41 protein-coding genes and 3 pseudogenes (1 of these 44 running past the window's edge) are annotated in these 46,268 nt (G+C 58.2%); 18 read left to right on the top strand and 26 right to left on the bottom strand.

The window, feature by feature from the left end:
- The first annotated feature begins 451 nt into the window (after positions 1–451).
- Both FBY04_RS14910 and FBY04_RS14905 read left to right on the top strand, forming a co-directional pair.
- Positions 452–2,173, top strand: coding sequence for a type I secretion system permease/ATPase (locus FBY04_RS14910; RefSeq protein WP_084323308.1), 1,722 nt, complete (start codon positions 452–454; stop codon positions 2,171–2,173).
- Positions 2,166–3,536 (top strand): HlyD family type I secretion periplasmic adaptor subunit, encoded by a 1,371-nt coding sequence (locus FBY04_RS14905; RefSeq protein ID WP_084323307.1) that lies wholly within the window; start codon positions 2,166–2,168, stop codon positions 3,534–3,536. Before FBY04_RS14910 ends, FBY04_RS14905 begins: the two co-directional genes overlap by 8 nt.
- Positions 3,537–3,654: 118 nt before the next feature.
- Here FBY04_RS14905 and FBY04_RS33215 read toward each other — a convergent pair whose 3' ends face one another.
- The 4 genes from FBY04_RS33215 to FBY04_RS14890 form a co-directional block, all read right to left on the bottom strand.
- Entirely contained in the window at positions 3,655–6,477 is a 2,823-nt protein-coding gene (locus FBY04_RS33215) for a putative Ig domain-containing protein (protein WP_371927816.1), read from the bottom strand.
- An 87-nt stretch (positions 6,478–6,564) separates the two neighbouring features.
- A complete protein-coding gene (locus FBY04_RS33210) occupies positions 6,565–9,270 on the bottom strand; it encodes a glycosyl hydrolase family 28-related protein (protein ID WP_371927815.1) in 2,706 nt (901 codons plus the stop codon).
- Positions 9,271–9,623: 353 nt separating this feature from the next.
- Positions 9,624–10,601, bottom strand: coding sequence for a ribose-phosphate pyrophosphokinase (locus FBY04_RS14895; RefSeq protein ID WP_145315677.1), 978 nt, complete (start codon positions 10,599–10,601; stop codon positions 9,624–9,626).
- Positions 10,602–10,720: 119 nt separating this feature from the next.
- Complete coding sequence (locus tag FBY04_RS14890; RefSeq protein ID WP_145315676.1) at positions 10,721–11,287, bottom strand: phosphoribosyltransferase family protein; 567 nt, start codon at positions 11,285–11,287, stop codon at positions 10,721–10,723.
- Positions 11,288–11,607: 320 nt separating this feature from the next.
- Here FBY04_RS14890 and FBY04_RS14885 point away from each other — a divergent pair, with 320 nt between their 5' ends.
- The 3 genes from FBY04_RS14885 to FBY04_RS14875 all read left to right on the top strand — a co-directional run bounded on the left by FBY04_RS14885 (position 11,608) and on the right by FBY04_RS14875 (position 13,952).
- Positions 11,608–12,498, top strand: a complete 891-nt coding sequence (locus FBY04_RS14885; RefSeq protein WP_145315675.1) for a universal stress protein — start codon at positions 11,608–11,610, stop codon at positions 12,496–12,498.
- Between the two features lie 61 nt (positions 12,499–12,559).
- Entirely contained in the window at positions 12,560–13,264 is a 705-nt protein-coding gene (locus FBY04_RS14880; RefSeq protein WP_145315674.1) for a phosphoribosyltransferase, read from the top strand.
- Positions 13,257–13,952 (top strand): dienelactone hydrolase family protein, encoded by a 696-nt coding sequence (locus FBY04_RS14875; protein ID WP_145315673.1) that lies wholly within the window; start codon positions 13,257–13,259, stop codon positions 13,950–13,952. The genes FBY04_RS14880 and FBY04_RS14875 overlap by 8 nt, the downstream gene beginning before the upstream one ends.
- On the opposite strand, the gene FBY04_RS14870 is transcribed toward FBY04_RS14875, so the two are convergent.
- The 3 genes from FBY04_RS14870 to FBY04_RS14860 all read right to left on the bottom strand — a co-directional run bounded on the left by FBY04_RS14870 (position 13,934) and on the right by FBY04_RS14860 (position 16,848).
- Positions 13,934–15,301, bottom strand: a complete 1,368-nt coding sequence (locus tag FBY04_RS14870; RefSeq protein WP_145315672.1) for an erythromycin esterase family protein — start codon at positions 15,299–15,301, stop codon at positions 13,934–13,936. The two genes, FBY04_RS14875 and FBY04_RS14870, sit on opposite strands and share 19 nt — an antisense overlap.
- A gap of 90 nt (positions 15,302–15,391) precedes the next feature.
- Entirely contained in the window at positions 15,392–15,910 is a 519-nt protein-coding gene (locus FBY04_RS14865; RefSeq protein WP_084323299.1) for a GNAT family N-acetyltransferase, read from the bottom strand.
- Positions 15,911–16,200: 290 nt separating this feature from the next.
- Positions 16,201–16,848, bottom strand: a complete 648-nt coding sequence (locus tag FBY04_RS14860; protein WP_084323298.1) for a BON domain-containing protein — start codon at positions 16,846–16,848, stop codon at positions 16,201–16,203.
- 261 nt (positions 16,849–17,109) lie between these two features.
- On the opposite strand from FBY04_RS14860, the gene FBY04_RS14855 reads away from it, so the two are divergent.
- On the top strand, positions 17,110–19,392 hold the full coding sequence (locus tag FBY04_RS14855) for a heavy metal translocating P-type ATPase (protein WP_145315671.1): 2,283 nt from the start codon (positions 17,110–17,112) through the stop codon (positions 19,390–19,392).
- A 32-nt stretch (positions 19,393–19,424) separates the two neighbouring features.
- On the opposite strand, the gene FBY04_RS14850 is transcribed toward FBY04_RS14855, so the two are convergent.
- Positions 19,425–21,104: an HAD-IIB family hydrolase gene (locus tag FBY04_RS14850; protein WP_145315670.1), complete on the bottom strand. Its 1,680-nt coding sequence runs from the start codon at positions 21,102–21,104 to the stop codon at positions 19,425–19,427.
- Positions 21,105–21,289: 185 nt separating this feature from the next.
- On the opposite strand from FBY04_RS14850, the gene FBY04_RS14845 reads away from it, so the two are divergent.
- From FBY04_RS14845 to FBY04_RS14830, 4 genes are all read left to right on the top strand, one after another.
- Positions 21,290–21,559 carry a 2-oxo acid dehydrogenase subunit E2 gene (locus FBY04_RS14845; RefSeq protein ID WP_256666902.1) on the top strand — a complete coding sequence of 90 codons (270 nt, stop codon included), beginning with the start codon at positions 21,290–21,292 and terminating at the stop codon, positions 21,557–21,559.
- A gap of 140 nt (positions 21,560–21,699) precedes the next feature.
- A complete protein-coding gene (locus FBY04_RS14840; protein ID WP_084323290.1) occupies positions 21,700–22,359 on the top strand; it encodes a c-type cytochrome in 660 nt (219 codons plus the stop codon).
- 123 nt (positions 22,360–22,482) lie between these two features.
- The gene (locus FBY04_RS14835; protein WP_145315669.1) at positions 22,483–25,323 is read left to right on the top strand and encodes a cation-translocating P-type ATPase; all 2,841 of its coding nucleotides are present in this window, start codon (positions 22,483–22,485) and stop codon (positions 25,321–25,323) included.
- Positions 25,324–25,413: 90 nt separating this feature from the next.
- The gene (locus FBY04_RS14830) at positions 25,414–25,875 is read left to right on the top strand and encodes a hypothetical protein (RefSeq protein ID WP_145315668.1); all 462 of its coding nucleotides are present in this window, start codon (positions 25,414–25,416) and stop codon (positions 25,873–25,875) included.
- Between the two features lie 76 nt (positions 25,876–25,951).
- Here FBY04_RS14830 and FBY04_RS33205 read toward each other — a convergent pair.
- The 3 genes and pseudogenes from FBY04_RS33205 to FBY04_RS14815 all read right to left on the bottom strand — a co-directional run.
- A pseudogene (locus FBY04_RS33205) lies at positions 25,952–26,046 on the bottom strand (two pore domain potassium channel family protein); the annotation flags it as partial.
- A gap of 16 nt (positions 26,047–26,062) precedes the next feature.
- Positions 26,063–27,914 (bottom strand): annotated as a pseudogene (gene ftsH, locus FBY04_RS14820) (ATP-dependent zinc metalloprotease FtsH).
- Between the two features lie 22 nt (positions 27,915–27,936).
- A complete protein-coding gene (locus FBY04_RS14815; RefSeq protein ID WP_084323287.1) occupies positions 27,937–28,584 on the bottom strand; it encodes a BON domain-containing protein in 648 nt (215 codons plus the stop codon).
- 330 nt (positions 28,585–28,914) lie between these two features.
- Here FBY04_RS14815 and FBY04_RS14810 point away from each other — a divergent pair, with 330 nt between their 5' ends.
- A complete protein-coding gene (locus FBY04_RS14810; protein WP_145315667.1) occupies positions 28,915–30,300 on the top strand; it encodes an MBL fold metallo-hydrolase RNA specificity domain-containing protein in 1,386 nt (461 codons plus the stop codon).
- A gap of 78 nt (positions 30,301–30,378) precedes the next feature.
- The gene (locus tag FBY04_RS32750) at positions 30,379–30,501 is read left to right on the top strand and encodes a hypothetical protein (RefSeq protein WP_256666901.1); all 123 of its coding nucleotides are present in this window, start codon (positions 30,379–30,381) and stop codon (positions 30,499–30,501) included.
- Between the two features lie 41 nt (positions 30,502–30,542).
- Here FBY04_RS32750 and FBY04_RS14805 read toward each other — a convergent pair whose 3' ends face one another.
- A complete protein-coding gene (locus tag FBY04_RS14805; protein ID WP_084323285.1) occupies positions 30,543–30,803 on the bottom strand; it encodes a hypothetical protein in 261 nt (86 codons plus the stop codon).
- A 64-nt stretch (positions 30,804–30,867) separates the two neighbouring features.
- Positions 30,868–31,363, bottom strand: a pseudogene (locus tag FBY04_RS14800) (BCAM0308 family protein).
- Between the two features lie 257 nt (positions 31,364–31,620).
- Between FBY04_RS14800 and groL the strand changes: the two are divergent.
- Positions 31,621–33,240, top strand: coding sequence for a chaperonin GroEL (gene groL, locus FBY04_RS14795; RefSeq protein ID WP_084323283.1), 1,620 nt, complete (start codon positions 31,621–31,623; stop codon positions 33,238–33,240).
- 105 nt (positions 33,241–33,345) lie between these two features.
- A complete protein-coding gene (locus FBY04_RS14790; protein WP_145315666.1) occupies positions 33,346–33,906 on the top strand; it encodes a nitroreductase in 561 nt (186 codons plus the stop codon).
- 181 nt (positions 33,907–34,087) lie between these two features.
- On the opposite strand, the gene FBY04_RS14785 is transcribed toward FBY04_RS14790, so the two are convergent.
- Both FBY04_RS14785 and arcD read right to left on the bottom strand, forming a co-directional pair.
- The gene (locus tag FBY04_RS14785) at positions 34,088–34,630 is read right to left on the bottom strand and encodes an Hsp20/alpha crystallin family protein (protein ID WP_145315665.1); all 543 of its coding nucleotides are present in this window, start codon (positions 34,628–34,630) and stop codon (positions 34,088–34,090) included.
- Positions 34,631–34,703: 73 nt separating this feature from the next.
- Positions 34,704–36,197, bottom strand: a complete 1,494-nt coding sequence (gene arcD, locus FBY04_RS14780; protein ID WP_145315664.1) for an arginine-ornithine antiporter — start codon at positions 36,195–36,197, stop codon at positions 34,704–34,706.
- A 395-nt stretch (positions 36,198–36,592) separates the two neighbouring features.
- Here arcD and FBY04_RS14775 point away from each other — a divergent pair, with 395 nt between their 5' ends.
- On the top strand, positions 36,593–37,201 hold the full coding sequence (locus tag FBY04_RS14775) for a dTMP kinase (RefSeq protein WP_145315663.1): 609 nt from the start codon (positions 36,593–36,595) through the stop codon (positions 37,199–37,201).
- Between the two features lie 53 nt (positions 37,202–37,254).
- Here the strand turns inward: FBY04_RS14775 and FBY04_RS14770 are convergent, their stop codons facing one another.
- From FBY04_RS14770 to FBY04_RS14735, 8 genes are all read right to left on the bottom strand, one after another.
- Complete coding sequence (locus tag FBY04_RS14770) at positions 37,255–38,376, bottom strand: zonular occludens toxin domain-containing protein (RefSeq protein WP_145315662.1); 1,122 nt, start codon at positions 38,374–38,376, stop codon at positions 37,255–37,257.
- Positions 38,369–38,665 (bottom strand): DUF2523 family protein, encoded by a 297-nt coding sequence (locus FBY04_RS14765; RefSeq protein WP_145315661.1) that lies wholly within the window; start codon positions 38,663–38,665, stop codon positions 38,369–38,371. Before FBY04_RS14765 ends, FBY04_RS14770 begins: the two co-directional genes overlap by 8 nt.
- A 3-nt stretch (positions 38,666–38,668) precedes the next feature.
- A complete protein-coding gene (locus FBY04_RS14760) occupies positions 38,669–40,108 on the bottom strand; it encodes a virulence factor TspB C-terminal domain-related protein (protein WP_145315660.1) in 1,440 nt (479 codons plus the stop codon).
- A gap of 356 nt (positions 40,109–40,464) precedes the next feature.
- Positions 40,465–40,665 (bottom strand): major capsid protein, encoded by a 201-nt coding sequence (locus FBY04_RS14755; RefSeq protein ID WP_145315659.1) that lies wholly within the window; start codon positions 40,663–40,665, stop codon positions 40,465–40,467.
- 43 nt (positions 40,666–40,708) lie between these two features.
- Positions 40,709–40,936, bottom strand: coding sequence for a hypothetical protein (locus tag FBY04_RS14750; RefSeq protein WP_145315658.1), 228 nt, complete (start codon positions 40,934–40,936; stop codon positions 40,709–40,711).
- A gap of 2 nt (positions 40,937–40,938) precedes the next feature.
- Entirely contained in the window at positions 40,939–41,232 is a 294-nt protein-coding gene (locus FBY04_RS14745; protein WP_145315657.1) for a propanediol utilization protein, read from the bottom strand.
- 75 nt (positions 41,233–41,307) lie between these two features.
- Positions 41,308–41,538 (bottom strand): hypothetical protein, encoded by a 231-nt coding sequence (locus FBY04_RS14740; RefSeq protein WP_256666900.1) that lies wholly within the window; start codon positions 41,536–41,538, stop codon positions 41,308–41,310.
- A gap of 82 nt (positions 41,539–41,620) precedes the next feature.
- Positions 41,621–42,751, bottom strand: coding sequence for a phage/plasmid replication protein (locus FBY04_RS14735; protein ID WP_145315656.1), 1,131 nt, complete (start codon positions 42,749–42,751; stop codon positions 41,621–41,623).
- Positions 42,752–42,883: 132 nt separating this feature from the next.
- Here FBY04_RS14735 and FBY04_RS14730 point away from each other — a divergent pair, with 132 nt between their 5' ends.
- Positions 42,884–43,078, top strand: coding sequence for a hypothetical protein (locus FBY04_RS14730; protein ID WP_145315655.1), 195 nt, complete (start codon positions 42,884–42,886; stop codon positions 43,076–43,078).
- A gap of 83 nt (positions 43,079–43,161) precedes the next feature.
- Positions 43,162–43,332 carry a hypothetical protein gene (locus FBY04_RS32360; protein WP_178118283.1) on the top strand — a complete coding sequence of 57 codons (171 nt, stop codon included), beginning with the start codon at positions 43,162–43,164 and terminating at the stop codon, positions 43,330–43,332.
- A 285-nt stretch (positions 43,333–43,617) separates the two neighbouring features.
- On the opposite strand, the gene FBY04_RS14725 is transcribed toward FBY04_RS32360, so the two are convergent.
- The 3 genes from FBY04_RS14725 to FBY04_RS14715 form a co-directional block, all read right to left on the bottom strand.
- Entirely contained in the window at positions 43,618–43,848 is a 231-nt protein-coding gene (locus FBY04_RS14725; RefSeq protein ID WP_145315654.1) for a hypothetical protein, read from the bottom strand.
- A gap of 145 nt (positions 43,849–43,993) precedes the next feature.
- A complete protein-coding gene (locus tag FBY04_RS14720; RefSeq protein ID WP_145315653.1) occupies positions 43,994–44,506 on the bottom strand; it encodes a cupin domain-containing protein in 513 nt (170 codons plus the stop codon).
- A gap of 56 nt (positions 44,507–44,562) precedes the next feature.
- Entirely contained in the window at positions 44,563–45,069 is a 507-nt protein-coding gene (locus FBY04_RS14715) for a transporter suffix domain-containing protein (protein ID WP_371927814.1), read from the bottom strand.
- Between the two features lie 116 nt (positions 45,070–45,185).
- On the opposite strand from FBY04_RS14715, the gene FBY04_RS14710 reads away from it, so the two are divergent.
- Positions 45,186–46,268: the 5' portion of an efflux transporter outer membrane subunit gene (locus tag FBY04_RS14710; protein ID WP_145315652.1), read on the top strand. 444 nt of this gene lie beyond the right edge of the window; the window shows 1,083 of its 1,527 coding nt (coding positions 1–1,083); the start codon lies at positions 45,186–45,188; its stop codon lies beyond the right edge, outside the window.

Below are 46,268 nucleotides of genomic sequence, written 5' to 3'. Positions count from 1 at the left end.
TAATAACTGTGCTCACCATGAGCCCGAATACATTAGCGCAAGCATGCTTTACCGTTCATCAAGCTGGGTTGCAGGAGGTGGGCTGACCATACATTTGGTCTGGCCAGTCTAGCGGGTCTGGTCACCGCGCAAATGACTTCACCGCCTGCGAGGAACGAAATGCTTTTGATGCTCTGCGCCTCAACAAGTAACGGCAAAGGAAGCGTTCTAGCGAAAGTGACATGCCGCGACTCCCCAATGCAGCGCGCATACCCGCCCGTCAGCCACATGAAAACCCTGCCTGCATAACCGGCACTATCCCGAGGTCGCGTTGTCAGTTATTGGCGCCTGTAGCGACGAGGACCGTCTCTGATAACGGCACGTCAGACTGCATTTAGCGTTTCGCCCGTGGGGTAGACGCTCGCGATGGATTGCGTCCTGGACCGACTCATTCTTTTGCGAGCAACTTTGTATGGGTTTTCTTCTCGATCCGCGTCATGACATTGATGCTGCTTTACTCTCCTACCGCCGGGTGTTTTGGTCGTTGGCACTGTTCAGTGGCGTGATCAACCTGCTGGTGCTGGTGCCGTCGCTCTACATGATGCAGGTGTACGACCGGGTCCTCACCAGTCGCAACGAAACCACTTTGTTCATGCTCACTTTGATCGCGCTGGGACTGTTCATGTTCAGCGCCCTGATCGAGTGGGTTCGCGGTGCGGTGATGATTCGCATGAGCGCGGGACTCGACGATGCCTTGGGCGAGCGGATTTTCGACGCCGCCTTCGCCCGCGGCCTTCGCGAGCACAATGCCAACCCGGCTCAGGTGCTCATCGATCTGGCGACGCTGCGGCAGTTGATCACCGGTCAGGGCCTGATTGCGTTGCTCGATGCGCCATGGTTGCCGATCTTTTTGCTGGTAGCGTTCATCTTCCATCCCTGGTTCGGCGTGTTGACGCTGGTTCTGGCCCTGGTGCTAATCGGTCTGGCACTGTGGGGGGAGTTGGCGACGCGAACGCGTCTGGGCGAAGCCAATCGGCTGGGTGTGCAGTCTTCAACTTATGTAAACAGCACGTTCCACAATGCCGAAGTCATCCAGGCCTTGGGCATGCTAGGGCCATTGCGCCAGCGCTGGAGCCTGCTGCAGCAACGCATCGTTGCCGCCCAGGCCCATGCCAGCGACCGCAGCGCGCGTATCACTTCGATGACTCGTTTCGTGCGCATCTCCGGGCAATCGCTGGCCTTGGGCCTGGGCGCGTTGCTGGTACTCGAAGGCCAATTGTCGGCGGGCATGATGATCGCCATGTCGCTGCTGTTGGGGCGCGCCCTGGCCCCCGTGGAAATCGCCATTGGCTCGTGGAAGCAATTCAACTCAGGCCGCCAGAGTTACCAGCGCCTGAGCCAGCTCCTTGCCCAGCATCCGCGCGAGCGCCTGCGCATGCCTTTGCCGCCACCCACCGGCGCAGTGCGACTGGAGCAATTGTATGTTGGTCCACCCGGTGCCTCGCAACCTATCCTGCGGGGCATCAATTTCAACCTGGTCAAAGGTGACGTGCTCGCCGTCGTCGGCCCCAGCGCCAGTGGTAAATCAACGCTGGCCAGGGCGCTGGTCGGGGTATGGCCGGCCATGGGCGGGTCGGTGCGTCTGGACGACGCCGAGATCAGTCAATGGTCTCACGACGCTCTGGGCCCGCACCTGGGATACCTGCCGCAGGACATCGAACTGTTCGACGGCAGTGTGGCCGACAATATTGCCCGATTCGGTGAGCAGGACGCGGACAAGATCATCGCGGCGGGGCGTCACGCGGGCATACACGAAATGATCCTGAGGTTCCCCAAGGGGTACGACACGCCGCTGGGCCCCGGCGGGCTGGGGCTGTCCGGCGGACAGAAGCAGCGCCTCGGCCTGGCTCGCGCGCTCTATGGGCTGCCGTCGCTGATCGTGCTCGACGAGCCCAACTCCAACCTGGATGAAGCCGGAGAGCTGGCGCTGGTTCAGGCAATCAGTGCGCTCAAGGTCGCCGGCAGCACCGTGGTGCTGATTACCCACCGGCCTAATGTACTCGCGGTGGCCGATCACATCCTGGTGCTCAAGGACGGTACTCAACACGCATTCGGTCCACGGGATCGGGTGCTCAAGGCATTGATCCCGGGGCCAAGACAGGCTGCGGTCAAGGAGACTGGCGAAGATGCATGACTTGACCCCCGGGCAACAAACGTACAGCGAGCAGAGGCCGAGCATACGCGGTAATGCTACGCTGCCCAGCGCCAACACCGACGCGGGGAGTGCAGCACGCTATGGCGTGGTTTTCCTGGCCCTGGCACTGGGTGGTTTCCTGCTCTGGGCCTGCCTCGCGCCGCTCGACCAGGGTGTCGTGGGCAGCGGCACCGTGGTGGTGGCGGGCGAACGCAAAGCGGTGCAGTCGTTGGTCGGCGGCGTGGTGGAAAAACTGCTGGTCAGTGATGGCGACCGCGTCACCCAAGGGCAGTTGCTGGCACAGCTCAACACGGTGCAGGCGCAGTCGCAACTGGATGTCACCCGGGGCAAGTTGCTCAACGATCGCAGCATCGAGGCGCGATTGATTGCCGAGCGCCTGGGCTCAGCCGAAATCCAATGGCCCGCTGAACTGCTGGAACATGCCGACGAGCCACGGGTCAAGGCTTCCATGGCTTTGCAGAGCCAGTTGTTTGTGACCCGCCGTGCAGAATTGGGCAGCCGCTTGCAGATCATCGAACACGAAGCTGCAGCATTGCAGCAGCAATTGCTGGGCTATGAAGGCGTCAAGCGAAACAACGATACGCAGATGCGCTTCCTGCAGCAGGAGCTGGAAGGCCTGCGTAATTTGGCTCGTGAGGGCTACGTTCCGCGCAACAAACTCTTCGAGGTCGAGCGCAACGCAGCCCAATTGGCCGGGCAGATTTCCTCCGGGGTGGGCGATGTCGGCAGGACCCGCCAGGCGATCAATGAAAGCCGGCTCAAGGCCTTGCAGGCACAGCAGGAATTTCGTCGCGATGCCGAAACCCAGCTCAGTGAAGTCTCTGCCGAAGCAGCAGGTTATGCCGACCAGATCCGCGCCTTTCAATTTGAAGTCGACAACGGTGCGATTCGTGCGCCGGTGTCCGGGCAAGTCATGGACGTGAGCATTCACACGGTCGGGGGCGTTGTGCAGGCCGGTCAAACCCTGATGCAGGTGGTTCCCCTGGATGCGCCGATGGCGATCACCGCGCGTTTCGAGCCGTTGATGGCTAACAAGTTGCGCCCGGGTCTACCGGTGCATGTGCATTTCACTGCGCTGCAACGGGTGGATACGCCGACTGTCATCGGTACGGTGAAGACGGTGTCCGCCGATCAGTTGATCAATGAACAGACCCACCAGCCGTACTTTTCCGCCAAGGTCGAAATTCCCGCCGACACCGTCGTCTCGCTACAGGCCGCCGGCCTGCTGGTGCGCCCCGGTATGCTTGCCGATGTCACGGTGGTCACGGGGGAACGCACTTTGATGAACTACCTGATGAAGCCTTTGCGTGAACGCTTGCTTGCGGCGTTCAAAGAGGAATGAGCATGACCGCCGAGGCGAGGGAATTCGTCCCCTCACCCCATTGGGTCTGTAGTGGCCTTTAATTTTTCGGGTACTGCAATTCCCTTATGGGAGCGAGCACGCTCGCTCCCATAAGACGTCAGGCGGTGAAATCGCTGGCGTGCAGCTCCTTGATGCCCACCACTTCGAATTCGAACTCGGGGGTGGCGTCGGCGTTGACACTGCCGTAGAGAATGCCGTCGGCAAAGCGCAGTTGTCCGGTGGCGTTGACAGGGTCGAAGGCATTGCTGCCGATGAAGGTAAAGGGGTCGACTTCGGCGGTCAGCGGGTTGGCGTCCAGACCGGTGAAATCCAGATGATCGCCCTCGGCGCTCTTGAAGCCGTTGACCACATCGCGCAAAGCCCCGATGCCCATGTCAGACAGCGCACCAAACGCGTAAGTATCTGCGCCAGTGCCACCGGTGAGGTTGTCGGTGCCTGCACCGCCGATCAACCGGTCATCGCCCGACCCACCCACCAGCGTATCGTTGCCTGCGCCACCGTTCAGTACGTTCGCGGCGCTGTTCCCCGACAGACTGTCGGCGTAGGCGCTTCCGGTCAGGTTTTCGACGAACTTCAAGGTGTCGAGCCCGGAGCCCCCCGTGTTTTGTTGCGCTGAGGTCGAGAGGTTGGCGGTGACACTGGACAGGGCGCGTCCAAAAGACACGGTGTCATTACCCTCGCGCCCATCCAGCACGTTGTTGCCGGCTCCGGCGAACAGCGTGTTGTCCAACGCGTTGCCCGTGCCAGTGGCGGCACCCGTGCTATCGATATACAGATTCTCGACATTGGCGCCGAGGGTATAGGCCGCCAAACTGCTGTGCACACTGTCTATCCCTCCGGGCACCGCATTGCCTTGGGTCTCGATCACGGTGTCGTCGGCGTTGTCGACATAGTAAGTGTCGTTGCCATCGCCACCACTCATGCTGTCGGCCCCTGCGGCGCCATTGAGCACGTTGGCGGCAGCATTGCCGGTGATGAAGTTGCGCAGCCCGTTGCCGGTACCGTCGATGTCCGACACGCCGGTGAGCACCAGATTCTCGAGATTGGCGCCCAGGGTCCAGCTGACCGAGGCCTGCACCGTATCGATCTGCGAGGGTGATGTGCTGGTTTCGGTGACGCTGTCGGACGCGTTATCGACCACATAGATGTCATTGCCGTCGCCACCGGTCATGGAGTCGGCGCCCAGGTCGCCATCCAGTGTGTCGTTGCCCGAGCTGCCCACCAGGGTATCAGACTGGTCAGTGCCGGAAATCATCCCGCCCTGGTTTTGAGCGTTGTCGAAAATCTCTTGCACGCTGTTGTTGTCGTCGGGGTTGCCTTGAAAGCCAAGGTCATCGGCGATGTAGTCGGCCAGGCGCTGGCCGACGATTTCCGCCGATTCCTCGTGCAAGTGCCAGACGTCGTCGGGGTACACCAGCGGATCGACTTCGTAGCGCAAGGGCAGGTCGGTGTAGTCCACCGCCAGCTTGACGTCGGCACGCTCGGCGGCGATGGCTTCCTGGGTGGCCCGAACATAACCGACCCCGGCTACGATCGAGGCAATTTTCTCTTCCGAGTAACCACGGGCACGCGCCGCATCCTCCTGGTAGTGACCGGTTTCCATGATGTACACGTTGAAGTTGCCAAACTGGGCATGCAGGTAATCGAACACCTTCAGGGTCGCGGCCTTGTAGTCCGCTGCTGCCGCTGTTTTGTCCGTGGCGCGGGCGATCTCCTGGGCGGCTTCCTCACCCTGGCCCCAAATGATGCCCATGGTCACGTTATCGATCGATTGCAGTTCGGTGAGCTGGTCGTTCAGCAACGCGACGGCACGCAACAGGGCAGGCCCGGGCTGGTTGGTGTCGGTCAACCACCAGCACAGCTTCAGCTCCTCGGCGCCCATGGTCGACAGGCCGTTGACCGTGCTGCCTCCCACCGCGATGTCAATGCCATTGCCATCGGCATCGGTGAACTGGCTACGCACGTCATAAGGGGTGTAGCGGTCCAGGTCCTTGACCAGCATCGAAGTGCCGGACTGATCGTCGTCCTCCGTCATGCGCAACAGGCGCGCATTGGATTGGCCGAGGGTGGGCAGGTAGAGGATGTCCTGTTGGGCACGCTCACCGAACACGAAGTCGCTGGCGGTGAGGGTGTTGACGTAATTGCCGTTGAGGGCGATTTCAAAACGGTTGCCATCGGCATCCGCGTCGGCGGATTTGATATATGTCTTGTCGCCGGCCGCGTTGAGGGTCATGTACAGCGTGTGATTGCTGCCGTCGCCGAGGCCGAGAAAGCCCAGCCCTGACACATCAATCTTGTCGACGCCTGCAGTGAAGTCGTAAATCGTGTCGGTGGCCGTGATGCCCCCGGTGTCGTAGTCGCGGTAGCTGTCGAGCACGTTGGTGTAGCGGAAGGTGTCGGCACCGTCGCCGCCGTACAGCGAGTCGCGCCCGGCGCCGCCGTCGACGATGTCCGCGCCGGTACCGGCTTTGATTGTGTCATTGCCACCAAGGCCAAGGATCAGGTCCGCACCCGCTGTGCCGTTGAGGGTTTCGGCATTGTTGGTGCCGGTGATGTTGTTCGCAGGCGCATCGGCCACCGCCAGAGCGAAGCTGTCGCTGACCGACGCACCCGAGGGATCGGTGGCCTTGACCAATACGTTGTAGTTGCCCGAAGCCGTGCTGGTCGGCGTCCCGCTGAACGTCAAGCTGGTGGCGTTGAAACTCAGCCACGCGGGCAGGGCACTGCCGTCAGCGAGGGTTGCGGTGTAGGTCAACGCATCCTGGTCGGCGTCGGTGAAACTGTCATGGGTGACGGTGTAATTGAACGGCGTGCTTTCGGTGGCATTCTGGTCGAGGAGGGGGATGGCCACCACCGGTGCGGCATTGCTCGGGGGGTTCTGGCCGGCGAAAACAAAATGACTCGCCGTCAGGCTGCTCACCAGGTTGCCCGCCAGCGACACTTCGAAGCGGTTGCCGTTGGCGTCGACGGTAAGGTCCTTGAGATAGGTACGGTTGGTCGAAGCGCTTTAGGTCACTTGCAGCGTACCGTTCAGACCGTTGCCCAGGGCCGTGTAGCCGAGCGCCGAGACGTCGATCTTGTCGGCGGTCGCGTCGAAGTCGAGGATCTGGTCACTGACGCTGGTGGAACTGGTGCGGTAACTGTCGAGTGTCGAGGTGTAGCGGAACACATCGGCACCCGCGCCGCCGGTGAGTTTGTCCACCCCGGTGCCACCGACCAGAATATCGTTGCCCGCGCCGCCATTCAGCGTGTCGTTACCGGCGCCACCGAAGAGTTGTTCGTTGGCAGCGGTGCCGGTCAGCGTATCGTTGTTCGGCGTGCCGTTGATCACCGTGGGTGAGGCGGGCACGTCCTGCACGGCGAGGGTAAAGCTGTCGCTGACGGTGGCGTTGCTGCCGTCGGCCGCGGTGACCTGTATGGAGTAGGTGCCCGATGCGGTATCGCTGGGTGTGCCGCTGAACGTACGAGTCGCGGCATCGAGTGTCAGCCAGCTGGGCAGGGCGTTGCCATTCGCCAGTTTGGCGATGTAGCTAAGGCTGTCGTTATCCGGATCAGTAAAACTGTTGGCCGGCACCACGTAGCTGAACGGGGTATTTTCGGTGGCGTTCTGATCCAGCAACGCCGTTGCCACCACCGGCGCATGGTTGACCGGTGACGACGTAGCGAAGACGAAATTGGCGCTGGTCAGCTTGTCGACGTAGTTGCCGTTCAGCGTCACTTCAAAGCGGTTGCCATCGGCGTCGGCGGTCAGGGACTTGATGTAAGTCTTGGTGCCGGCACTGTTGAGCACAAGGTAAACGGTATTGTTCTTGCCATCCCCCAGGCCGGTAAAACCCATGGCCGAGAGGTCGATCTTGTCGGCGCTGATATCGAAATCAGTGATCACGTCGCTGAGGTTGGCACCGCCGGTGTTGTAGTTGCGGTAACTGTCCAGGCGACTCGAGAACACAAAGGTATCCGCCCCGTCGCCACCGGTAAGGGTGTCCATGCCGGACCCACCGTCGAGCTTATCGTCGCCCGCGCCGCCACTGAGGTTGTCGTTTCCGGCGAGGCCGAGCAGGGTGTCGGCCGAATCGCTGCCCAGCAATGAGTCGCTGGAGCTGGTGCCGGTGATCACCCGATTGAAAATGAAGTTGCTGGCGCTCAGTGTGCTGACGAGGTTGCCCGAGAGAATCAACTCGAAGCGATTGCCGCTCGCGTCGGCATCGTAGTCCTTGATGTAAGTGCGGTCGTTACTGGCGCTGTAGCTGACCTGCAAGGTGCCGCCACGACCATTGCCCAGTCCGGTGAAACCGAGACCGGCAAGGTCGATCTTGTACTGGGTGACGTCGAAGTCGGTGACGGTGTCATCGAAGCTTGCAGTTGCGTTGCGGTAACTGTCGGACTGAGCGACGAAACGGAACGTATCGGCGCCGGTACCGCCGGTGAGTTTGTCGATGCCCGCACCGCCCACCAGAATGTCGCTACCGGCCCCGCCATTGATCGTGTCGTTGCCGGCTGCGCCGTAGAAAATCTCGCTTTCGGCGCTGCCCAGCAGGGTGTCGTTGCCCGCCGTACCTTGCACGGTAGTCATCGGCACCGTGGCACTGACGTAGCTGCCGTCGCCATAGACCAACGTGGCGCCCTTGCTGGTGTGACTGATTGTGTTGCCGATAATGGCGTTGCGATCGGTGCCGTCTTCATTGCGCTCTGCCACACCGTAGGTCGACAGGTCGCTGCCGCTGATGATGTTGCCCTGGATCGTGTTATCGCTGCCATTGAAGTACTTGCCGGACACGCCCAGGGTGTCGTCGTAGGACTGCAGGATGATTTCCGGTACGGGGCTGCCCAGGGAATTGTTGGTGAGCGTGTTGTCGATGATCTCGACATGGTTGCTGCCGTAGATGCGGATCCCGGCGCTGGCGTTGTCGTGGATGTCGAGGCCGCTGACGGTCACCTCGCTGGACATTTTGATCAGCACCCCTTCGGCGCCATTGCCGTACACCTCGCCACCGGTGATGGTGATGTTGCTGGGGGAGGGGATGTCCTCGCTGCCACGCTGCACCACGATGCCATTGCCGCCATTGTTGTAGGCAACGTTATTGGTAAGCGTGAAGTCGTGGGTACTGGTGACGACGTTGAAACCGTGACGGTCATTGTCGTAGGCAACGTTGTTTTCGAAGGTGCTGTCGCTGAGGAAGTCAGCGACGAAGCCGTCCAGGCCATTGCCGTGGGACACGCTGTTCTTGATGACCATGTTGACGGTCTGCTCGTGGGGGTCGAAACCGTACCCGGAGCAATCCTTGATCTCGACGCTGTCGAGGGTGACGTTGGAGTCGTAGCCTTCTTGGCCGGGAATATAGCCGTTGAACCAACCGTCGATCTTGCCGGTGGTGTGGTCCCGGTTGCCGTCGATGGTGAGGTTGCTGACGCCAAAATCGTGGGTCTCCTCGCCATAAGCGGAGCGTATAACCCCCGTGATCTTGGTATCTGAGCCGTCAGCCACCTTGACGTTGGTGACGCCCATGCCGTCGCCGTACAAGTACACGTTGCTCTTGAGCATCAAGCAGCCGTCGGAGGGTTCCTCGCCACCCGAAACAATATAAGTCCCGGTTGGCATGTACACCTGTCCACCACCTGCCGCAGCGGCCGCATCAATTGCACTCTGTATCGCCGCGGTGTCGTTTGTGGTCCCATCTCCTTTGGCGCCAAAATCTTGTACGTTAAAAATCATGAGCTTATCTCCGTATCAGGCTAAACCGCAGAAGACGCCAATATTCCATCGGCGATCCATCTTGTTTGTACCCGGAGGAGCTCAAAAATTGCGACCGCATATCGGAACATCGTCAATAAACCGATATTACTGATCGACGGTTGAGAGTTTGTTTATAAAAGTAACGTTATTTTGACTATCTGGAGTGGTGCTCGCGACCACGGTTTTGATGGTGTAAGGATTGAACAAGTGTCGCTAACGAAATCCGCCTGGCGCCCACCCACGGCAGGTGTGGCTACCTGAGTCAGGTCTTTCCCGGCAGTCCTGGGGCTGTTCAACAACAGGTAAAAAGCCAATCCCGATCCGTTTGACCATCAATGCCCTGGCTCAGAGCGATCAAATGCGCCATTTTCCGCCAGGCAGGTGGCGATCAGGGCCGTGCTGTCGAGAACCTGCAAGTGGCGCGTGACACAGTCAGGCGGCAGGCGAAACGGCGGCACGCTGTCAGTGATCGCGATGTGTTCGAAGATCGGCACGTCGAACAGTTGACTGCCAGCGGTGAACAAGCCATGGGTGGCGGCTGCGAACAAACGTGTGGCTCCAGCCTCCTGGCAGGCAAGGCCGGCATGCTTGAGCGTTGCGCCGGTGCTGATCAGGTCGTCGAACACGATGGCTGTCTTGCCGCTCACGTCGCCCATCAGGAGGGTACCCGTCAGCGTGGTATGGGCCCGGTGTTTTTCCATCAGAGCGCTGCCGACCGATCGTCCCAGTTGTCGCTCCAGGGCCTGACGAAACTGCTCGGCCCGCTTGCTGCCACCCGAGTCCGGGGATACGGCAACCACTTCAGCGTCGCCGACTTGCGCGGCGAAATGCCCGGCGAACAGTTCGGCGCATTGCAGACTCCACGCCGGCATGGCGAACGCATTATCGAACGCGGCCGTATTATGTACTTCCAGGGTGATCAGGCGATCAACGCCACTGGCTTCAAAAAACGCAGCGACGTAGCGCGTGATGGTCGGGTCCTGAGGCTGGCTGCGCCGATCCTTGCGCCCGTAGCAGAGGTACGGCGCCACCACCTGCACCTGACGGGCGCCGGCATCCTTGAGAGCGCTGCAGAAAAACAGCAGGCGACACAACTTGTCATTGGCGCTCTGCCGACCATCCCCATGCAAGCCATGAAACACCACGACTTCGCGGCCGTTCACCAGATCCAGCGGGCGACATTTATGCTCGCCGTCTTCATAGTCTCGCTCTTCATGTCGTGCCAACGAGCAACCCAGCCGCTGGGCGACGCGCGCGGCATAGAGTTCGCTGCCTTGCAGGGCAAAAAGAAGTGGGGGTTGGGTGCGCATGCAAGTCTCCTCCAACGCGATTGGCAAGACATATCATTTGGATGGCGCGTGCCACCCGGTCTGTTGTCGCGCCGCTGCCGTCGAGCCAGAGTGCCCCGCCAGTGCTTGACGTCATCCCGTCAGCGGACGGCGCCGTGGCGCACGACCTCTATGCAAAAATCCTGTTCGAAGGGCGGCACATTGCATTCGACGATGTCAGCGGCGGCCACTTGCAGATGCACACCGACAATGTCGGCCCGGATTGGCTGCTGGCAGATGTGCCGGTCGACCAATACAGCGGTGTAGACCCGACGAGCGCCCAGTTGTGCCAGATAGGCGCAAGTACGCAGCAGCGAATGGCCTTCGAACAGCACATCATCAACGACCAGCAACGTGGTGTTGGCGAGGTCCAGTTTGGCCAGCGCCGGGTTTTCGGTCAATTGCGTGAAGGAATGCAGCACTTGCAGGTCGTCGGCGTAGCGTTTGACCTCAAGAGGGTAGAGTGGGAGTTCCGGTTGGCCGGTCTGGCGTGCAATATGCTTGCGCAATCGTTGGGCCAAGGGCTCGCCCCGGCGCCTGATTCCGATCAGCGCGGCGTGCGCCGGCGGCAGCAGGGTGGCGGCCTGGCGCGCCATCGTCAGCAGCACGTCGTCGAGTTCATTGCGGTCATACAGGCGCAACCGCTGACTTGCCAATAGGATCGTCATTGCCTTCTCCTGTCTGTGAACCATAGGGCACGTGCGTTTTCGGTCAATGTAGCCCGGTTGGCCTTGGCGCGATTGATATTGATCAATCGCGATCAAATCAAAAGTCGGTCTTCTTAGCCTTCGACAACCCGTCCGGTGACGCGCAGGGGTGGCAGCGGCCTGTGAATCGCTTGCTGGCGCAGGCACTTGATATAAATCAACGTCAAGGCCGTCTCCTCGGAGGATTCTGAATCTACGAAAGAGGTACCTGACCCACCGGCGAACACAGCGATTCGTGGTGGCGGGTAGCGAAACAACTGCAAGCTTCGTGGAGACCGATCATGAGCCAGTATCAACGGTTGTTGCTGATCATCAACCCGGCCCTGCGCCAGTCCAAAGCCATGGATCATGGCGCCGCCCTGGCCAAGGCCAGCGGTGCCAGCCTGCACATCGTCGCCTTGATCCCATCCTGGAAGCTGTTGTCACTACTCGAAGAGGGCGACCGGGAAAAGGCTCGCGAAGAATATTTGCAAGACCAGCGCAATTGGCTCAAATACCAGGCCGATCATCTGCGCAACAGGGGTCTTGAAGTGACTGCCGAGGCGAAATGGGCCGACGATCTGCAGCAAGACATTCTCGATTATGTCGCAGAAATGCAGCCCGACCTGTTGATCAAGCAGGTGCAGCGTGAACCGGCTCTCAAGCGCGGGTTCTTTACCCCGCTGGACTGGCGTCTGTTGCGTCATTGCCCAATACCGGTCTACCTGCCTGGCGAAGGTGATCATGCTTTGCCGCGCAAGGTCGTGGCAGCGGTTGATGTTTCCAATCCCCTGGTACGGGACGACGAGCTCAATGAGCGGATCATCCAACAGGCGTCCAGCCTGGCTATCCAGTGTCAGGCCGAGTTGCACTTGGTTTACGCCTGCGAGGCTTCCGCGCTGTTCCTGGGCGATATGGGCGGCGGGGGATTGGCGCTCGCGGACCTCTACAGTCAGGTGCGCAAGGGTCATGAAAAATCCTTTCTCGACCTGGCCGGCCGGTATGGCGTGCCGGCTGACCGGCAACATTTCATTGAGGGGCATCCTGTGGCCGTGCTGCACGCGTTCGCCGATGAGCAACAGATCGACGTGATTGTGATGGGCCGGGTCCAGTCCCATGGCCTGGAAAAACTGTTGGGCAGCACCACCGAACATACCCTGTACCAGGTGACTTGCAGCATCCTGGCCGTTTAGCACGATCCGGCCAGGACCACAGGTTACGAAACGCCGTTCGCTAGAGCAGCAGGAGGTTCCCGTGATTCAGAGTCCCTCATTACAAACCACCTTGCCCAACCGCGCCGAAGCCGGCCGACGCCTGGTGGAGCCCTTGCTCAAGTACGCCAACAGGCCTGACGTGATTATTCTCGCCTTGCCCCGTGGCGGTGTCCCGGTGGCCTATGAAGTCGCCACCGCCCTGAACGTGCGCCTGGACCTGATGCTGGTGCGCAAGCTCGGTGCTCCTTCACACCCGGAATACGCCATGGGCGCCATTGCCAGCGGCGGTGTACAAATTCTCAATGATGACGCGCTGCGGGCGCACCCGATCGATCGAGCCAGTTTCGACGCTGTGGTCGCCCGTGAAACGCAGGAGCTGTCGCGACGCGAAAAGGTGTATCGGGGGAACCGTCCGCCACCGCAACTCAAGGACCAGGTGGTGATCCTGATCGACGACGGTCTGGCGACAGGTTCTTCAATGATGGCAGCGGTCCATGCGGTGCGCATGCAGGCACCCGAGCGCATTGTCGTCGCGGTACCGGTTGCTCCCCGGGAAACGGTCGAGGATTTATGCATGCAAGTGGACGAAGTGATCTGCCCGCTCATCCCTGAGTGGATGATGTCGATCGGTTACTGGTATCTGGACTTTTCCCAAACCTCGGATGAAGAGGTCATCGATCTCATGCAACGGGCCTGGAAGCGGGAACCTTTGACCGCCTCCAATATGGAACATCGCGATGTTTGAACCTCGATACCGATCCATGGACCTGCCCGGCGTTGAGTTGTCCGCCGATTTGCGTTTGCCGGCGAACGCCCGCGCCCTGGTCATCTTTGTACACGGCAGCGGCAGTGGCCGTTTGAGCCCTCGTAATCAATATGTGGCTGATGTCCTGGCCGGTCGGGGCCTGGCTTCGCTGCTGTTCGACCTGCTAACGGAACCGGAGCAGCGCCTGGATAATCTCTGCGGGGAGTTGCGCTTCAATATTCCCCTGCTGGCCAGCCGATTGATCGATGTGATCGACTGGGTAGGCCGGGACCGCGAATTGCACTCGCTGCGCATCGGTCTGTTCGGCGCCAGTACCGGTGCGGCGGCGGCACTGGTGGCCGCGGCCGAGCGTGCAGCGGTGGTAAATGCAGTGGTCAGTCGGGGTGGGCGAACCGATCTGGCTGGACCGGCTCTGCCTCGGGTCAAGGCGCCGACCTTGCAGATTGTCGGTGCACAGGACCCTGTGGTGTTGGGTTTGAATCGTCAGAGCAGCCGGACCCTGCGCTGCGAGCAACGGCTGGAAGTCGTCGCGCGCGCCACGCATCTTTTTGAAGAGCCTGGCACACTGGAGGCAGTCGCCAGGCTCGCTGGCGACTGGTTTGAAAAATACCTGCATGCCCCCACCCCTGAAGGGGCGTGCTCGCATCCTCACACGCCAAACGGATAGGTTTCGTCTTCCGCTTCCAGGTGCTGGTTTTTCGGCAGTGGCAGCGCGGTAACCGGCCTGGTTTGCTCGATCCAGATCATGGCATCGAATTGTTCCACCAGCATCGACTCGAAATAGTGACTGAAGCGTTCGGTTTCAGGACGGTAAATCACCCCGATGGCCCGTCCCAGCAAGGACGTGGACAGGACGCTGCGCAGCTCTTTGCGCTGCGGATCACGCCAGTCGGTCAAGGACGCTGCAACCCCGGCCTTGAGGAACTGATGTTCCCAGCTGTCTGGCCGGGAAGGGCGGATGTCCTTGATCAACATTTCGCCGTCCCAGTCATCGGCGGCAGCCACCTGGCCGCGGTCGGTGGCCATGCCGATCAGTACGACATCGCGCCCGAAGGCGTTACGGCACAGTTGACCGATGTTGAACTGCCCCTTCCAGCCCATTTCCGTGGCGCCCGCGTTGCCGATATGGGAGTTGTGGGCCCAGACCACGGCCTTGGCTTGCGGGCCCCGATGTTCGAGCAATGCGCGCAACGTATCGAACATGTGCCGGTCACGCAGGTTCCAGGAGGCTGTCGAGCCCCGATAGATCGCGCGGTAATATTGCTCGGCCGCCATCACTACCCGGGCGTTCTGCGTTGCATTGAAGAACGCTTCGTCGTTACGGATGAGCCCGGCCAGTTGCTCAGCCAGCATGGCATTGAGCTGATCGATCACCGGCTGTTCACAGGGCATTACACCGGCACGCTCGACAAAATGGCCGTACAGCGCAGGGTCATCCTGCCATGGGGTCAGACAGCCATAGCGCCGACGTGCTTCCTGGGCCAGACGCGGGTCAACCCGATCCAGATAACTCAGTACTTCATGAATGGAATTACGCAAGCTGTAGACGTCGAGGCCGCGAAACTCGACGCGATGTTCAGGGGCTTGCTGATGGTTGAATTGATGCAGCCAGTGGGCGAAGGCCTTCACCTCGCCGTTACGCCACATCCAGGTGGGGAACCGGCTGAAAATATGGCGCTTCCAGGCCGTGTGCGCCAGTCCCCGGACATACTGATCGACATGTCCGGCGTCCGGCCAGTCGGCTTCTACCGCGACGATATTGAACCCGTGCCGCTCGATCAGCCTTTGGGTAATCGCTGCCCGGGTTCGATAGAAATCGCTGGTTCCATGGCTCGCCTCGCCGATCATCACCACCCGCGCATCGGCGTAGCGGTCGAACAAGTCGCCAAAAGCGGGGGAATCCAGGTCTGGAAGCGGTTCGGCGTGTTGATGCAATACCGGCGCTATGTGCGACGTGTCATGGAGATGTTGCTGGCCGTAAAGTTGTTCCAGCAATTGGAGCGAATGAGAGTTCATGAACGCCATCCTCCGAAAAGTAGGCTGCTGGTGGCGGTTGGAGCTCGGCTCGTACCAGAGGCTCAAGCGCCCCGAAACATTGCACAGGTTTTACAGGTACAGGCGGTGAATAACCTTGTGGGGGTCGAAGGGATCGTCGTGGGCTTCAAAACCAAGAAATCTGGCCAGGTCGCGCAGGGGCGCGTTGCTGGAGGCGCCAACCGAATACATCAGGTGGACACCATTCTTGCGGGCAGCGTCGATCAAGTGCTCCATCAATAACGTTCCCAGCCCCAGGCGTTTCCAGGCAGCGGCGACGGTCACGGCGCATTCAAACTGGTATTCACCCATGGCGGCATAACGGCTGGCGCCGATTTCGATCAAACGGCCATTTTCGTGGACCAGAGCGATGCAGGCTTGGCCCTCGCGGAGTTCATGCTGTTGCCCGAGTAAAAACGCGTGCCGGGACGCAGGCGACCAACGCTGGACAAGGGCGTGTTCACGCGCTCTATCTGTTTGCGCGACTTGGCGGATCAACACCGGACGACCGTTTTCGAGTACATCGATCCGGGATTTTTCATTGGCGTTGACCCAGCCATGCCAATCTCCGGGGCTCTTGGCAGCGAACATCGTTCGGCCCTCCGTCTGGCTGTCACTTGACGCGCAGTGAAACCCACGCGCTTTAGTTCTTTTTACGCCGCTAGCCGTTCGCGGATTTGATCTGGATCAGACAGGGGTGAAGAGATGAGGGCGAGTCTTGACGGACGGGGGGCAAAGCGCGTCGAACGTATGGCAACCCGCGTCCTGTTGCTTGAGGCCACCCCTATCAAGGCTCCTGACGTCGCGACCGATGACCAGGCCCGGCGGGCGCTATTGCATGGGCTCGCCCCGGGTAATCATGGATTTCCCGGGGCGATGATTCAGGCAATCAGCAATTGGTCTTCCACCTTGGTGACACCCGGCACCGACCAGGCAGCACGTTCGGCGATTTCACGCTCGCGCCAGAAATGCACTTTGCCTTCAAGTTTCACAACACTGCCTTCGACCTTGATCCGTATGCCCTTGGCATCGACTTCAGCATTGCGCTTGAGGGCGTCTTCGATGCTCTGCTGGATATCGACGACCTTCACTCTCGGGCGCAGGGTGATGCGATTGTCCACGCCCACCACGCCCGACAATTTGCGCACGGCGCTTTCGGCGATTTCTTTCTGATATTGCCAGTCCACCTGGCCTTCCAGGGTTACCCAGCCTTTTTGCACGACGACCTTGATGTCGCCTTCGGGCGTATCAGAGCGCCACGAGATGATATTGACGGCACGGTTCGCGATGGTGTCATCGTCCGTACCAGCTCCTTTTTCCAGCCGGACCTTTATTTCTTCGGCCACGGCACGTACGCCTTTGATCGCTTTGACCGCGCGCTCGGCGCTGACTTTCTGGGCGTAGCTTTTCACGTGGCCGGTGAGTGTGACAACGCCATTCTCCACGCTGACGCCAATGTGAGCGGCGTCGATGTCGGGTTGAAAATCAAGCTCATCCAAAATGGCATTGCGTAGGGTTAAGTCGCTCATGATCGTGTCCTTTTGCGGGTGGTAGAAAGGCATGGGCAGCGAAAGCCCATGGTTTTTTTTACGCCTGAGCGACACGAAGACATTGAGTTAAATCAAATAGCGTTCAGGGGGCACTTTGCGAGAACGCCCCGAGCCGGTTTGATAGCGACCGGAAACATCGCCACCAGGCCTCGGAAAAGACTTTCAAGTTCTAAGCTCTACTCGATTGGTGGCAGATGATTGATCACTTGGGATAGACCGTGTTTCGAGGTACACACATCAATGCTCGGTAAATGGCTGGACCCCATCCTTTTGCTGCTCACAACACTGTCCCTGCTGGTCGGAGGTATTGGACATGTTGTGCAGAAGCCAGATTGGGCTTCGATGTCCTGGGCCGCAGGCAGTCTGTTGATGGCTCTGGTGCTACTCGTCGAAATCGCCGGGAGGCTGGTCCGGCGCGAAACAGGTGTCGATCTGATCGCGCTGTTGTCGATAACCGCTGCTTTGTTTTTTGAGCAGACGTTGGTTGCCGCGGTCGTCGCCTTGATGCTGGCGACCGGACGTACCCTGGAATTTTTCACCCGGCAACGAGCCGAACGCGAACTGCGGGCACTGATCGATCGCGCGCCGCGTTTTGCCTGGTTGCAGGAGGAGGGCGGTCTGCGCCAGATCCCCGTTGAACAGATCCAGCCACATCAGACATTGCTGGTACGCCTCGGAGAGGTGGTACCGGTGGATGGCCGTTTGCTCAGTCCGGCAGCGATTCTGGACGAGTCGGCACTCAGCGGTGAATCCTTGCCCGTGACCCGGCGAGAAGGCGAGCAGTTGCCCAGTGGTGTCTCCAATGTCGGCGCCCCCATTCTGTTGGTCGCTACGCGAACGGCTGCGCAAAGCACCTACGCTGCAATCGTGCGGCTGGCCGAAGCAGCACGCCGTTCACGTGCGCCTTTTGTGCGCTTGGCCGACCGCTATGCACTGTTTTTCATCCCGCTGACGTTGCTGATGGCGGCATTGGCCTGGCAAATGAGCGGTGACCCCTTGCGAGCGTTGGCGGTGCTGGTGGTGGCCACGCCTTGTCCTTTGATTCTGGCAGTGCCCATTTCGATCATGTCAGGCATCTCCAGAGCGGCGCGGCGCGGGATATTGATCAAGGATGGAGCGACCCTGGAAGCGCTGGCCGGGATCAAACAGGTGTTTTTCGACAAGACCGGCACGCTGACCAGCGGGCACGCTCGCCTGCAGTCGATCGAAGTCAAGGGACAAGCCGATCCGCAGCAATTGCTTGGCTTGGCTGCCTCCCTGGCACAGGCCTCGACGCACCCCATCTCCCAGGCCATCGTCGAGGCGGCGCAACAGCGCCAGTTGCCCCTCAGCCTGCCGGTCGAGGTGCAGGAAAGTCCGGGCGAGGGTCTTTGCGGGCTGATTGATGGCAAGCGGGTTCGATTGGGCACGCTGTCCTTTGCTCACCAGGACGCTCCCGAGACCGCCTGGGCTGCCGCCATGCTGCGCCACATGGATTACCTGGCGTGCAGTGGAAGCTTCATCGAAGTGGATGGGCAACTTGCGGGCCTGTTGGTCTTCGCGGACACCGTTCGGCGAGAAACCCCGCAAACGCTGCGTCGACTGCGCAACAAGGGGATCGAGAGAATCGTCATGCTCACCGGGGATCGTCTGGAAACCGCCGAGATGATTGCGCTGTCTGCCGGAATAGACGAATTGCGCGCGGGCTTGACTCCGGAGCAAAAAGTGCGTGCCGTTCAGGAGGGCTGTTTGCAAGCCAGCACGCTGATGGTCGGCGATGGCATCAATGACGCTCCCGCATTGGCGGCGGCGAACGTCGGCGTGGCGATGGGGGCCAGCGGCGCGACCGCTTCTGCACAAGCGGCCGGTGTCGTGCTGCTGGTAGATCGTCTGGATCGTCTGGTGGAGGCCCTGGACATTGCCCGACGCACCCGTCACATCGCCGGCCTCGGGGTGCTCGTCGGCATGGGCCTGTCGTTGCTGGCCATGGTGGCGGCAGCGCTCGGTTATCTGGCGCCATTGATCGGCGCCGTGGTGCAGGAGGGCATTAATGTGGTGATCATCATCAACGCGTTGCGGGCATTGGGGCCGTTGTGGGGGCGCCGGCAGGATAAGCTCACTGCAGAGCATGTTGATCGGCTGCAGGATGAACACCGGCAACTGTCCAGCGTGTTGAGCGACCTGCATCAAATGGCCGATGACTTCGCCCGGCGTCCACCTGCACAAGCGCGAACCGACCTGCTGGAACTGGTCGACAAGTTGCAAACCTCATTGGCGCACCATGAGCGCGATGATGAACGTTTACTTTACCCGCTGCTGACGCGACGCCTGCCAGGCGAGGACCCGATGTCGGCCATGAGCCACGCGCACCGCGAGATTTTTCGCCTGATCCATCTGTTGGCGCGCATGAGCCGTGATTTCAATGCCGACCCGGCAAGAGCCAATGCCGATGAGATTCATCATCAGTTGATTCGCCTCGATACCCTGGTGCGACTGCACTTTGATCAGGAGGAGGAGTTGTTCCGTTTTCTGGATGCACGCTGAGCACGCCTTGCGCCGAACTCTTGAGCGACGATTCAAAGATGATAGCGTGACTGGACAAGTCGCCTGATCTGCTCCATCGCCTGCTTGAGTGCCAGGCTTGTGTCCATTTCAATAAGGCGGGTCTTATTGGCAAGCACATCGTCGCGGATCACCTTGCGAAACCAATTGGAAAAATCCCCGGCATTGAGATGTTCGCGAAGGGCGGGCTCCTCAATTCGCGTTAAACAGGACAAAAACTCAGTCAGGTTAGCGGCGCTCTGGCCAAGAGCAGGAAAGTGGAATGATCGCCATGCACCCACATCCCCCGCGACGTATTTGCCGCTGTGGCGGTGGTGCTTTTGATGAGGCTGCACCTGGTCGAGCAGAAATACCTCGTCGCCTTCGTGCACATTCCAAAGACAGGCATGTTCGAGGCCTGGCGAGCGTTCTGGAAACGCGGGGCTCGGGCGCTGCATGCGTTTGGCGAACTGTTCGACCAGTTCCCGGGCGGTGCTGCCGAGTGTCACCAGCACGTCTACCCCCTCAAACAGTGCCGGGCAGACCTGATCGAAGTCGAGGGCAACGATGATTGCACCGATGTCCCCGAGAAAACCGGGCGGCCAACCTGCACAGTGGGGAAGCATGTAATGCGCTTCGTCGACGATCAACCAGTAAGGCCGACCTGAAGCGCTGCGCAGATGCTGGATAAAGGGCAGCAGCTCGCCAAACAACTGCACTCGCGCGGCAGGATCCAGGGCAAGGGCGTTGACCACCACATTGAGCTGCGCCTGTAAAAGGTAAAGCACCGACTCTTCTGTCGTCGGGGGGGCAGTCAGGCCGCCGATCGTTACCGCATCTTCCAGCGTCAGATAGTCCCCCTCAGGATCGATGATGCAAAATCCCTGATGAGCCTGGACCATTCGTTCTGTCAGCCAGGTGATGTAGCTGGATTTACCGGCGCCCGAGTTGCCAACGACCAACATCACCGATTCCGGAGGCAGCCAGAGCTTGCGTCCATTGGTGGACTGACCCAACTGGACGCCGATGCGTTCGACGCAAACCAGTGCTGCGTCTTTTTCCAGCAGCATGTCGACCAGCTCACAGACACCTTGGCCATGATCATGAGTCAGGCGCAAGTCAGCGCTGGACTTTATGGACTCAATGGCATTGCTCACCGCAGCGGCACAGCCGCAGATCGATAGAAAGGAGTGGTCGTTTTCCGCATCGCCCACGCCCACCACGTTCAGCTCGCATATGCCTAAATCCCGCAAGGCCGCAACGAGGCCCGACGCCTTGTTCACGCCAGGCGGCAAGATCATGATCGCATCCTTGTTGAAGGTCAGCTGCAGCTCGAGGCCCAGCTCTCGAATGCTGCTGATCACCGCATTCTCAAATGGCTGCCAGGTCGCAATGACCGACCGACCGATTGACAAAGGCGAGACACCCTTGTCGCGCAGATGGCCAACCAACTCGGTTGAAGCGGGGTCCGCAATAAGCTCTTCGGTATCTGTACTCGGGTCGTACAAGAGCGCGCCGTTTTCCGCAACCACCCTGTCAAACAAATCCAGGTGTGGAAAATGATGCTTGAGCGCTTGCAATTCCCGGCCTGAAATCAGCAGTAACTTACGACCACTTTTTTTCAGTTGGCTGAGCGATGCGCAGACCTGTGGTGGAACGCTGCCGTTTTCGGCAATGGTCCCGTCGTAGTCCACTGCCAAGGCCAAGAAGTGCATGCTCGCTCCTTATCAGGCTCGATTGAGTGGGCTGGGCAGAACTCGAGCTGACGTCTACCGATTTCACGACTGTATTGGGAGGCTGTTTCCTTGCGTCAGCATTGATTTTTGTCAATTTCAAGGCGAGAGCCGACAGTCGGTCTTCCTCGGGCCCTGCGCTCTGGAGTGCGAGGCAATCATTCATTTTGCCCGTTACGGGTTCGAGCCTGACGCATCTGATGAGCGAGCTGGCCAGCCTGGTGGAACAGGCGCGCAGCGGCTCGTTGCGCAGTTCCGAGCTAGGCGGCGCCGGGATTACCGTGACGCAACTCGGCGATCAGAGGGTAGATAGCATGTCGGGGGGGATCTACCCGCTGCAGGTTGTCTTGGTAGGCTTCCGTCGTAACAGCGGACGGCCTTGGGTGAGGGAGGCCAACTGGGACAACGGCGCCGACGGCCCCTTGAGCCAGACGTAGACCACGCGCTCAATGAAGCCAGTTGGGGGGGTGTTGGCACCATTGCTACAACGCGCTTCGCAAGATTGATTGAGGTTTGTCAATTGAAGGTGCCATCACCGAGCGAAAATGATTAAAAGCGCACTTCAGGAGTACAGGCCATGAGCGTCAAGGGCATGCAGCGTACTGACAACCGGTCACCTCCCATTCTGGCTATTTTCCTGGCCACGCTCATGGGTTGTACCGGGTCCAACGAAGAAAGGGCGCAAGAAACGGCGCCGATGTCCGCGATTGCCATGGCAGATAATGTCTGCTCCCTGTGCCACGGGCTGACGGGGGAGTCTGTCTCGCCGCTGGTTCCAAAGTTGGCGGGCCAGCAAAAGGACTATTTGACCTCACAGCTGACTGATTTCACACAACATGGCCGCACTGATGCAGCCGGTAATCGTTACATGGGGGGATTGACCCATTTGACCGGGACTCAGATTGTCGAGCTGGCCGACTATTTTTCCAGCCAGAGCGCCATGAAGGCGCAAGCCGATACGCCGGATGCGCGCGGTGAATCGATATTCCGCCAAGGTTTGCCGCAGACAGGCATCGCTGCATGCAGCTCCTGCCACGGTGTGGATGGACGAGGCAATGGGCTGGTTCCACGGGTGGCGGGGCAGCATGCAATGTATATGGCTCGCCAGATCCTGCGGCTTCATCAACGTGAGCAGGAAACACCCGGGGCCGCGATGAAGCCGACGGAACACGCACTGTCTCAGGCGGATGCCGAATCCGTCGCACAGTACATGACCACACTCGGAACCAGGCAATGATCCCCGGACAGGGCGAATAGATGTCTGCGCGATTCGGGTTCCGGACATGCCTGGATCTCGCCAGCGCTGCTCGCGCCATCGGTCGAGCAACGACGCACACTCCGTTGTTGTTAAGGAGATGAAATGAGTAGCGCGCTTGAGCCGGGCCTGCACCGTATCACTTCGCCATACCTCAAGGACGTCGAAACGATTGTCCGCGAGCTGGACACTGACATCGGCCTGGGTTTATCCAGTGCGCAAGCCCAGGCCCGTCTGAGTCGTGACGGACCCAATGAGTTACGAACCAAACCGGCCAAGCCTGCCTGGCAGTATTTTCTACGGCAGTTTCATGACCCGCTGGTGTATCTGCTGCTCGTCGCCGTGGCCATCACCTTGGGCAGCTGGTTGCTGATGGACGGTCGCGATTGGCCGGTCGATGCGTTGGTCATCACGCTGATTGTGTTGGCTAATGCGTTCCTCGGGTTTTTCCAGGAAGCCCGGTCACAGCGCGCGGTTGCGACATTGGTCAACCTGACCCAGAGCACTTCTTCAGCCATCCGCGACGGAGCCCTGAGGCGTATCCCCAGTCACCAATTGGTGATCGGTGATCTGATGGTGTTGTCCGAGGGTGACTCGGTGGGAGCCGATGCTCGCCTGGTCCAGGCCAATGCCTTGCGGATACTGGAGGCGTCGTTGACCGGAGAGAGTGAAGCGGTTTCAAAAAACACCGCGTGCCCAGACACTGAAGTGCCGTTGGCCGAGCGCGCCAATATGGTGTTCAAAGGCACCGCTATCGTCCAGGGCTCAGGGGTCGGAATCGTCACGGCCGTCGGCATGGCAACGGAAGTGGGAGCGATCGCGCATCTGTTGGATGTCACGACCGAGGAGGTGACGCCTTTGCAAAAGGAAGTGCGCGAGATAGGGCGGATGCTCGGCATAGCGGCTCTGGTAATCGCCACGGTTGTCGTGGGGGCCGTGCTGATACTTACTCCCATTGACACTGTCGATGATGTGCTGCGGGTACTTTTGCTGGGTGTATCCCTGGCGGTGGCTGCGGTGCCCGAGGGATTGCCTGCCGTTCTGTCACTGGTGCTCGCCTTCGGCATGCTGCGGATGGCCCGAAATAAAGCCATCATCAAGCGACTGTCTTCGGTGGAGACCCTGGGGTCTGCGTCGGTTATCTGTACCGACAAGACCGGGACATTGACCCGTTCCGAAATGACCATCCAGCAAACCATGACAGCATCCGGCAAAGGCGTGGTCAGCGGTGTCGGCTACGACCCGAAGGGGCAGATTCATTACCCGGACCTCCCCAAGGGCAGTGGGCCGGTGCATTGTGAAAATGTGTTGTTATTGCGCGGCGGTAGCCTGGCGGGCAATGCCGCGCTCATGCAGAAGGAAGACGGCACCTGGGTGGTTCAAGGCGACCCGACCGAGGCTGCCTTTCTAGTGGCGGAGCGCAAGCTGGATGCGCCGCCACGCAGCATTAAACGTTTTGAGCGCGTGGCTGAAATACCCTTTACCTCTGATCGAAAAATGATGTCGGCACTGGTCATCGATCATGAGCACAATGATGAGCGACTGCTGATCAGCAAGGGCGCACCCGATGTGCTTCTTCAACATTGCACTCACGTTCAAGTCGGCAAGGATATCGTGCCACTCACTGCCGACCTGCGCGCAAAAGCCGTGGCCGATGTGAATGAACTATCGGGGGCGGCCTTGCGCACGCTTTCCGTAGCGTACCGTCCCTTGGCACCTGGTGATGAGGGCGCAATCGGCCCATCCCTCGAAACCGGCCTTGTTTTCATCGGTACGGTCGGCATGAGTGATCCACCGCGCGAGGAAGTCGCGCCGGCGATTGCCGAGGCCCATCAGGCAGGAATCCGCATCATTATGATCACGGGCGACCATCCGCGAACGGCGGCCCGCATCGCCGAGGATCTGGGCATCATTCAGGCCGGCGGCGGGGCGTTGACCGGGGCAGATCTGGACAAGCTGGACGATGCGGCCTTGGCCCAGGCTATCGAATCGACCTCGGTTTATGCCCGAGTGGCGCCCTCGCACAAGCTGAGGATTGTCGATGCACTGCAAGCGCAGGGACATGTGGTGGCGATGACGGGGGATGGTGTGAATGATGCTCCGGCATTGAAGTCAGCTGATATCGGCATAGCCATGGGCATTACCGGAACGGAGGTAACCAGGCAGGCGGGGGAAATGATTCTGGCCGACGATAACTTTTCGACCATCGTCCTGGCTGTTCGCGAAGGGCGGGGGATTCTGGACAATATCCGCAAGTTTCTTCGTTACCTGCTGTCTTCCAATATGGGAGAGGTACTGACGGTTTTTCTTGCCGTTGTGGGGGCCGGTGTCATCGGCCTGGTGGATGAGAGGGGCGGGATTATCCTGCCGCTGCTGGCCAACCAGATTCTATGGATCAACCTGATTACTGATGCAGCCCCGGCCATCGCCATGGGCTTTGATCCGCAAAACGAGGATGTCATGGCGCGCAGCCCTCGCAAGCCTTCGGATCGAATCATCAACACGCGAATGTGGGCAGGCGTCATTGAAGTGGGGTTGGTCATGGCCCTGGCGAGTTTGTTGACGCTCGACTGGATGCTGCCGGGAGGATTGATACCCGGTGATGCGTCATTGGTTCAAGCACGCACTGGCTGTTTTACCGTGCTTGTATTGGCGCAGCTGTTTAACGCGTTGAGTGCGCGCTCTGAGTCAAACAGTGCGTTCATCGCATTGTTCGCTAATCGATGGCTCTGGGGGGCAATTATCCTGGCCGTGATCTTGCAGATTGCAGTGGTGCACTCGTCGCTACTCAACAAGGCCTTCGGCACGAGTGCTTTGACACTGAGCCAGTGGGGATTGTGTTTGGCAATGGCAAGTCTGGTCTTCTGGTTCATCGAACTGCGCAAGCTTCATTTGCGATTGAATAACCAGAAGTGGGTAAACCTGTACATAACGAAACATGAATAAAAGCCCGGGTGCAGCCAGGTTGATCAAAATCAATGGGTAGCCTGTTATTGGCCTCATGCTTTTGTCATCTATCGGTAAAGGCGCCTGGACATGAACATCAACAAGCTGATCGGGATACATACGGTGCAAGGCTGGTGGCGGAGCAAGGTGTCAACAACAGGAAACCTGCGCCTCCTGAGCAAAAGACTCTGGAGACATGACGCAATCTACTTGGTATTGATCTCGCTGGTGTTGATGGCGGGTTATTTTACGGCGTATCACTTTGCTGCTCATGCGTTAAGGGAATTGGTGAACGCCTGCTCCGCTCGTTTCGTGATCGAGCTAGAAGAAGCCGAAATAGAGACGCCCATCGAAGCATTGTCCCGATCCTTGTGCGAATGTGAGGCACGAACACTCCTCAACAAAAACGGAGTTGTACGACTTGCGTTGGTCGACAGGCATTTACTGGACCCGCAGACACTTGAACCTGTAACGGAGGAGGACGGCGAAGTGTGTATCAACGCCCTGTGGGCGCCTCGCGCCGAGGTGGCCAAGCGCCTGCCTCTTGAGTGACAGACTGTGAATCGTCACGATCTATCAATTCATGGTTTCAGGGCATAAGAGAAATAGCCGTGGATAACCTGTACAGGAACCGGCTCCACATTTTCAGGCGCTGCAGGCATTCGTAGTGAATCACCACCGCGACGATCACCACCAGCGAGTGATCCGCGTCACTGCCAGCATTCGCCAGCCCCCAGGGTCAGGACGATGCCACGTCAGTGCTTGCCGGTTGCGCGGCGAGCTGCAGAGGCAATAGAGGGGCGAACTCTTCTGGGGTCAGGGTCTCCTTCTGCAACAAAAGGCGGGCACCGGCATCCAGCTCCGGGCGCAGTCTTTCAAGGAGGGTTTTGGCCCGTTGCGAGGCCTCGTCCAGCAATGCACGAATGGCCAGGTCGATTTCCCGTGCGGTTTGCTCCGAATAGTCCTTTTCGCCGGGGCCAGGCATTCGTTCGCCGAGCCAGGTGGCGTTGCGGCGCTCCAGTACCGCCTGACCGAGTTCGCTGCTCATGCCGAAGCGCGTGACCAACTGGCGGGCGATGTCTGTTGCGTGGGTCAGGTCATCGGCGGCGCCGGTGGAAATCTCCCCGGTGGCGAGGAACTCGGCCGCGCGACCCGCCATCAGCACGACCATTCGGTCCTTGAGCATCTGGCAACTGATGAGAAAGTGATCTTCGGTCGGTCGCTGCAGGGTGTAACCCAGCGAGCCAATGGCCCGCGGCACAATCGAGACTTTGTGCACCGGGTCCATGGCCGGCAAATGACTGGCAGCCAGCGCATGCCCCATTTCGTGATAGGCAACGACCTGGCGCTCCTCGGGTCGCAACACGCTGCTTTTGCGCTCGACGCCGGCAATCAGCCGTTCGACGGCGGCGGTGAAGTCGACAAATTCGACCACGTCCGCGCCGCGTCGGGTCGGGTCGGGTCGCGACAATCGCCGCCTCGTTCACCAGATTGGCCAGGTCCGCACCGGTGAAGCCGGTGGTGATGTCGGCGATACGCTCGCTATCGATATTCGGCGCCACGGTAATTTTCTGCAGATGAACCTTGAGGATCGCCTCCCGGCCCCTGCGGTCCGGGCGGTCGATCAGCACTTGCCGATCGATTCGTCCCGCCCGCAACAATGCCGGATCGAGAATTTCCGGCCGATTGGTCGCGGCCAGCAACACTACGCCTTCGCGAGGATCGAAACCGTCCAGCTCCGAGAGCAGTTGATTGAGGGTTTGCTCCTTCTCGTCATTGCCACCGAAGGCGCCGACGCCGCGCATCTTGCCCAGCGCATCGAGCTCATCGATAAAGATGATGCAGGGCGCAGCCTGGCGCGCCTGCTCAAACAGATCGTGGACCCGCGCGGCACCGACGCCGACGAACATTTCCACGAACTCCGACCCCGAGATCGAGAAAAACGGCACGCCGGCTTCACCGGCGATAGCCTTGGCCACAAGCGTCTTGCCCGTGCCGGGCGGGCCGACCAGCAGCGTCCCCTTGGGAATGTGCGCGCCGAGGCGGGCGTAGCGGGCCTTGTCCTTCAGAAAGGAAACGATTTCCATCAGTTCAAGCTTCGCTTCATCGATTCCGGCAACATCGGCGAAGGTGACGCCGGTATCCCGTTCGACAAACACCTTGGCCCTGGATTTGCCGATACTCATCAAGCCCCCCAGGCCCTGTTTTTCGGCGAAACCGCGGAACGCAAAGTGCCAGGCCGTCATGATCAGCATCAATGGCAACAGCCAGCCCAACAGCCCACTGAGCAAGGTGTTCTCATTGACGCCGCTGAACCTGACCCTCGCCTGCGCCAGGTCCGCGGCCAGCGTCGGATCTACCCGCTCGGTGGTGAACAGTTCGCGGCCATCGATGGGCTCAAGCAATTTCCCACTGATCCGGTCTTTCTCTATTTGCAGATCGCTGACTTTCTGCTCGGTCACCAGTTGCAGGAACTGACTGTACGGAATGCTTTGCACGGCATGACGTTCGGCGGACAGAAACTGCACGAGGGCCAGCACCAGGAATGCGATCAGGAAATACGAGAGGTTCCACTGATTATTGTTTTTCATGGCCATGGCCCGACGAGAACGTTTACGCCAGCAGCAGATGGTCTTCGACCCTGCTGACGCCTGGTACCGACCAGGCGGCGCGTTCGGCGATCTGCCGTTCACGCCACAGGTGAACCCGGCCTTCGAGCGTCACGACATCGCCTTCGACTTTGACGCGGATATCCTTGGCCTCGACTTCGGTATGGCGTTTGAGCGCATCTTCGATGCGTTGCTGGATATCGAAGACGTCCAGTCGCGGCCGCAGGGTCAGGCGATTGTTTACAGCGATCACCCCGGTCAGCTTGCGCACTGCGCGTTCGACGGTTTCCTTCTGATATTGCCAGTCGACTTCGCCTTCCAGCGTGATCCGTCCGCCCTGCACAATGACTTTGACATCGCCCTCTGGAACGTCACAGCTCCAGTGGATGATTTTCAAGGCGCGGGTAGCGATGGTGTCGTCTGCCGTTCCGGCATTCCGATCCAACCTCACTTCGATTTCTTCAGCCAGCGCACGTACGCCCTTGACCCGTTTTACCGCGCGTTCTGCGTTGACTTTCTGAGCGTAGCTTTTTACGTGCCCCGTCAGGGTGACCACGCCATCCTCCACCGAGACGCCAATGTTGGCGGCGTCGATTTCAGGCTGGAATTCAAGTTCTTCCAGAATGCATTGACGCAGGCTCAAGTCGCTCATGACGGTGTCCTCGGTCGGATGTAAGAGGGCAGGGAACAGACCCCGATATTTTTTTCTACGCCTGAGCGAAAAAAATTTCCTTGAGGAATATCAATAATGCCTGTTTAGCCTGGCATTGAACGGCCCGCACACAAGTCAGCGGTTTTTGACAAAGATCAGCGCCGCAACAGGCCACGCCAAATCGTGCGCCGCGCAGCCTGATGATCGTCAAGCCTGCGTCCGGTTTCGTCTGAACACTGGGCCGGTCATGCCGGCAGTTGATAAAAATCAAGCGCCAGCCAGGCAAAAAGAGCGATCAATGACGCACTTGTCAACGCTCGGGAGAGGGCCATGCGAATCACTTTTCTGGGGGCCGCGGGCACGGTCACCGGCAGCAAGTACCTGCTGGATCACAGGGACCGGCATGTGCTCATCGACTGCGGCCTGTTTCAGGGCTACAAGCAACTGCGCCTGCACAACTGGGATCCTTTCCAACTGCCGGTGCGGAATCTGGACGCGATTGTCCTGACCCATGCGCATCTGGATCACAGCGGCTACTTGCCGGTACTGGTGCGCAACGGCTATCGCGGTCCGATCTATGCCACGGGGGCGACCTGTGAACTGGTGAAAATTCTTCTGCTCGACAGTGGGCGCCTGCAGGAGGAGGAGGCCAGTTTTGCCAATCGCCATGGTTTCTCCAAACACGCGCCGGCATTGCCGCTGTACACCGAGCAAGACGCCGAGCAGGCCTTGAAGCTGCTGCACCCGATCGAACTGCATCATCGGGTCGAGATCGTGCCTGGTCTGAGCATCCTGTTGCGCGGGGCCGGGCATATTCTCGGCGGCGCGACGGTGGAAGTCGTCGCCGACGGCCTCACACTGCTGTGTTCAGGCGATCTCGGGCGACCCAATGATCCGCTGATGTTTGCCCCCGAAACCGTCGATCAGACCGATTACCTGCTGGTGGAATCGACCTACGGCGACCGCAAGCACCCTGACGAAGACCCGCAGCAACAACTGGCCGACGTGATCAATCGCACGGCGTTGCGCCACGGCATTACCCTGGTGCCGTCATTCGCGGTCGGGCGGGCGCAACTGTTGATGTATCACTTGTACCGCCTGAAGCAACAGCATGCGATCCCGGATCTGCCGATCTATCTCAACAGCCCGATGGCCACGGATGTCACGCGTCTGTACCAGCGTTTTCGCAGCGAACACCGGTTGTCGGCTGACGCGTGCGAGGGCATGTGCCATGGCACGTTTTTCGTGCGCTCGACCGAGGAATCGATCGAACTGGACAAGCGGCGCACGCCGGCGGTGATCATCGCAGCCAGTGGCATGGCCACCGGCGGACGCGTGCTGCACCACCTCAAGGCGTTGGCACCGAACCCGCTGAACTCGCTGCTGATGCCGGGTTTCCAGGCCGGCGGCACGCGTGGCGCGCAGATTGTCGCAGGTGCGCCTTCGGTGCGCATTCACGGCCAGGACGTGCCGATCCGTGCCGAAGTGGTGCCGATGCAGACCCTGTCGGCGCATGCCGATGCCTATGAGATCATCCAGTGGTTGCGCGGCTTCAAACGCCCACCGAAACACACCTTCGTGGTGCACGGTGAACCCAATGCATCGGACGTGCTGCGGCGGCGCATCAGTCTGGAACTGGGTTGGTCGGTGTCTGTGCCGGAGTATCGCGACAGCGTCGATCTGGCCGCTGTCGGTGAGAGGCAGAACAGTGCCTGACCCCGTTGCTGACGATCGTCATCGTGCGCGCCTACAAGCCGTTCTTTCTCAGTCGCCCGGCGACGCTGCAGGTAGTCAGTGCCCTGGCGGGGGGGCCTGCTGGCCATCGGGCTGCCGTACAACCGGATGGCCGTTTCGCCGGGCCTGGCGCCTTTGCCATTGCCCATCCTGGTGGCGGTGTTGTCGATCAGCCTGCTGTAGATGGTGTGTGCCGAACGCGTGAAACCCGTGTTCTCTCGCCTTCAACGGCCGTCACGGTGACTCGCGGGGGGCGGCGCGGTCATCGGTTGGGCGTGCTCCCTTGCCATCAGCCACTCCCGCCAGGCCTGGTGGTATTTCTCATCCGCACATTTTTTTGCGGCTGAAAACTTGTGCATGGTCTGGGTGGAAAAGGGTTCATCCAGCACGGCATAGGCTTGATCATTGAGGCGACCGGCCTCAAGAAACAGTGCCTTACAGTGGTTGATGGCGTCGCTGTCGATCTCGCAGGGTTTGATGGGCATGGCGGTTGACCTTCGGCAAACAGGCAGTCGAGTCGGGGGTGTTCAACGACGTCCTGATCACGTGCTATTCCTCACGGGACCAGCGCACGTTCACGCCGTATTCACTGTCGCTGTAGTGGTATTGAGCTGCCTTTGAACGCTGCTTCCAGGGCGTGCCCCAGGCGATTGGCGAGGTGAATACCGGTGGTGGTCACGACGAGGTCGTCGGTCGCGTCATCGAGTTTGATAATGCGTTCGAGGGCATGCTCGGCCTTTTCCTTTTTCTCGGTGTGTTCAATCAGCTGGATGATCTCGCCACGGTGCTTGTGCAAGAAGCTGCCGGACAAAGTCAGGGTGCCCGCAGGCCGGTCGTCCTCGATGCGCCGACAGGCTGGACAGGTCAGTGTTTGCGCACCGTGAACCACGGTGTTTTCCGGGCGTTTCCAGCTCCAGGTTCCTGCGCCATACACAGCCTCACATTTTGGGCAGACGGCAGCGCCTTCTATGCGTGACGCACTATAGGGATCATGGGCGGGCGTTTTGAACAGTTTGTTTTTTTGGCTTTGCTGAAACTTGTCCATGATGTTCCTCCAGACAAATGAGAAGAATCGACGCGTGGTGAAACTCACCCCGTCATTTCGACGCGATCCGGGTTCGAGCGGGTTGATCTTTATCAACTGCAACGCAAGCGCTGAAAACCGTTCGGGTCAATGCGCCGGGCTTGCACGTGAGGCGACAGGAGGCTCGGGCTGTGCAGGATTTTGTTGATAAAAATCAACGCCGCCGGGGATAGTTAATAGACCCTTCCTGAACGTGGAACTGGCAGGGGAGCGATCCGATGGCTCACAGCAAACTGGTGTTTCGCGGGGCTGCCCGCGAGAGAATTCTCAGCGGTGCCACCCAGCTGGCGGACGCCGTGCGTGTGACGCTGGGCCCCAAGTCCAAATCGGTGTTGATTCAGAATAAATGGGGTAATCCAACGGTCTGCAATGATGGTGTCACCATTGCCAAGCGTATCGATCTGCTGGACCCGGAGGAAAACCTCGGTGCGCAAATGCTGCGTCAGGCTGCCGAACGCACCGGTGACGCAGTGGGGGACGGCACAAGCACTTCAACGGTGCTGGCCCACGCGATCCTCGCTGACGGCATCCGCAACGTGGTGGCGGGCGCCAGTGCGATCGACCTCAAGCGTGGGCTCGATCGCGGCCTTGCTTTGGTTGTGGAGTCTTTGACGGCGCTGGCGCGACCGGTGAGTACGCCCAGGGAAAAGGTCCAGGTCGCAACGCTGTCAGCGCATAACGATGCGGTCATTGGTCAACTGGTGGCCGATGCCCTGGAGAAGGTCGGCATTGAAGGGGTGGTCAGCGTCGAGGAATCCAAAACCACTGAAACGGTGGTCGAGGTCATGGAAGGCATGCGCTTTGACCGAGGTTATGTCTCACCGTATTTCGTCACCGATACCGAAAAAATGCAGGTGGAGCTCGATGACGCTTATCTGTTGTTTTGCGACCACAAGATTCTGAACCTCAAGGAATTGCTGCCGCTGCTCGAACTCGTGGCCAAGAGCGGCCAGCCCCTGGTATTGATTGCCGACGACATAGAAGGCGAGGCGTTGACCACGCTGGTGGTCAATCAGATACGCGGGGTGCTGCGAGCGGTGGCGATCAAGGCGCCGGGCTTTGGTGACCGGCGCAAGGAAATGCTGCAGGACATGGCTGTCCTGACGGGAGGAACGGTGGTCTCCAGCGACTTGGGCATTACCCTCGAACAGGTCGAATTGAGCCAGTTGGGCCGGGCGCATCGGGTGGTGGTGCAAAAGGACAGCTCGGCGTTGATCGGGGGCGCGGGCAGCCGCGAGGCCATCGAGGCGCGACTGCAGCAAATCCGCGCGCAAATGGAAGCGACTACCGCCAGCGCTTACGACCGTGAAAAGCTTCAGGAACGGTTGGCCAGGCTCTCTGGCGGTGTCGCGGTGATCCGGGTCGGGGCGCCGTCGGAAGCCGAGATGAAAGCGCGCAAGGACGCGCTGGATGATGCCATTTCGGCAACCCGTGCAGCCATCGCCGAAGGCATTGTGCCGGGCGCGGGCATGGCCCTGCTCAAGGCTGTTCCGATGATTGCAGCCGAAGAGGCGCGTTACGAAGGGGATGCCCGCACCGGCTTGCAAATCATGCGGCGCGCGCTTGAGGCGCCGGCCAGGGTCATCGCTGAAAACTCGGCGGTGGATGCCGGCGTCGTTGTCGCGCGGATGCTGGCGGAGCCCGGCAACATCGGCTTTGACGCTTCGGCCAATTGCTACGTCGATCTTTACGAGGCCGGCATCATCGACCCGGCCAAAGTGGTGCGGATTGCCCTTGAAAATGCCGTGTCGGTGGCCAGCGTCCTGCTGCTGACCGAAGCGACATTGACTGACATTCCGGAAAAGGAATCGCCGGTCCCGCCAGCGTTCACCGAGTGAGGGCCGGCGTTGGCCGGCGTTGGCCGGCGATGGCGCCGGACCAGGTCCCCTTGCCACGTCCTGGCGGTGTAGCACTACCGCCACCCCTGAAAGGAGGAACGCCCCATGAACATCGACCAGGCCATCTCCACCCGGCACTCGACACGGGAATACACGACGCAGGCTGTGGATGAAGTGGTCATCGTGCGCCTGATCGGTGCCGCCACCCTGGCGCCGAGCGCGATGAACCTGCAACCCTGGCGATTCACGGTGATTCGCGACCAGGCATTGCTGGACCGTATTTCACGCGAGGCAAAGGCCAGCCTGCTCGAAACGCTAGCACCGGGAGCGCAATCGGAACGCTTTCATGCGTTGCTCGACGACGAGCACTTCCAGATCTTCTACCACGCACCAGTATTGATCCTGATCTCGGCTGAAGCGCCGGGGCAATCGGTGGTCGAAGACTGTGCGTTGGCCGCCCAGAACCTGATGCTGAGCGCCTGTGCAGAAGGGCTTGGCACTTGCTGGATCGGTTTTGCCCAGCGATATCTCAATACTCCGCAAGGCAAGCAAGCGCTGAATCTTCCGCAAACGTGGGTCCCGGTGGCACCGATCATCGTCGGTCATCCGAAAACCGAGCCGGCGCCCGTTGCCCACCAGGCACCGCAGATTCGCTGGATTGGTTGATGCGTCAAGGGCCGTCCTCCGGTGATGGGGAGCGCCCAGGCATTAATCCCTCGGGGCAGGGGACGGATCGTCGATTATTGCTGCGACGAGTGGCCGCCACTCGGCACGGACATTTTCGGAGGCTGCGGCGCATGAAAAAACCCCTTGCCGGTTTCCCGACAAGGGGCATAAAGATGCGGATTCACTCGCCCTTGATCGGCACGACCTTATCCGCTTTCATGGCTTCGGGCTTTTTCGGCAGCGAGATGCTCAATACGCCTTTGCTGAAGTGCGCTTCGATCTTCTCGGCGTCGACCCCTTTGGGCAGGTTGAACACACGCTCGAAGGAGCCGTAGTGACGCTCGCTCAAGTAATAGCCTTTGCGTTTTTCTTCCTTGTCCTCTTTCTTTTCACCCTTGATGGTCAGGCTGCCGTTCGACAATTTGATCTCGATGTTCTTCTGATCCATGCCGGGCAACTCGGCGGTGATCTCGAAGCTATTATCCTTTTCGGTGATGTCCACGGCAGGCAAGCCGCGTGAGATCAGATCACGTGGGAGGAACGATTCGACATCGAACAGACTGCGACTGAAAGGCGATATCAATGATCCGCGATGGAAGTCCTCGAACAGGTGATCCACCTGTTGCCGGAGTTTCTCCAGCGGGCGCCAAAAGTCGGTTGTCACGGGCACCTGGCTCGATTTTTCGTCCCCATGTTCGTGCATTTTTTTTACGGAATTGCTCATTTTCGGTACTCCTCTCGGATTGAAGGTGGAACGACGAGCACTGTCGGCGAACCACCCGGATTGAACGAGCGTCTTACAGCGTCAATGCCCCAGACCACAGCATCCAGCCGGCATAGGCCGCTGCCGCCCAGATGATGATCAACAAACCCGTTTCCGGACCGCTGAGGGGCTGGCCCTCACGGGCCTTCAGCGTGCCGAGGTAGATCAATGAGCCAGGGGCGTAGAGCAAAGCGCTGAGCAGCATGTATTTGGGCCCGGCGGCGTACAGCAGCCAGACGCAATACAGGGAAGCGATCAGCGCAATGGCCAAGTCACGTACTTGCAAGGCGCGATGACCGGCGTAGGTTTCGCCCTGCCAGGTCATTTTCAGCGCATACAGACTGCTGAGCAGGTAGGGCAGCAAGATCATCGAGGTGGCAAGGGAAATCAGTGCCAGGTAGCTTGCGCTCGAGTACAGCGTCAGCAACAGAAACAGCTGGATGCACCCATTGGTGAGCCACAACGCATGGGCCGGTACGCCACGGGCGGACTCCACGCCAAGTGACGGCGGCATGACCTTCTCCTTGGCCGGTGTGAATACTGATTCGGCCGCCAGCAAAGTCCAGGCGAGTAGGGCGCCGCCAACCGAAATGATCAGACCGATGCTGATCAGCACCGCACCCCATGGCCCAGCGGCAGCCTGCAGTACGCCGGCCATCGAAGGGTTTTTCAGGGCGGCCAGTTCCGGTTGTTTGAGGATGCCCAGTGACAACAGGGAAACCGCGATCAGCAGTAACAGGGTGATGACAAAACCAATGACAGTGGCGCGGCCGACATTAGCGCGCTCTGCGGCGCGGGCGGAAAACACATTGGCACCCTCGATGCCGATAAACACCCAGACCGTCACCAGCATTGTGCTTTTGACTTGGTCGAGGGTGCTGCCCAACGCAGGCGTGCCCCAGAAATCCACCATGAAGGTTTCGCGCTGGAATGCCGCGATCACAAAACCGATGAACAGCAGCAACGGCACGATCTTGGCCACGGTGGTCAGGGCGTTGACGCGAGCCGCCGCACGCATGCCCCGCAGGACCATCCAGTGCAACGACCAAAGCACAACGGACGCACCAGCAATCGCTGCCTTGTTATTGCCTTCGCCAAATTGCGGGAGGAAGTAACTCAGCGCGGCAAACAGAATCACCAGGTAGCTGACGTTCCCGATCCACGCACTGATCCAGTAGCCCCAGGCGGAGTTGAAACTGAGAAAATTGCCGCCCAGAGCCCGGGCATAGGCGAATACACCGTTGTCCAGCGCCGGCTGGCGGTTGGACAAGGTCTGGTAGACCAAAGCCAGCGACAGCATGCCAACCCCAGTGATCAGCCAGCCAATCAGGATCGCTCCGGCTCCGGCGCTGGCGGCCATGTTCTGCGGCAGGCTGAAGATGCCGCTGCCGATCATCGAACCCACCACCATAGCTACCAGCAGGCTCAGAGTCAGACGCTTGGGCTCCGTCTTGCGCAAACTGCCGGCCAGCGGCGGATGCTGGGTGGGGGAAACACCCGGTTGAATGTCTTGCAGTTGAGTAGCCATGACGCGCCTCCACGAGACAGGATGGTCGGCATTGGTCGCGGGTGCGGTTATGCGGACGTCGAGGTTTAATCTCGTCGAGAAGCGCGGGGAGGTGTTTGATTAAAATCAACTGAGGAAAAAAAACGCATTTGAGGGTGAGTACGCGTGGGAAAACAGGAAATCCTGTGCGCAAGCTATTTGTAATAGTTGCGTCCTGACACAGGATTTTGTGGGCGATGACTGATGTTCATAAGCGGCTGTAACCCTGGATTTTGGGGCCCGATAGCCAGAAAACGGGTTAGAGTGCTCATCAATGTCTGTTCATAAGGACCCTCCACTCGATTTGCGTAGTCGCGCCAAGCGGCTCCAGCGAACGAACCGGGCCAAAAAACCGTATATCAATCGTTATGTGAAGAATGAATCGTTCGCTGTTTGTTTCTCTAGATGGGCCCAAGGGAGCCGGCAAAACCACACTGTTGGAGGCCGTCACGAAAGTACTCAGGGCAGACAACAAAAAGGTAATCCGACTTTGCGAGAAAAAAAGCGATCCCTATCGAGGTGAAACAATGGCCCTCGTGAACAAACTCGTCAGAAACCCCACCCGGGAATTAGAGTTACGGGTTTGTGAGCGCCTTGCAGATAGCCGTACCTGGATTTCCCGGCACGTATTGGTTAAACAGCCCCCAGACAGCATCATCCTGATCGATCGCTGGTACCCGTCTGATGCCGCGTTTCGCCGGATAATCCCGTTTGCAGATATTCTGCAGTTGAACATTGATCGAAACGTGCGAGTGCCAGACCTGCATGTCGGGGTTATTACCGACCCTGATATTTCATGGGCGAGGGCGGCGGCCCGATCGCGTGGGCTGAACAGTACGGTGATCAATAAGCTGGAAGAACATGTCGCTTGTACCCAGGCGTTCGAGCGAGCGATTGCAGATAACGGCTGGGTTTTATGCCGTAATGAAGGACAGATCGAAGATGCAACGATGCAGGTGGTTTCGGAGATACATGATTTAACATAATATACATTATGCGAATGACCCCAACAGACTGTTAGGGCGTGTCTCGGCAGATTTTACTTCACGATGCCGGTTTTTCGTTCGGTCCGGCTGGTATCAGCTACGACGGTGAATTGCGCACCACGCTTCGACGGATCAATGCGCGCTGCTGCTTCGTGCGGTGCCTGAGTTTCTGCCGGTGTTTCGCGAGCTGCTTGAAGCTGCTGATTTCTACCGGTGAACCACGGATCGAACGCACCGTTTTTGACGAATACCAAACAGGCGCTCATCGGAACCTCAATCGGCGTGCCTTGTTGCGTGTAGCAATTACAGGACCCGCGGGACTCTGACGACATGCAGGCAGCAACCCGAGGGAAATCAGTCGGTGCGGTCAACTGGTCATAAACCGGCGCCGTGTGTAGCTGAGTTGGAATCCTCGGTTTAAGCGTTTCCTCGGTCCAGATCGGTTTGGCCTCACCGGTCGAAATCCCAAAATTGCTAGGCGCCGAAATGGCCGCTGCCTGAACAGCTTTCGTCGTCACGGGATCTGCCTGGGGCTGTTCGGGATCACTGGTCAGGTGATGAATAAACTTGAACGCCATGACAAAACCGACGATGGCCACCAAGATTGCAGCCGCGAGAATCACTAACATTTTGACCGGCGGTTTCGCCTTGTGCGTGTCCAAAACGGTCGATGTGTACAGCGTGAAAACCTTCGGATCAGTCTTCACCAACTGGCTCTGGCCGAGGTTTTTCGCAGTCTTCGAAGTCGGGTCGTTCTGCACACCTTCCCACGTATAACGGACGCCTTTCATGTTCCAAGGGCGATGGTAATTGACGTGAGGATTCGCCAATTTTCGAGCGAATGGATGAATGAACATCGGGCTTTGGGTGATGAAGATGAAGTCCTTGCCGGTGTGCCGATGGACAGCAAAATCCTGCACCCAATCCGGCGCTTCCCGGCCTAAATCAGTGCCACAAAAACGCTGAACTTCGTCACAAATCACGACAGCACCGTCAGGCAAATCACGCCATTCCTTGACGTGCTCAATCTCAGTTACGCCGTGTTCAGCAGCGTTAAAACCCTTGATCGGCGTGCAGAATTTGGGACGGTTCGCGTAGTCCTTGTTGTGCAAAAAATCCCAGAGTTCATTGGAGGTTTTGCCCGCACCGGGCAAGCCTGTAACGAGCTTAAGCATCGCCTTTACTCCCCGCACGTTGGTAAGCAGCTTTCGCGACTTTCATGCCTATCGCCATCGTGTAAGCGGCGAAAATCACGGAAACCGCATCGAAAATGCCAACGAACTGAAAGAAGTGAACGGCATCGGCAGACATGCCATTGAGCCGCTGCATAATCTGGTTTTGCAGGTAAGTAAAAATCGGCGTAAGCACCGTGGCAGAAATGACGACGGTACCGGCAACAGCCAGGAGCTTTGGAAGCAGCCACGAAGCAACGGCGGTCAACGCTGGAATGAGAACGGCCCACATGATTTACACCTCTCTCGAAACGATACGAGCGGCGAACAGATAGGCACCGGCCAACACCATCAGGCGTACCCAACTGATCGAATCGCAAACTTTGGAAAATTCCATCGACTGGCTCATGCCCATGACGGAAAACTGAAAATCAGGAAGGCATTTGCCACCACCGGTACCAGAGCCCGGCGTGCTGCTTTGGAACTGGCCCAGCAACGTATTGGCTTGTTGATCCAGAGCCGACTGGTGTGCATCGAGCGCGGCATACGCGGCATTAACTTTCGCGTCAGCAGCAGACTGTTCAGCGGCAGTCGGTGGAGCCATCAACTTGCAGGTGTCGATATGCGCCTGTTTCAAAATTGCGCACTGGAACGGATCGCCGTCACAGGCTGGAGGCGTGAGGCAACTATCTGTAGTGGAAGCTGTGCCCTCTCCTTCCCCGCAGTCATCGCCTGTGCAAGTACCGTTGCCACCGGTGCCAGTACCATTGCCATTGCCGGTACCAGCATTAGGAGTAGTTTCCAAACCGCCGCCATTGGGCGTGCAAGCACCTTTACAAGACGTCTCAGTGGTCGTTGAACCGTTGGGTTTTGTTGTCGAATGGGTTGTCGTCGTAGAGGTTTTGACGGTGCAGGTTTTCACATCAGTGCAGACAGTATTGGTCGATTCCTTCACTGTCGTGACCTTTACACTGCCGTCAGAAAGTGTCTGTGATGTGGCACTGATCGACGTGCTTATGCCGTTGGAATACGGCTGTTTCGTGATGCATTTATAAGCGCCATTAACCGTACCGCACTGTTGCGAACCCTCTTGATCGGTCGCTTTTGTTTGTGTGCAGGTCGACCCGCCGCCTCCAGTACCAACAGGAGCGCAACCAGTTTCAGAAGTCTTAGTTTCCGGTTCTTTAGGTGGGCATGGCTTATCGGCTGTACAAACGGCATCGGCAGCATCTTTTGCACCACTCGGATTTGCAAGTCCGCTGAACTTACCTATTACGTTGCAACTTACGGCACCGGCAACGTTAAGCGTGCATTCGGAACTTGAGATTGTTGTTACTTGGCATTTAACACCCGCGTCTGCAAATGATGGAGGCGCGGTCGCTTGCCCCGTTGAGCTTATATTGCCTGTAACAGTGTATTTGGTGCCCTGATAACCGGGATTGCCCTCACCTGCTGCCTTTAAAAACTGACAAGGCGCATCGCCTTCTGACTCAGTAAACTTTACACACTGTGAAACAGTAGCATCCCAAATCATAGGATTAGATGCAGTACCGCCAGTTTGGTCTTTGCACTTATCACCGGGCTCTAACGGTTCTTCTGCGGCAACACACATTGCAAGCACTGGATCATATGTTTTTCCACCATAACAACCGTCGCCACCACGATTTGCATAAGCGTATGCATACGAAAATTGTTCTTCATTACTGGAAGCGAACTGAAAATAGAACGCACACATAACCCGACTATCACCCTGCATAGTCACTTGTGCTCGGGTGAACCTCGGATCGCCGGGATACTGCGAAGCACCGACGGCATTACAAAACCCGGACGCGCTTGAGTTTGTAGTGTATCCGTCAGTCCAGAAGTAATCGACGGCAAAACTCTGCATTGAAAAGAGCAAGCAGCCGAACAGGGCTGCGGCTTTAACGCGAGTGAATAAGCTCACGGCTGCATACTCGATAGAGTGGAAGATGCGGGTCAGTTACGGCGAGCCTCATGCTTCGGCTCTGCCTTAAACTGTCCCTTTCTTGAAAAAAAACGCCCCGGTAATTAGCCAGGGCGTTACTGTCCCGCTATTGGCTTTCAGCCCTGTTAGAAAGCACCACGGATGTATTTGAAGGTTTTGACGATGACGACAACACCCAGAACAGCGGCACCGATGACGCCACAGGCGGTACCGGCCTCGGTCAATGCTGCCGTTACGGTTGCAGTGTCGATTGCGGCATGAGAAGCACCGGCAGCAACAGTCAGGCCAGCGGCTACAGCGGATTTTACAGTGTTGGAAAGTTTCATTTTTTGTTGCTCCATTTTTGTTTGGCAATATTGCCGGGGGGGTTTACTGCTCTATTGCTTTTTTCAACAACCCGAAAATAATAATCATCACAACGAGATACATCACTGCGCCAATCAAATCATCGAGCTGCTGTTCGGTCATACCCGATTCAGCCGGGTATAAGGTTGAACTCTTTACTTCGGTGTATATGCAGTTAGTCGGAGAGCCGCCTTCGGCAGAGCCGGGATTGAGGCAAACCACCATGTAGACGTTTTCCGGTAACTGCGACATGGTTAAGCGCTCGCTTTCACTGGCACAGGCTGCTGGGACATGCGACGGCCTTGGCGCGGATCGACGTTGAATTCAAGCCGTCCATCACGAACATCGGCGATCACATCACACTCATACATGCCCGGTTGCGGAACTTGCGACTGAGATTCAGCATAAAAACTGGCCTTCTGCGGATAAGGACAGTTCGGAATGTGTACGAACGCCTCGAACATGCAATACGGCTTGCCCGATTTGGCAGCAGTACCAGTACGATTAATGCCGGTTACTTCGACACGAATAGTTTGATTATTGGACATAGGTATAGCCTCTCTTCTGACTTTTGGATTCGGGACTTTAAGCCCGGTAATTTATTTTGCTCGATTGAGCGGGGTTTAATAACCCATCCATTCCGCAACAGAAACAGAGCCCGATTCTTGATAATCGAAGAACCATATTTGTTCCGGTTTCACGCCTTGCTCTTTTCGTTCATCAAGAACTTTGATTGTTTGTTGAACACTCTCGGCAAGCACCGGGTTCAAGAACGCAGCTTTGCACCGGTTCTGAAACTCCAGTTGACGACGTTGCCCTGTGCTAATGGCTGTTCCTTGCCGACTATGAATCATGATCGAGCCCACCGCCCTAACAAGTTTATGCAAATGCCAGCGCCGATAAATAGCGCGACAGTTTCAATCAGCGAAACCAACATTACGCGGCCAACCTAAGGTGAGTTGGACGCTTATACCAACTTGGCGGAGCAATACCTTTAACCGGATTTATTTCGCGCATTTCACGAATGAACACATTACTAAAATTAGAAATGTCACACGAATTACGAATATTGATACCGATACGGTTTAAACGTGCCGCATGGGTTTGGACTTGTTTCTTATTAAAGTCGAACTGCTGGCCAGTCATCCAGAGTTGAGCGTACATAGCCGTTGTGTTTGCGGCCAAAGTAGAATCCACTACTTTTTCCAATATCAATTGCTGGGCAATACTGGCGTAGTCCATCTTCGTCACCTTTAAGCGTTCGTCAACGCTAAGAAACTCTGTATGCAGAGCGGAGAATTTGCCTTCATCAAAGAGGCCCCAGAAACATAGCTTTTCACGGCTTAGAAATTCACTTTTTAACTCTTGCTCTAGTCGGACGATACCTGTCTCTGAGGCATAGTTATAAATGTCCTGAGCGTATTTAAATTCAGGCGATGTTTCGCCAAAAGCGCGCTTAACCTTGGGTAAATGTTTATCGAGTATTTCGAACGCCTTGTCATAAGCCTTACGGTATTGAAGGCGAGCACCCTTCCCGCTTCCTGATGTCGTCCAATCAACTGACTTACCGTTCGGGAAAAGTCGACCAATCGAGTGGCCAATTCGTTGCGTCGATAAACCGCGCAAATAAGCAGTTTCGTTGCCCTTCCCTACCGCAATGTTGGTCGTCAAATCGATTCGATGAATCGAGCAACCATCGGCCCAGAGCTGGGAGCTTTTAGCGCCTGATTCACCCTGACGAATCTCAAACCGGGTGCACTTTGTAAACGCAGGCAAACCGTATTGGGCAAGCAAATCGTTATAAACAGAAATGCACTGCTCTACCGTTTCGAAACCCCAAAGGTTGTCGTGGCGATTCAACCGCGAGGGGTTCCCGTCAATCGTGATTTTTCGGCCTTGAATCTGAATGTTCACCCTGGAGCTGTGGCTACCTTCGTGCTGAAAACGAGGCTGACGGCTGCTCAAAACTTCACCGGTGATGGTATCGATGGTTTTGGTCACGATGTCGCACACGACCGGGAGGTCGTAGTCGAATTCTTGGGAAACCTTGAGCCAGTCAATGAACATTCCGTGTTTCCTGATGCACATGTACACAAATCACATTTGCGATCATTGTGAACATGAGAACTTGTGATCGTCAACACAAATCACATCTAGACACGTAACATGTAGACAGGTGGACTAATGGGAAATGAACCAATGAGCAAAACCATGCGGCTTTCGGACGCCGAGCAAGAGGCGATTCGGCAGAAAGCTATAGAAATCAACAAGTTACTGATAAATAAAGGGCACCCTCCCCTGAAAGACAGCGAGCTTGTGCACAAAATCCTTGCGAAAGCAGTACCTTGCGTTCAACTCAGCAAAGACGGGGAGATCATTCTCGAGGGTTTGTGATGCCGAAAACCGTGGGAGTCCACGGTAAAGTGGGGGTGTAACAACTCCCCCACCCGCTTCGCTCCGAAAGCCATGGAGGCCCGATGCTGAAAATCTGGATTTTCATCTTGATGATCGACGGAAAGCCGCTGGAGGCGTTTCCCAGCGACTCAGAGGCAGACTGCAAGCGGAAGATGGCTCTTCTGCTGGCCCTACAACGCGAAAGCGGGAACACAGCGTCAGGAGCTTGCTACATCAAGATCGCTGAAAAATAGGACCTCCGGGACCTGAACGGCGATGGTGCTGGACGTCACGGGACCGCGCAGGCTGCGCGAAAAACCGCGTAACAAGCTCCGGGCAGAACATGGCGCGACGTGCCCTCAGGGCGATGCAGGAAGCGTTGCACGCGAAAGAACCCTCAGTGATTTGTCGATCGCTGGGGGTTTTTTGTTGGGCGGAAGAAAGGCCGGCTTTGCCGGGTACCGGCGCGGATGTTGATGTGCCTGGCATTCGATGTGCGTGGCGCCTAATGCCCTGCGGGCGGTCGAGGTATGGCGAATTCAGAGATTCAGGATGGCTGCGCAAGCGTCCTGCAGGGCCTCTAAACGCTGGTCAAAATCGGCGGTTTCTCTGTCGATATCGGCCAGTCTTGAGCGCATTTTTCTGGATTCAGCTATGACGCGCGGATAGTCGGAAAGCACGTAGGTGACAGCATCGAGAGGATCGCGGGACGGAGCATAGAGCGTGGCATCGCGGATGAGGTGATCGGGGATCTGGAGAGTGGTTCGCATAATGGCCGTTACATTAAACGACCCACGGAGGCGCGGCCAGTTTCCTAGGCCGCTCAACGTAACGCCCTGCATTACACGTAACAAGATGTTTCGCAGCTGGCCCCGTTGCACGCAGATCTGGCGCTGCTGATTTCCCCCTCAACCCTCATTCTCTTGTCAGCTGCTCAATCAACGCCGAATGCTCGGGAAACTCCACACAGAGCTTTTGTCTGTCGCCCATCCGCATATCCGCGAAATCAAACCCTGGCGATACTGCCTCACTGATCAAACCGAATCCTGCTGGACCACTCAACAGCTGCGAAGCTTTCCAGATGCCGCCCGGTACATGCAGCTGCAATAATTCTCCAGCGATGACGTTGCTGCCCATCACGACAGTTCTCAATTCGCCGTCCGGAAAAATCAGGCTGTACCGAATGGCATCGCCCAGATGGTAGTAATGCACGATATCGGACTGGTTAAAGTGAAATTGGCCGATCGGAGAATCTGTGGTCAACAGGTAATAAATGGAGGTCATCAAATAACGTGGACCACGAACCGTCTCTATCTGAGGCTGCTGATCAGCCTGAAAAGTTCGCCAGTAGTAGCCACCCTCGACGTGCGGTTCCAGGTTCAGAGCCGTCACGATTGCTTCACTGTTTAGCCGCACTTGTTGCTCCATATACCATGATGGCAAATAGCTATACTAAATAGCCCTTTAGTTAAGTTATTCAATCATCACGCCGCACTTGTGTTCACCACCTTTGCGGTGCGAATGAACAATGCGCGCACTTTTTCCCAAAAATTTCCGCCCAGTACAAAAAAGCTACCGATCAGCATCAGGTCGCCCAACAATTGCAATTGCCAGATATTCGGCCTGAGCCCAGGCCAGATACTGTCTACATAGGGTTCCAGAAATCCGGAAATCAGCGGCAGACAAAACATCAACACGCCGATCCGATGACGCCACGGCCCAACTTCGGTGTCGACTGTCGGTGCCAGTGAAGACACGTAGCCAAATACACTGCTTTTAAGCTGCTGAAACCCCGCCTTGCCCATGACCGCGATGACGATAATCAACAGCACCTTGTTACTGATAAAGAGGACGCCCGTCAGCGCTGCGATCCTGGAACCCGAGATGCCCGCTGCTGCCACGATGGGCACCATCAGCCATGAGCCGAGCATCAGGCAAATGATCGCGATACCCAGTTTGAAGCGCCATCCAGCGGTATGGGGTGCATTCATGGTTGTCATTCCTTTGTGACGGGTCGTATTAAATGTGAGGACGCTTGAAAGCTTAGCAGTCAGTTCATCAATCGGGCGTCTATGCTCCTGTGATCTTCCTGGACAGGAAAAAACGCATGCATCTGACGCGATCAAGCCAACTGCTCCTGCTGGGTGTGCTCGGCTTGAGTGGGTGCGTGCGCCTGGGGCCGGATTTTCAGTCTCCGAAGCCAGCATGGATTGACCGCTGGAGCTCCCCTGCCCTCGAGCAATCCAGCCAGCGCAGCCTGAATCCTGATTTGCGTCAGTGGTGGCAGGTCTTCGGTGACCCGGTGCTCGATCGTCTGATCGCCGAGGCGGACGCCCACAATTCGGATCTGAAGATCGCCGGCCTGCGAGTGATGGAAGCCCGAGCCCAATTGGGCATCGCTCAAAGCGGACGCTACCCGCAACTGCAGCAAGCCAGCGCCGACAGTCTGTATTTCAACCGCAGGCAATCCGGCGGAAACAATCCGCAGGACAGCCATTTCTGGCAACACAGCGTCGGTTTCGACATTGGCTGGGAGCTGGATTTCTGGGGGCGCTTCAGCCGAGCCATCGAGTCCGCCGATGCCGGTTACTTCGCCGCGCAGGCCAACTATGAAGACGTGCTCGTTCTGCTGCGGGCGCAAGTGGCGGACACCTACTTTTCATTGCGCACCACCGAAGCGCGTTTGCGTGTTGCGAGGGAAAACGCCAAACAGCAAAAGCGTAATTTCGAGATCACCGAAAAGCTGTTCAACAGCGGCCAGCAAGCCGAGCTCGACCTGCAACAAGCCAAGACTCAATACCTGGGCACCCTGAGCACCATTCCCAACTTCGAAGACCAGGTTCTGCGTACCCGTAATGCGCTGGCCGTGTTGATCGGCCAGCCACCCGGCTTGCTGCCGCAATTGCTCGAGAATCAAGGATTGATCCCGCTGGTGGACCGTGCGGTGCTGCAGGATGTGCCCGCCAATCTACTGCTACGTCGGCCTGATGTGCGCGCGGCCGAACTCAATGTCGCCGCCCAATCGGCTCTGATCGGGGTGGCCGAAACCGATTTCTACCCGTCGTTGACCTTGCTCGGCAGCATCGTCTGGTCAGCCGATACGCTGGACGGAACCTCCAGAAGCCTGGACTTCATCGGCGGGCCCAGTCTGCGCTGGAATCTGTTCGACCATGGCCAGATCAGCAACAAC

Source organism: Pseudomonas sp. SJZ080 (assembly GCF_007828295.1).
Lineage (GTDB): Bacteria > Pseudomonadota > Gammaproteobacteria > Pseudomonadales > Pseudomonadaceae > Aquipseudomonas > Aquipseudomonas migulae_A.
The sequence above is the reverse complement of the archived record's forward strand: the minus strand, read 5'-3'. Positions and strand labels throughout refer to the sequence as shown.

What these genes read in the sequence shown, in the direction of transcription:
- FBY04_RS14910 (WP_084323308.1), top strand. Translation starts at nt 452, where the DNA reads ATGGGTTTTCTTCTCGATCCGCGTCATGACATTGATGCTGCTTTACTC.
- FBY04_RS14905 (WP_084323307.1), top strand. Translation starts at nt 2,166, where the DNA reads ATGCATGACTTGACCCCCGGGCAACAAACGTACAGCGAGCAGAGGCCG.
- FBY04_RS33210 (WP_371927815.1), bottom strand. Translation starts at nt 9,270, where the DNA reads ATGATTTTTAACGTACAAGATTTTGGCGCCAAAGGAGATGGGACCACA.
- FBY04_RS14895 (WP_145315677.1), bottom strand. Translation starts at nt 10,601, where the DNA reads ATGCGCACCCAACCCCCACTTCTTTTTGCCCTGCAAGGCAGCGAACTC.
- FBY04_RS14890 (WP_145315676.1), bottom strand. Translation starts at nt 11,287, where the DNA reads ATGACGATCCTATTGGCAAGTCAGCGGTTGCGCCTGTATGACCGCAAT.
- FBY04_RS14885 (WP_145315675.1), top strand. Translation starts at nt 11,608, where the DNA reads ATGAGCCAGTATCAACGGTTGTTGCTGATCATCAACCCGGCCCTGCGC.
- FBY04_RS14875 (WP_145315673.1), top strand. Translation starts at nt 13,257, where the DNA reads ATGTTTGAACCTCGATACCGATCCATGGACCTGCCCGGCGTTGAGTTG.
- FBY04_RS14870 (WP_145315672.1), bottom strand. Translation starts at nt 15,301, where the DNA reads ATGAACTCTCATTCGCTCCAATTGCTGGAACAACTTTACGGCCAGCAA.
- FBY04_RS14865 (WP_084323299.1), bottom strand. Translation starts at nt 15,910, where the DNA reads ATGTTCGCTGCCAAGAGCCCCGGAGATTGGCATGGCTGGGTCAACGCC.
- FBY04_RS14860 (WP_084323298.1), bottom strand. Translation starts at nt 16,848, where the DNA reads ATGAGCGACTTAACCCTACGCAATGCCATTTTGGATGAGCTTGATTTT.
- FBY04_RS14855 (WP_145315671.1), top strand. Translation starts at nt 17,110, where the DNA reads ATGCTCGGTAAATGGCTGGACCCCATCCTTTTGCTGCTCACAACACTG.
- FBY04_RS14850 (WP_145315670.1), bottom strand. Translation starts at nt 21,104, where the DNA reads ATGCACTTCTTGGCCTTGGCAGTGGACTACGACGGGACCATTGCCGAA.
- FBY04_RS14840 (WP_084323290.1), top strand. Translation starts at nt 21,700, where the DNA reads ATGAGCGTCAAGGGCATGCAGCGTACTGACAACCGGTCACCTCCCATT.
- FBY04_RS14835 (WP_145315669.1), top strand. Translation starts at nt 22,483, where the DNA reads ATGAGTAGCGCGCTTGAGCCGGGCCTGCACCGTATCACTTCGCCATAC.
- FBY04_RS14830 (WP_145315668.1), top strand. Translation starts at nt 25,414, where the DNA reads ATGAACATCAACAAGCTGATCGGGATACATACGGTGCAAGGCTGGTGG.
- FBY04_RS14815 (WP_084323287.1), bottom strand. Translation starts at nt 28,584, where the DNA reads ATGAGCGACTTGAGCCTGCGTCAATGCATTCTGGAAGAACTTGAATTC.
- FBY04_RS14810 (WP_145315667.1), top strand. Translation starts at nt 28,915, where the DNA reads ATGCGAATCACTTTTCTGGGGGCCGCGGGCACGGTCACCGGCAGCAAG.
- FBY04_RS14805 (WP_084323285.1), bottom strand. Translation starts at nt 30,803, where the DNA reads ATGCCCATCAAACCCTGCGAGATCGACAGCGACGCCATCAACCACTGT.
- groL (WP_084323283.1), top strand. Translation starts at nt 31,621, where the DNA reads ATGGCTCACAGCAAACTGGTGTTTCGCGGGGCTGCCCGCGAGAGAATT.
- FBY04_RS14790 (WP_145315666.1), top strand. Translation starts at nt 33,346, where the DNA reads ATGAACATCGACCAGGCCATCTCCACCCGGCACTCGACACGGGAATAC.
- FBY04_RS14785 (WP_145315665.1), bottom strand. Translation starts at nt 34,630, where the DNA reads ATGAGCAATTCCGTAAAAAAAATGCACGAACATGGGGACGAAAAATCG.
- arcD (WP_145315664.1), bottom strand. Translation starts at nt 36,197, where the DNA reads ATGGCTACTCAACTGCAAGACATTCAACCGGGTGTTTCCCCCACCCAG.
- FBY04_RS14775 (WP_145315663.1), top strand. Translation starts at nt 36,593, where the DNA reads ATGAATCGTTCGCTGTTTGTTTCTCTAGATGGGCCCAAGGGAGCCGGC.
- FBY04_RS14770 (WP_145315662.1), bottom strand. Translation starts at nt 38,376, where the DNA reads ATGCTTAAGCTCGTTACAGGCTTGCCCGGTGCGGGCAAAACCTCCAAT.
- FBY04_RS14765 (WP_145315661.1), bottom strand. Translation starts at nt 38,665, where the DNA reads ATGTGGGCCGTTCTCATTCCAGCGTTGACCGCCGTTGCTTCGTGGCTG.
- FBY04_RS14760 (WP_145315660.1), bottom strand. Translation starts at nt 40,108, where the DNA reads ATGTGTGCGTTCTATTTTCAGTTCGCTTCCAGTAATGAAGAACAATTT.
- FBY04_RS14755 (WP_145315659.1), bottom strand. Translation starts at nt 40,665, where the DNA reads ATGAAACTTTCCAACACTGTAAAATCCGCTGTAGCCGCTGGCCTGACT.
- FBY04_RS14750 (WP_145315658.1), bottom strand. Translation starts at nt 40,936, where the DNA reads ATGTCGCAGTTACCGGAAAACGTCTACATGGTGGTTTGCCTCAATCCC.
- FBY04_RS14745 (WP_145315657.1), bottom strand. Translation starts at nt 41,232, where the DNA reads ATGTCCAATAATCAAACTATTCGTGTCGAAGTAACCGGCATTAATCGT.
- FBY04_RS14740 (WP_256666900.1), bottom strand. Translation starts at nt 41,538, where the DNA reads ATGATTCATAGTCGGCAAGGAACAGCCATTAGCACAGGGCAACGTCGT.
- FBY04_RS14735 (WP_145315656.1), bottom strand. Translation starts at nt 42,751, where the DNA reads ATGTTCATTGACTGGCTCAAGGTTTCCCAAGAATTCGACTACGACCTC.
- FBY04_RS14730 (WP_145315655.1), top strand. Translation starts at nt 42,884, where the DNA reads ATGAGCAAAACCATGCGGCTTTCGGACGCCGAGCAAGAGGCGATTCGG.
- FBY04_RS32360 (WP_178118283.1), top strand. Translation starts at nt 43,162, where the DNA reads ATGCTGAAAATCTGGATTTTCATCTTGATGATCGACGGAAAGCCGCTG.
- FBY04_RS14725 (WP_145315654.1), bottom strand. Translation starts at nt 43,848, where the DNA reads ATGCGAACCACTCTCCAGATCCCCGATCACCTCATCCGCGATGCCACG.
- FBY04_RS14720 (WP_145315653.1), bottom strand. Translation starts at nt 44,506, where the DNA reads ATGGAGCAACAAGTGCGGCTAAACAGTGAAGCAATCGTGACGGCTCTG.
- FBY04_RS14715 (WP_371927814.1), bottom strand. Translation starts at nt 45,069, where the DNA reads ATGAATGCACCCCATACCGCTGGATGGCGCTTCAAACTGGGTATCGCG.